The organism is Sphaerisporangium aureirubrum (genome assembly GCF_042658925.1).
GTDB lineage: Bacteria > Actinomycetota > Actinomycetes > Streptosporangiales > Streptosporangiaceae > Sphaerisporangium > Sphaerisporangium aureirubrum.
In genome coordinates, this window is sequence record NZ_JBHSRF010000042.1 from 1 (window position 1) to 57,190 (window position 57,190).

Below are 57,190 nucleotides of genomic sequence, written 5' to 3' on the forward strand. Positions count from 1 at the left end.
CGAACCCGGAAGTTAAGCTGTTCAGCGCCGATGGTACTGCACCGGGGACGGTGTGGGAGAGTAGGACACCGCCGGACAAACATTCACAACACACCTGGTGTGTTGTCACGAAACGGCCGCCCAGACTTGTCTGGGCGGCCGTTTCGCGTTCCCGACGCATCCGGTATCCCTCGCGTCATCACAGCAACGGCCGCCCAGGCTCACCCCCCGGGCGGCCTTTTCGCATTCCACGAAACATTCCCCCTCCCGCTGCTTCCGCTCCTGGTGCCGGTGCCGGTGCCGGTGCCGGTGCCGGTGCCGGTGCACCAGCCCCAGCCCTCGCCCCACCCGTCCGCCCTCCGAGTCCGGGTTTGTTTCCGGCGCCGCGACGGCGGGACGTGGTGCGGCGAATCCGGCGCCGTCTTACGGTGGACAACCCGCGTGCGGGCGACGCCGGTGAAACGGTCCTTGCCAGAGGGCGCGCTCCGCGCGGAAAGCCGCAAGTGCTGTGCTCATGCGGGGGACACCCCCGCACCCCCGGGCCTGCCGGGCTCACCCTGCGCCACCGCGACGCGTTCCGCCAGGCCGGTGTCCCGCCGTACAGCGGCGCCGGATCCGCCGCACCACGACCCGCCGCCTCGGCGCCGAATGACGAACCCCGACGAGACGGCAGGGCTTCGCGGCGGCGCCGACGTCGGCGCGGACGTGGGACGCCGACGTACGGCGTGGTCGTACGGCGTGGTCGTACGGCCGAAAATCCGTGGTGTGTGCGGCGGCGATGAATCTGTCCCTGTGGAGGACGCGCTTCGCGCGGAAGGCGTAAGGGCTGTTCTCCTGCGGGGGACACTCTCGTACCCCCCGAGCCTGCCGGGCTCACCGTGCGCCACCGCCATGCGTTTCAGTCCATGCTCGCTGGTCCAATTCGTGCCCGGAGCAATCGTCAATACCCTGTGGATCGGTTCGGGTGTTGCTGAGTCAGTGAAGTTGTCCGGCCTGGTGTAGGTCATCGAAGATGATCTGGTCGACGGGGGACACGCGGTTGCGGTCGGCGTAGGTCAGCCAGGTGATTTCTTCGATCTCGTTGCTGGGTGTCGGTGTCCCGTGATGGTCGGCGGTGTAGCAGGTCATCTGGACGGTGATGCCGTCGGCGTGGCCATGTGCTTGGGCTTGGTAGGTGCCCATATGGGTGGCGGTGGCGGGGAGGATCTTGACGGAGAGCTCCTCGTCGATCTCGCGGGTGAGTGTGTCGAGGTCGGTTTCGCCTGGTTCGCGTTTGCCGCCGGGGAGGTAGTAGATGTTCTTGCCTCGTGAGCGGGTGCTGAGGATCTTGCCGTTGTCCAGGTGGATCCAGGCGATCTTGTCGATGATGCTGCTCACGGTGTGCTCCTACTTGCGGGGTAGTGGGGTGTCAGGCGGCCAAGTCGTCGGGTCATTCGAGGAGTTTCCCGTAGATGAAGATTGCTCCAGTGCGGACGAGGACGACCGGGTGGGTGCGTTGCCTGCTCGCCAGTCCTGGGGAAACACTTCTCGCGGCGCGGACCGGAAGCCGAGCGCGCCGTCCCCGATCGCCGGCACCGGCGCCCGCACCCCGCGCCGTTTGGCGGCCAGGCCGGCAGGATAGATGAGGAGAATAGCCGCTGCTCGCCGGTGGCCTCGTCGATGCGCTTGTCGTTAACGTGCGAGGCTTGACCTCGTTCGCGCCTACCGCGGTGAGGATCTCTCGCGGCTGGTGTGAGCTGTTACGCACCACCAAGTGGCGACCGCGCTCGTTACGCTCGTCAGCGAAGGTGGCGACGCAGGCGTCCAGCTCGGCCCGCTTCCCGACCGGCGTTGGCTCGTCCGCCTTATCTCGAAACCTTTATCGGATGACCCGGGAAGGTACACCCTTCCCGGCAGATCCACAGGTTTCGATCATGGCTCCCGCCCCGGCTTCCGTGCCTTACCGTCCGGCTTCTAGATTCTGTAACCCTCTGCGGACTGAGGCGGCGTGACGTTGTACGACGAATCCGTCGCCGCCCTCGGCGGTAACCGGGCTCCCCAGCCGGCTCCCTCGTGGTGAGCTTCAGACACGACCAGGGGTCCGGGGATCAACAAGATCAATGCCAAGAACGCCGCTTGACGTGGATGACCCCCACCCTTGTCGTCTAGCCAGCACCCGCCCTGCCTCCGTCCCGGAGATGCGCTCGTGGATCCTCAACACCCCCATCCGCGCGACGCTCGTCCACACCATGCGGTCCATCAGAGGAGCCGGTTTCTCGCCGTAGAACGGCGCCGGATTCGCCGCACCACGTCCCGCCGCCTCGGCGCCGGAGAGAAGACGACTCACCCGTGGGGCGTTGGGGTGGCTGGGCTGGGGGCCGTGTCCGGCGCCCCCAAGGCGCGATGTCCCGGAAAGCTCCCCTGGGGCGTTGGGGTGGGCCAGGCGCTAGCGCCGTGTACGGCGGGCCCGAGGCCACGGACGGTGGCCCGGAGAGTTGCGGGCGGTGGGGCGGGTTGGGGGCCGTGTCGGGCGCCCCCCGAGGCCACGATGTCCCTGAACGCTCACCTGGGGCGGTGAGGCGAGCAGGGCGCTAGCGCGCCGTATTCGGCGTGTCCGAGGGCATGGATGGTGGCTGCGGAAGCCGGGATGACCTTGGAAAGGCTTACCTGTGGGCGGTGGGGTGGGCTGGGGGGGGCGGGTGACGTCCCCTGAAATGGTGTAACTCCTGGGGATCTTCGTGAAGGGTGTCGATGGCCCGCCACCTGGCGCCTAGGGCGGCGCGTTCATGATCACGGCCACGGAAATCACACCACCTGGCGGGACGTCACCGGGGGCCCGTGTTCGGTGGCCCCCGGGCCACGATGTCCCGGAGCCACGATGTCCCGGAATGCTCGCCTGGGGCGGTGGGGTGGGCGGGGCGCTGGCGCTGTGCCTGGCGTGTCCTAAGCCACGGACGGTGGCTGCGCGGAAGCCGGGCTGACCTTGGGAAGGCACAGCTTTGGGCGGTGGGGCGTGTCCGGTGTGCCCGGGGCGATGGGGCGTGCCCCGGGAGCCGTGATGGGCCCGGAAAGTCTTGCGGGGGGGCGGTGGGCTTGGGGGCCAGCCGTGTGGGGCGGGTTTGGGGCGTCAGATGGAGGGGGTGAGGGCGATGCGGGGGTGGGGGGTTAGAGGGCGGGGGCGGTGGGGGTCATTAGGGGGCGGACTTCTATGGCGGTGTATTTGGCGTCGGGGATCATGGTGGCTAGGGCTAGGGCGCGGGGTTTGGTGTCGCAGTCGATCAAGTAGTAGCCGCAGAAGTACTCCTTGGTTTCCAGGTAGGGGCCGTCGGTTATGGCGGGGGTGTTGTTGCGGATGCGGACGGTTGTGGTGTGGGAGGGGGCGCAGAGGGGTTCGGTGGAGAGGAGTTCGCCGGACTTGGTGATCAAGTCGATGAAGTCGGTGTGGCCTTGGAAGACTTCCTGGCGGTCGGCTTCGGAGAGGGTGTCCCAGATTTCGGTGTTCATGTGGATCAGCAGCATGTACTTCATGGGAGGCGTCCTCACGTCGGTGGCCTTACGTGAGGTGGTCGGAGCCGATGAGGGTTGCTCGACATCTTGCGGGGAGGAAATTTCAGGGGGTGATGAGCAGGGCGTCGCCTACGCCGCGTTCGGTGCCGTCGGAGGGGCGGTTGACGGGCTTGCCTTTGACGATCATGGCGCTGGAGCCGCCGCCGTCGAGGTTGATGGCCTGGCGGGCGCCGAGCCACACCATCAGGCGGGCGGCCTCGACCATGGAGGCGCCGACGGTGGAGCCGGGGCGGCGGCCGTCGACGGTGACGAGCAGGAGCATGCCGGACCTGGTGACGCCGGCCAGGGTGCGGGGGTGGCGGCGGAGGATCATGTTGACGCTGGCCTGGCCGTCGGCCTTGGCGGTGACGCGTTCGCGGCCGTTGCGGACCAGGCCCACGCCCCCGCCGATGACGCTGGTCTGCGGGGTGAGGGGGATGGCCTTGCCGGTGCGCAGGTCGATGACCTTGGTGGCGACCTTGACGGTCCACTTCTCCCAGGCGTGCGACCAGATCCAGTCGGCCATGATGCCGGTGCCGTGCAGGACGCGGGTGCCGGGCTCGACCTTGCCGCCGGACGCGCGCAGCTCCAGCACCCCGCCCTCGGCGTCGAGCACGGCCTCGGCGCCGTCGTCGGCGGGGGTCTTGGCGCCGTACTCCTCGGTGTACAGGACCAGCTCGTCGGGCTGGGCGACGCGGTTGACGCCGGTGATGGCGGTCTTCTCGCCGTCGGCGGAGGTGACGGTGACGTCGGTCCTGATCTCGGTGATCCGGGCGGTGCGGTCCTTGAGGATCAGGGCGCTGCGGCCGGCGACGGCCTCGCTGAGTAGCTTCCCGTCCACCACGGAGACGCCGACGGGCTCGCCGCGCAGGTGCTTCTCGGTGTGAATGTTGAAGAACCCGCCGTTGACCGCGGCGATGGCCCCGGCCTGTTTGGCCATGGAGGACGTCGTCTCGCGGGCGGCGACGGTCTTGCCGAGGCTGGCGTGGTACGAGCCACGGAAGACGCGGGGGTCGACGCTCAGGACGCGGATGTCCCAAGGGCCGGTGGTCTGCGTACCGTCATCTCCGAGAAAGTCCACCTTTGAGGAGATTCCAGCCTCTTTGAGTTGTTTAACCATTTCGGCGGCCTTGTCGCGCTGATCGAGCGGCCACAACCCGACCCGTGCCATGTATCCGGTGCCCTCCGGGAAATCGGCGACCCCCGGCCGGACGAATTCCGTCAGGGCCGCGGGGAATCCGGCCGCCCGCGCGCTCTCGGCCGCGGCCTCCGCGTTCGCGCGCGAGCCGGAGTCCTTGCCCTTCATCAGCAGCGACACGGTGTAGCCGTCGCCCTTCTTGCCGTGCCGCACGGTGTACAAGTCGATCCCGGCCGCCACGGCCTTGTGCTTCTGCCTGGCGGCGGTTGGTTCGCCCAGCGGGAACTCCTTCGAGGGGAGCGTCCACCGCGCAGGCTCCGCGGCCGCCGTGGCCGTCAGCGCGGGCACGGAGGCCGCGGTGACGATGAAGACGGCAAGTCCGGCGAGAAGGCGACGTGGCATCAGGGGCTCCCGTGGGTGTTTCAGTCCTCGGTGCACCATGGTGTGGGGAGTGACCGGTCTTGCGCCGGTGAACGCGCCAACATCTACGAGAATGTAACCCGGCATATAGGGTGCGGTTCGCCGCGAGCCGCCGACAAGTAATGCTTTTACCGGTAAATGCCCAGGTAAATGGGTGAATTCAGCCGAGCAGCGCGGCGAGGCGTTCGCCGTCCAGGCCGTGCACGGTCACGCCGTCCGCGCCGGTCATGGTCTCCCCGGCCACCAGGGCGTTGACGATGGCCTCCTCGGTCGCCTCGATCACCGCGTAGAACAGCGGGTCGATGTGCTCGTCGGCCAGCACGGTGACCTGGAAGGTGAGCGGCGGGGCGGCGTCCACGGTGTTGGCCGGGAGGTTGCGGTTGGCCGTGGAGAAGCACAGGAAGCCGTCGCCGCTGGAGTTCTCGCCCGCCCCGCCGGTGCGCGCCACGCCGAGCCCGGCCCGCTGGGCCAGGCGGCGGCACTGGTGCGGCAGCAGCGGCGCGTCGGTGGCGATGATGCCGATGATGGACCCCGCGCCCTCGGGCGCCGGCGAGGCGGGCAGCGGCACGTCGGGGAAGGACCGGCCGACCGGGACGCCGTTGACGGTCAGCCGGCGGCGGCTGCCGTGGTTGGCCTGCACGAGCACGCCGACGGTGTAGCCGCCGTGCCGCTCGTCGAGCACGCGGGACGCCGTGCCGATGCCGCCCTTGAAGCCATGACAGATCATGCCGGTGCCGCCGCCGACCGCGCCCTCGGCCACCGGGCCGCCGGACGCCGAGGCGTAGGCGGCCTTGACGTGCTCGGGGCGGACGTGCTGCCCGTCGATATCGTTCAGCGTGCCGTCCCAGGTCTCGCCGACCACCGTCAGGGACCACGCGTACTGGCCCTTGGCCAGCGACGCCACCTCGATCTCCACCAGCGCGTCGCGGACCGTCCCCACCGAGGCGGTGTTGGTCAGGCCGATCGGCGAGCCGAGGATGCCGAACTCCGCGAGGTAGGCGAGGCCCGTGATCTCGCCGTTGCCGTTCAGCCAATGGTAGGAGGCGTAGACCGGCTCGTCGAACGCCGACCCGGCGTGCGGCAGCACCACCGTGACGCCGGTGCGCACCGGGCCCGCGCCGACGACCCGGGGTCCGTCGCCGTGGATCAGGGTGGTGTGCCCGACCTGGACCCCGGGGACGTCGGTGATGGCGTTGTACGTGCCGGGCGTGCCGTCGCCGATCACGATGCCGAGGTCGCGCGCACGCCGGGCGATGGTCTGGCCGGTGGTCAAAGGATCTCCTAGAGAAGGACGGGCCGCTCAGCGGATCTCTCGCCGGAACGACTCCAGCGCCAGCAGGGCGACGTGCAGGGACAGGCAGGAGTCGACGTCGTCCAGGTCGGTGTCGAGGACGCGCTCCAGGCGCCGCAGCCGGTCGTAGAACGCGGGCCGGGACAGGTGGGCGCGCTGGGCGGCCACCGCCTTGTTGCGGCCGGACTCCAGGTAGGTCTTCAGGATGCCGGTCAGGTCGCCGCCCCGGTGCGCGTCGTGCGCCAGCAGCGGCCCGAGCTCGCGTTCGGCGAAGGTCTGCAGCCGGGCGTCGTCGCGCAGCAGGTGGAGCAGGCCGCGCAGCCGCAGGTCGGGCAGGCGGTAGAACGGGCGCCGGTCGGGCTGGCGGGCCGCGGCCTCGGCGACCTGCTCGGCCTCCAGGAAGCTGCGCCGCACGTCGCGCACCGACTCCACGACCGACCCGGCGGCCAGCACGAACGGCGTGGTGAACGTGGTGCGCAGCCGCTCGGCCAGCGCGGTGAGCGCCCCCTCGGCGAGCATGCGCGGCGGCAGGGGCAGCAGGACGCCGACGCGGTTCTGGTCCAGCGCGCCGACCAGCGCGGGCAGCCGGGCGTCGCGGCAGGCGGCGGCGGTGGCCTCGGCCAGCTCGCCGAGCCGGGCCTGGAGGTTCAGCGCGGTGTCGTTGTGCTCGGCCAGCCGCAGCACGACGCTGATCAGCTTGCGCCCGGTGAGCGGCACCCCGACGGCGCGGGCGCGGGCGGCGGCCTCGTCGGGGTCGGCGTAGGCGTGGGTGAGGATGCCGGTGAGGATGGTGCCGTGCGCCTGGCGCTCCAGGCTCTCCTGGTGGCGCTCCAGCAGCCGTCCGAGCGCGAGGGTGGTGGCGGCGCGTTCGGCGAGGACGACGTCGCGCGGGCCGGGCGGCGAGTCGCAGATGATGATGAGCCGGCCCCAGTCGTGGCCGCGCGCCCCGACCATGGTGACCAGCCAGCCGGACGAGGCGTCGTAGGCGGTGCGCTCGCGCGGCGCGACGGCGCGGGACCGCGCCTCCCAGCCGGCCAGCAGGGTGCCGGTGTCGCGGCCGGAGCTCTCGCAGGCCAGTACCTGGTGGGCGAGGTTCTCCAGCACCACGGGCCGCGACGACAACCGGGACACCTGGCCGAGCACCTCGGCGGGGGAGGCGCCCTCGACCGACAGCTCGGTGAACACCTCGTGCAGGTGGTCGGACGCGCGCAGCTCCTCCAGCTGGATGTCGATGATCCGGGCGTGCACCGACTCGGTGATCTGCACGAACGGCGTCTCGCGGGCCAGGGTGACCAGGGGGAGGCCGTGGGTCTCCGCGGCGTCGACCACCGCGCGCGGCAGCTCGCCGACGAACCGGCGGCCGAGCTCGACGATCAGGCCGGACGCGCCGACGCCGGCGAGGTCGGCGATGTAGTCGGCCAGCTTGCCGGGGTCCTCGGGGAGGGCGACGCCGGTGGTGAGGATGAGCTCGCCGCCGCGCAGCAGGTGCGCGATGTCGCTGACCTCGCCGACGTGAACCCACCGCACGCGGGTGTCCAGCCTGTCGGCGCCCGCGACCACGCGCGGGCTGCCCCGGTGAACGGTGTCCAGCGCGAGGACGTCGGCCAGGGTCGGTAGCACATACCGAGCCTATCCGATCAGACTGTAAGGCCGGATGGCCAGTCCTTGACATAGTGTTCGCTAGCGGGCCGATAGGGGCCGATGTGGGCCAACCGGATCGGAGAAATCCGACAGTCAGCCCACTATTCGGATTTTCCCACTATGTCAGGACATTGTGATGATAGGTGGAGCGGACATCAGAAGTGCAGAGCTAGCACGATGTAACGTAATTTCGCGGTTGCCCGACACTGTGCCGCTGGGACCGGACCCCGGAGAGTGGACATAATCGGACTATGTCCGACCTTCTCGCGCGCCATCGCGCGGTCCTGCCGAACTGGTCGCCCCTCTATTACGAGCAGCCCATCGAGATCGTGCGAGGAAAGGGCAATCGGGTCGTGGACGCCGAGGGCCGCAGCTACCTCGACTTCTTCGCCGGGATCCTCACCAACATGATCGGCTACGACGTGCCCGAGGTGCGCCAGGCGGTGGAGCGCCAGCTCGCCACCGGGGTCGTGCACACCAGCACGCTGTACCTGCTGCGCACCCAGATCGAGCTGGCCGAGAAGATCGCCGGCCTGTCCGGCATCCCGGACGCCAAGGTGTTCTTCACCAACTCCGGCACCGAGGCCAACGAGACCGCCCTGCTGCTCGCGACCCACGCCCGCAGGTCGGACCAGGTGCTCGCCATGCGGCAGAGCTACCACGGCCGCAGTTTCGGCGCGATCGCCGTCACCAGCAACCGCGGCTGGAAGAACAACGCGCTGTCGCCGCTCAACGCGCACTTCCTGCACGGCGCCGACCGCCATCTGCCCCAGTTCCGCGGCATGTCCGACGAGGCGTACATCGAGGCGTGCGTCGCGGACCTGCGCCACGTGCTCGCCACCGCCACGGCCCCGGACGTCGCCGCGCTGATCGCCGAGCCGATCCAGGGCGTGGGCGGCTTCACCATGGCGCCCGACGGGTTGTTCGCCGCGTACAAGCAGGTGCTGGACGAGGAGGGCATCCTCTTCATCTCCGACGAGGTGCAGACCGGGTGGGGCCGCACCGGGGAGTCGTTCTTCGGCATCCAGGCGCACGGCGTGACCCCGGACATGATGACCTTCGCCAAGGGCCTCGGCAACGGGTTCGCGGTGGGCGGCGTCGTCGCGCGCGGCGACCTGATGGACGGCCCGAAGGCCATCGGCCTGTCCACCTTCGGCGGCAACCCGATCGCCATGGCCGCGGCGAGCGCCACCCTGGACTACGTGCTCGACCACGACCTGCAGTCCCGGGCCGCCGTCACCGGCGCCGTCCTCATCGACGGGCTGCGCGAGGCCGCGCCCCGCCTGCCCATCGTGGGCGGCGTGCGCGGCAAGGGCCTGATGTTCGCGGTGGACCTGGTCGACCCCGCCACCGGCGAGCCGTCGCCCCCGCTGGCCGCCCGGATGCTGGAGGAGACCAAGAAGCTCGGCCTGCTCGTCGGCAAGGGCGGCCTGTACGGCCACGCGCTGCGCATGGCGCCGCCGCTCACCCTCACCGAGGACGAGGCCCGCGAAGGGCTAGGCCTCCTCGTCGCCGCGCTGGAGACCGTCAACGAGGAGGCGGCCGTATGAGACACGCCGGCCATTGGATCGGCGGCGCCGAGACCGCGGGCGGCGGGCGGCGGGGCGAGATCTTCGACCCGGCCACCGGCGAGGTCGCCGGGTACGTCGACCTGGCGGCCCCCGCGGACGTGGACGCGGCGGTGGCCGCCGCGCGCGCGGCGTTCCCCGGGTGGCGCGACTCCTCGCTGACCCGGCGGTCGAAGGTGCTGTTCGCGTTCCGCGAGCTGATGGACCGGCACCGTGACGAGCTGGCCGCGCTGATCAGCGCCGAGCACGGCAAGGTGCACTCGGACGCGCTCGGCGAGGTGGCCCGCGGCCTGGAGGTGGTGGAGTTCGCCTGCGGGATCCCGCACCTGCTCAAGGGCGGCTTCTCGGAGAACGTCTCCACCGGCGTCGACTCCTTCTCCATCCGCCAGCCGCTCGGCGTCGTGGCGGGCATCACGCCGTTCAACTTCCCGGCCATGGTGCCGATGTGGATGTTCCCGGTCGCCGTCGCCTGCGGCAACACCTTCGTCCTCAAGCCGTCCGAGCGCGACCCGTCGGCGTCGCTGCTGATGGCGCGGCTGTGGAAGGAGGCGGGGCTGCCGGACGGCGTGTTCAACGTCGTGCAGGGCGACAAGGCGGCGGTGGACCGGCTGCTGGAGCACCCCGACGTGCGGGCGGTGTCGTTCGTCGGCTCCACGCCGATCGCGCGGTACGTCTACCAGACGGGTACCGCCAACGGTAAGCGGGTGCAGGCGCTCGGCGGCGCGAAGAACCACATGCTCGTGCTGCCGGACGCCGACCTGGACCTGGTGGCCGACGCGGCCGTCAACGCCGGGTTCGGCTCGGCGGGGGAGCGGTGCATGGCGATCTCCGTCGTGCTCGCCGTCGACCCGGTCGGCGACGAGCTGGTGGCCAAGATCGTCGACCGGGTGGGCAGGCTGACCGTCGGCCCCGGCGACGACCCCGAGTCCGACATGGGGCCCCTGGTCACCGGGACGCACCGCGACAAGGTGGCCTCCTACCTCGACACCGCGCTCGCCGAGGGCGCCAAGCTCGTGGTGGACGGCCGCGAGACCCCGGTCAAGGGCGGCACCGTCGCGGCCCGCACCCCCGGCTTCTGGCTCGGCCCCACGGTGATCGACCACGTGCGCCCCGGCACGTCGGTGCACCGCGACGAGATCTTCGGCCCCGTGCTGTCGGTGGTCAGGGTCGGCTCCTACGACGAGGGCCTGCGCGTCATCAACGAGACCGAGTACGGCAACGGCACCGCCGTGTTCACCAACGACGGCGGCGCCGCCCGCCGATTCCAGAACGAGGTCGAGGTGGGCATGGTCGGCGTCAACGTGCCGATCCCCGTCCCGATGGCCTACTACAGCTTCGGCGGCTGGAAGTCCTCCCTGTTCGGCGACACCCACGTCCACGGCACCGAGGGCGTGCACTTCTACACCAGGGGCAAGGTGATCACCTCCCGCTGGCTCGACCCGAGCCACGGCGGGGTGAACCTCGGCTTCCCCACCAACGGGTAGCGGCCGTTCACCGCGCCCCACCCGCCGGTGTCCGTGGTGCCCGATAGGCTGCGGGCAGCGCGCGTACCGAGGGGGCGGGGGTGGAGCACAGGTGAGGCGGCGGCGTTACGGCCTGACGGCCCTGCTCGCCGCGGCGGCGGTGGTCCTGCCGGGCTGCGCCTCCTCCGGGGACGGGCCCGCGGGTACGACGGCGCCGGTCACGCCGGTCACGCCGCGCGCCGGGGCCGTGTCGGTGCCCGGCCCCGCGGCGTCGGCCCGGCGGACCACGGCCGCGCCGCCCACCCCGGCGACGACGCCCACGCCGTCCCCCTCGCCGACCAAGACGATCGGGCCGGGCGAGGGCTCGGTGACGGTGCTCGCGCCGCGCGGGTACGCCGAGTACGGCGGGTACGACCCCCAGGTCAACTGGGTGGGGCCGTTCGAGCGCGACACCGGCTGCAAGGTCAACCTGCGCTACCCGCCTTCGCCCGGCGAGATGGACGCCATGGCGCGGCGCGTCACCTACGACGTGATCTCGGCGCCGCCGGAGGTCGCCGGACGGCTGATCGCGGAGCGCAGGGCCGCCCCGATCACCACGTCCCTGCTGCCCCACTACGACGACATCCCCCGCTGGCTGCGCACGCAGCGCACCGCCGTGTCCGGGGACGAGGTGTACGGCGTGCCGTACCTGTGGGGGTCCTACGTCACCCTCACCGCGGGCACCGAACGCGGCCTGGACGCCGCGTCGATCTTCTCCAGGCCGGGCTCGATGTCGCTGCGGGACGCCCCGCTGTCCATCGCCGACGCCGCGCTGGCCCTGCGCACGACCCGCCCCGCCCTGGGCGTCCGCGACCCCTTCGAGCTCACCCCGGCCCAGCTCGACGCGGCGGTGGCGCTGCTCGCCGAGCGGCGCGCCGAGCGTACGTACTGGACCGAGACCGTCGAGCCGCTGCAGGGGCTGACCTCCGGCGCGGTGAGCATGACGCGCACCGTGCCCTACCAGCAGGACCTGCTGCGCCGCGCCGGCCGTCCGGTGCGGGCGGTGCCGCAGCGGGAGACCACCGGCTGGGTCGACTCCTGGATGCTCGCGGCCCGCCCGGCCAGCCCCAACTGCGCCTACCGCTGGCTCGACTGGATCGGCTCGCCGGACGCGCAGCGCCAGGCGGCCACGTGGACCGGCTTCGCCCCGGCCAACGCGGAGGCCTGCACCGGCCGTGCCGCCCGGGTCTGCGACGCGTACCGCATGGACGACCAGGCGTGGGTGAAAAAGATCCACTTCGCGGTCCGGCCTACCCGCGACTGCGGCGGCGAGGACACCGGCTGCACCGACTACGCCGACTGGACGGCCCGCTGGCGCGAGCTCGTGCCCGGCTAGGGGGTCGCCGCGCGGCGCGGGTGCGGGTTGCGGCGGGGCGCGGGGGTGGCCGGCTGGAGGGACTTGGCGCAGTCGTCGCAGGCCATCACCGGCGAGCCGTCGGGGAGGCGGCCGGCCTTGACGCGGGGACGTGGCCATTTCTTGTGGCAGACCACGCAGGCGTCGCCGTCGCGCTGCGGGGCGGTCAGGTGTTCAGGGTCGAACGTCGGGGTGCGCCGTGCCGCTCCGGCCGGATCCCAGCTCATCACGCTCCAGTGGTGTGGACGTCTCATACCCGAACCGTTATAACCGGGTAACCCACCGTGATCGACTACGGGGATGCCAAGGAGCGGTTAAATCGCCGGCATCGTGTCCGGCTCTTAACGACAAAAGGTGCACCCGGCGGCAAGCCGGGTGCCCTCCGCCGGGATGGCTAAACGGACGAGATGGCCTTTTCCAGGATCGACAGCCCTTCGTCTACCAATGCATCCGAGATCGACAGCGGCGGCAGAAAACGCAGCACATTGCCGTACGTCCCCGCCGTCAGCACCAGCAGGCCCTCGGCGTGGCAGCGCCGCGCCACCTCGCCGGTCACCGCGGCGTCCGGCTCCGCGGACCCGGGCACCACCAGCTCGATGGCGGTCATCGCGCCCCGCCCCCGCACGTCGCCCACCACGTCGAACCGCTCCGCCAGCGCCCGCAGCCGCGGCAGCATCAGGTCGCCGATGCGGCGGGCCCGCTCCACCAGGCCGTCCGCCTCGATGGTCTCCAGCACGGCCAGCGCCGCCTCGCACGCCAGCGGATTGCCGCCGTAGGTGCCGCCGAGGCCGCCGACGTGCACGGCGTCCAGCAGTTCGGCCCTGCCGGTCACCGCGGCCAGCGGCAGGCCGCCCGCGATGCCCTTGGCCGTGCAGATGATGTCGGGCACCAGGCCCTCGTCCTCGCACGCGAACAGGTGGCCGGTGCGGGCGAAGCCGGTCTGCACCTCGTCGGCGACGAACACGATGCCGTTGGCCCTGGCGTACTCCAGCAGGCCGGGCAGGAAGCCGCGGGCGGGCTCGATGAAACCGCCCTCGCCCTGGATCGGCTCGATCACGATGGCGGCGACGTTGTGCGCGCCGATCTGCTTGTCGATCGCGTCGGTCACCTGCGCCAGCGCCTCGGCCGCGCAGTTCTCCGCCCCGCCCGGCCAGCGGAACGGGTAGGCCATCGGCATGCGGTACACCTCGGGGGCATACGGCCCGAAGCCCTGCTTGTAGGGCATGTTCTTGGCCGTGAGCGTCATGGTGAGCAGCGTGCGGCCGTGGTAGCCGTGGTCGAACACCACAACGGCCTGGCGGCCCGTCGCGTGCCTGGCCACCTTCACGGCGTTCTCCACGGCCTCGGCGCCGGAGTTGACGAGGAACGACCGCTTCTCGTGGTCGCCGGGCGTGAGGGCGTTCAGCTTCTCGCAGACCTCGACGTACGACTCGTACGGCGTGACCATGAAGCAGGTGTGGGTGAAATCGCCGACCTGCCTGCGCACCCGCTCCACCACGCGCGGCGCGGCGTTGCCCACCGTGGTCACCGCGATGCCCGAGCCGAAGTCGATCAGGGAGTTGCCGTCGGCGTCCACCACCACGCCGCCCCCGGCGTGCGTGACGAACACCGGCAGCGTGGTGCCGATGCCCGGCGGCACGGCCGAGCGCTTGCGGGCGAACATCTCCTGCGACCTCGGCCCCGGGATCGCCGTCACCAGGCGGCGTTCCTGCGGCAGCGAGGGCCCGCCCTCGGTGATGGCCGGCCGGCCGGAGGCGTGTGCGTCGTGCTCGATGCTCATGCTCCCGACGGTACGGCGGCCACCCCCGGCTGCCGACCCGGCGACATGGCACAATGTGGACATCCTGCTTGTCCAGGGTGTACAAGTCCCGACGGGCTGGGGGGCTGTGATGGCGCCGATCCTACGGCGCGTGGTGGGGATCACCTCGCTGGGACTGCGGGTGCTCGCCGGCGTCGCGGCGCTGGACCGCCCCGTCCGCTGGGTCGCGGTCAGCGAGCTGGAGGACCCCACCCCGTTCCTCGAAGGCGACGAGCTTGTGCTCACCACCGGGATGCGGCTCACCCCGCAAGACGCCGGGCCGTACGTCTCCCGGCTGGTCGGGCGCGGGGTCGCCGGGATGGGCTTCGGGGTCGGCCTCGGGCACGACGACGTGCCGCCGGAGTTCGTGGCGGCGGCGGCCGAGGCGGGGATGCCGCTGGTCGAGGTGCCGCGGCAGACGCCGTTCATCGCCGTCGGCAAGGCCGTCAGCGAGCTGCTGGCCGCCGAGCGGTACGAGGAGCTGAGCAGCGCCTTCGCCGCCCAGGAGCGCCTGACCCGGGCGGCGCTGCGGCCCGGCGGGCTCGCGGCGGTGGTCGACAGGCTCGCCAGGGAGATCCACGGGTGGGCGGTGCTGCTCGGCCCGGACGGCGAGCCGCTGCACGCCGCGGGGGAGGGCGCCGCGGCGGGGACGGCGCTGGTGCGGGCCGAGCTCGGACGGCTGCGCTCCCCGGGCGCGCCCGCCAGCCTGGCGCTGTCCGCGCCGGGCGAGCACGTCGTCGTGCGTCCGCTCGGGGAACGGCACAGGCTCGGGGGGTTCTTCGCGGCCGGGGCGGCCGGGCCGTTCACGCCGGTCGGGCAGACCGTGGTCAACACCGCGGGTTCACTGCTCGCGTTGTCGCTGGCCCGGGGCCGGGACCAGCTCGCCGCGGCCCGCCGGGTCCGCGCGGCCGTGCTGGAGCTGCTGCTCGCCGGGGAGCACGAGGCGGCCGGACGGGCGATCGAGGCGCTCGGCGGCGGGCTGCCGGCCGGGCCGGTCACGGTGCTGGCCTGCGAGCCGCACGACGCCGAGGCCCTGTACGACGCGCTGCCCGGCTTCACCGCGCCGTGGGACGGCCTGGTGGTGGCGCTGGTCCCGGCGGGGGAGGCCGAGCGGGCCGCCGGGATCGCCGGGACGCGCGGCCGGGTGGGGGTCAGCGCGCCGGTGCGGCAGGACGAGCTGGCCACCGGCCTGGACCAGGCCCGGCTCGCCCTCGGCTCCGCGGGCCCGGTGACCCGTTTCGCCGACCTCGCCGGGCAGGGCCTGCTGTCGCTGGTCGACCCCGGCCTGCTGTCGGGGTTCGCCACGTCGCTGCTCGCGCCGCTGCGGGAGTACGGCTCGCGGGCCGACCTGGTGGAGTCGCTGCGGGCCTACCTGGCGTGCAACGGGCACTGGGACGCCGCGGCGCAACGGCTCGGGGTGCACCGGCACACCCTGCGGTACCGCATGCGCCGGGTCGGCGAGCTGCTCGGCCGGGACCTGGACGACCCGGCGGTGCGCGCCGAGCTGTGGGTGGCGCTGTCCGCCCGGCCCCGGGCGCCGCTCAAGCGCTGAGCCGCCGGGGGAGACCCGGCCGCGTCGCCGGTCAGAGGGAGACCGGCAGGGCGTCCTTGTAGATCAGGTAGCGGCTGATGGCCGCTATGGTGACCGAGAGGTAGACCTGGTCGTCGCGGAGGTGACCGGCGCGTTCCAGGCTGACGGCGCCCTGCGCGGCGGCCCACAGGCAGTCGGCGATCTTGCGGGGCTGGGTGGGCACCATGTACCCGGCCGCGATGCAGTCGGCGATGGCGCGGTCCAGGATGTTGACCGCGGCCCTGGCCAGGGTGCGGGCCCGCTCGCTCGGCTCGAAGCCGGGGATGGCCTTCTCGAACATCACGCTGTAGAACCCCGGCTCGGCCAGGCACGCCTCGCGGTAGGCGGGGCCGAGGGACGCGAGGTAGGTCAGCGGGTCGGGATGGCGCGGCACGGCCGCGAGCCGACGGCGGAACCGCTCGAAGCCCTCGAGGTAGATCGCCTCGGCCAGGCCTTCCTTGTTGCCGAACATCGTGTAGACGACGGTGGTCGAGCACCCCGCCTCGGCCGCGATCCGGCGGACCGTCAGGCTGTCGGCACCGTGCGTGAGGAGAAGCTGGCCCGCGACGGCGATGAGGCGGCTGCGGAGCTCTTCCTGAGAGGTCTGGCCTGCCGCTGAGTACGCACCCTGAAGACCGAGCGGCGGCGCCGGCGAACCCATGAGAGACCTGACCCCTTCTCCACAAGGGTCCCGCGCGGACCCGCATGGTGACTTAACCATGTGCTGAGAGCTTCAAACCGCTCAACAATGAATCATCCATAAATCGCGGCATGTCTGTTACAGAAAAGGGAAAGACGGTGCCTTATGCGGGATGTAGCGGTGCCACGTTTCGCTTGTCCGCACTGGAGTGGAGCCGGCCCGCCCGTCCTGACATACGGTCGGAAGCATGGACGTACACCCCTTCTGGCTCGCCGGATCGCCCGCGACCGGTGACGCCGAGCTGACGGTGACCAACTCCCACGACGGACGGGTCGTCGGCGTCGCGTCGGTGCCTGCCCCCGAGCAGGTGGAGGAGGCGGTGGCCGCCGCGCACGCGGTGCGCAAGGAGGCCGCGGGCCTGCCGATCCATGTGCGGGCCGAGGCGCTGGCCCACGTGTCGCGGCGCCTGGCCGAGCGGGCCGAGGAGATCGCCCGGCTGATCAGCGCGGAGAACGGCAAGCCCGTCTTCTGGGCGCGCGGCGAGGTGAGCCGCGCCGTGTCGACCTTCCGCTTCGCCGCCGAGGAGGCCAGGAGGTTCAGCGGCGCCGTGCAGCGGCTGGACACCGAGCCCGCCGCGGCCGGTCGCCTGGCCTATGTGTCCAGGCAGCCGTACGGGCCGGTGCTGGCCATCACGCCGTTCAACTTCCCGCTCAACCTGGTGGCGCACAAGGTGGCCCCGGCCATCGCGGTCGGCGCGCCGGTGCTGGTGAAGCCCGCCCCGGCCACCCCGCTGTCCGCGCTGCTTCTCGGCGAGCTGCTGGCCGAGACCGATCTGCCGGCCGGGATGTTCTCGGTCCTGCCGGTGCCCAACGAGCGGGCGGGCGCGCTGGTCGACGACCCGCGGCTGCCGGTGGTGTCGTTCACCGGCTCCGGGCCGGTCGGCTTCGCGCTCAAGGACCGGGTGCCGCGCAAGCACGTCACCCTGGAGCTCGGTGGCAACGCCGCGGCGGTGGTGCTCGCCGACGCCGACCTCGACTGGGCGGCGGCCAGGATCGCGTTGTTCTCCAACTACCAGGCCGGGCAGAGCTGCATCGCCGTTCAGCGGGTGATCGTGGAGGAGCCGGTACGCGAGGCGTTCACGGCCAAGCTGCTGGCCGCGGTGGAGAGCCTCGTGGTCGGCGACCCCGCCGACGACAAGACGCAGGTCGGGCCGATGGTGTCGGCGGACGCGGCCGAGCGGGTGGAGCGGTGGATCGCCGAGGCCGTCGAGGGCGGTGCCCGGGTGCTCACCGGGGGCGGCAGGGACGGCGCCACGATCGCGCCGACCGTGCTCGCCGACGTGCCGGACGAGGCCAAGGTGGTGCGCGAGGAGGTCTTCGGGCCGGTGCTGGTGCTCCAGCCGGTCGCCTCGGTGGACGAGGCGTTCCAGGCGGTCAACGACTCGAAGTTCGGCCTGCAGGCGGGGGTGTTCACCCGGGACATCGGGGTGGCGTTCCGCGCGGCCAAGGAACTGGAGGTCGGCGGGGTGATCGTCGGCGACGTGCCGTCGTACCGGGCCGACCAGATGCCGTACGGCGGCCTCAAGGAGTCGGGCATCGGACGCGAGGGGCTGCGCTCGGCCATGGAGGACTACACCTACGAGAAGGTGATGGTGCTCACCGGGCTCGCGCTGTAGCGGCTCAGGCATTCTGCGCCACCTCGAACAGCCGCCTGGCCTGGTCCCCGAAGTAGGGGCCGTACATCGTGGTGGCGTCGTCGCTGTACTTGAAGCTGCTGACCGACGTCACCACGCCCCGGCCGGTCGCCGGGTCGAACGAGCTGAGCCAGGGGCCGCCGCTGGACCCGGCGGTCAGGTCGCACCGGATGCCCTGGTCGTGGGTCTGCCGGTGGGGGTCCCCGTGCGGTGCGCCCGCGCAGTAGACCAGGTGCTCGCCGTCGTAGGGCGGGTCGGCGGGGAAGCCGAAGCCGAACGCGCGGGCGCCGCGCGGCCGGTTGAACGCGATGTCCTGGCCGCCGACCACCTGGGTCAGGTGGCGCCCGGCGGCGGGCGCGACGGCGACCATCGCGAGGTCGTAGCTGTCGTCGCCCCTGGCCGACCACGGCTCGGGGACGAACATGCGGCGGGCGGTGAAGGCGCCGAACGGCCTGTGCCCGGCCTCGTAGCCGGGGACGAACGTCCAGTTCTCCGCCCAGGGGCCCGCGCCGTCCTTGACGCAGTGGCCGGCGGTGACCACCACGTCCATGTTGCGGCTGCGCACCACGCCCGCCGAGCAGACGTAGTCGGTGCCGCGCATCGTGAGGAAGACCCGCCCCGTGGTGCGTGACACCGCGCCGCCCGCGGCCCACCGCGACCCCCTGGTGGCCGGCCTGGCGGCCCTTGAACGCATCGGGAGCAGCTTCGGGCGGGGGAAGGTGCCGAGCAGCGTCGCCGGCATGGCGCGCGCCATGCGCTCGGGGGTCCAGTGGCCGAGCGCTCGGCGGCGCTCGGCCGCCGTGCGGGTGGCGGTGTGCCCGGCCACCACCTGCCCGGGGGCCACCGGACCGGCCCCCGGGCCCGCGCCGCCGGGCCGGGCGGCCGGTCCCTGATCCGCGGGGACGGCCGCCAGCAGCCCGGCGACGAGCGGCACGGTGGTGATCAGCGGGAGGATCGGGGTCATGGCTCCCGAGTGTGGACTACCCAGAGTGCCCGCGCCGACGCTTTCGGTAAATCAGGTGGTGCCCTCGTTCTGCGCGGCGGTGTAGACGGCCTGGGCCTCGTTGCCGAAGTACGGGCCGAACATCCAGAACGACGCGAAGTTGTACTTGAAGCTGTTCACCGAGTTCAGCGTGCCCGCGCCGGTGGTCTCGTTGAAGTTGATGAACCACCCGCCGCCGCTGGAGCCGCCGGTCATGTCGCAGGTGAGCCCGTGGTCGCTGGACAGCAGGAAGTCGTCGAACGCCCGGCCGCTGCAATAGATCATCTTGGAGCCGTCGTAGGGGCTGGCCGCCGGGTAGCCGAAGGCGTACATCTGCTTCCTGCGGCCCTGGTTGAACGCCACGCCCTGCCCGCCGACCACGTCCACCAGGCGCTGGCCGTTGAGGGGGGCGACGACGGCCGCGGCCATGTCGTAGTTCATGTCCTCGCTGGCGTTCCACTGCGGCGTGGTGAGCAGGCTGGTGGCGATCCAGGTGCCGTGCGGGCGGTTGCCCGCGTTGTAGCCGGGGACGAACACCCAGTTGGTGTGGAAGGCGCCGCCGAGCTTCACGCAGTGCCCGGCGGTGACGACCACGCTCTTGTTGGCGCTGCTCACCGCGGTGCCCGAGCACGACGCGTTGCGGCCCTGGTAGGTGAAGAAGACCCGGCCCTCGGTCTTCACGATGGCGCCCGCGCCGGTCCACGGGGCGCCCGAGGAGCGGGCGGCGAGCAGGGAGGCGGACGGGGTGGGGCTCGGGCTCGCGCTCGGGCTCGGCGTGGGCGTCGCGGCGGCGGAGGGGGTGGTCTCCGGCGCCGGGGACGGCTCCTCGGCCGGGGCGGCGCCCTTTCGGACGACGCGGGCCGCGGCCGGGGCGACCGGCTTGATCATCACGGCCTTGCCGCCGGTGGAGGGGGCGGCCGTGGTGCGGCCGTTGCGGGACCTGGTGATGGTGAGCGGCTTGGCGGCGGCCATCTTGGCCACGGTCCAGAACTGCTTGACGTCGCGCTGCTCGGTCTTGGAGTCGGCCGCGTCGTGGACGATGGGTCGCGGGGCGGCCGGCTTGGCCGCGCTGTCGCCGGAGGCGGGGGCGGACAGCAGGACGCCCGCCGCCGCGACCGGTGCGATGACGGCGATAGGCAGCAGGCGTCGTGTCGTGGGATGCATTCGGTCCTCCGTGCTGTGGGGCGTGCTCGACCCGGGCGGCCCCGGCGGGACCAGTGCGCGCGAACGCGCGAACGGCGCGCACGGTGCGTTGTCCCGGCCGGCTCCCGGGTGGGTCGGGTGCCATGTCCTGTCGGGGGACCGTAGTGGCGTGGATCGCCGCATTTCTCGTGATTCACCTAGACGGATATGGCGGGATTCGGGCATTTATCAGCAGGTTTCTCACCCGTCGCTGTGGTGACGGGAAACGTCCCCGGGCGAGGTGTCCCGGCCGACTGCGGACGGTGGCCGGGCGGGCGGCGGCGCGGCCGCGATAATGGGGACATGCAGACGCCTCTCGCGGCACCGGCCGGAATCGCCGGCGCCGCTCCCGCCGGCCCCCGGGCCGTCGTCGTGCTCGGATCAACCGGCTCGGTCGGCACCCAGGCGCTGGACGTCATCCAGCGCGAGCCCGGCCGGTTCCGGGTCGCCGGACTGGTGGCGGGCGGCGGGCAGATCGGCCTGCTGGCCCGCCAGGTGGAGCGCTTCCGGCCCGAGGTGGTGGCGGTCGCCGACGAGCGGGCCGTCGCGGAGCTGCGCGAGGCGGTCGGGCCGTCCGTGCGCGTCCTGGCCGGCGCCGAGGGCGTGGCCGAGGTTGCCGCGTGGCCGTGCGACGTCGTGCTGAACGGCATCACCGGGGCCGTCGGCCTCACCTCCACGCTGGCCGCGCTGGAGGCCGGGCGGGTGCTGGCCCTGGCCAACAAGGAGTCGCTGATCATCGGCGGCCCGCTGGTGAAGCGGCTGGCCGGCCCCGGGAGCATCCTGCCGGTCGACTCCGAGCACTCGGCGCTCGCCCAGTGCCTGTGGGCGGCCGGGCCCTCCGGGTACGACCCGGCGGTGGTGCGGCGGCTCGTCGTCACCGCCAGCGGGGGGCCGTTCCGGGGGCGTAAGCGCGACGAGCTGACCGGCGTCACGCCCGAGCAGGCGCTGCGCCACCCCACGTGGGACATGGGGCAGATGATCACCCTCAACTCCGCGACCCTGGTCAACAAGGGGCTGGAGGTCATCGAGGCCAGCCTGCTGTTCGACATCCCCTTCGACCGCATCACCGTGGTCGTCCACCCGCAGTCGGTCATCCACTCCATGGTCGAGTTCGTGGACGGCTCCACCATCGCCCAGGCCAGCCCGCCCGACATGCGGCTGCCGATCTCGCTGACCCTCGGCTGGCCCGCCAGGGTCGCCGGGGCGGCCCGCCCGGTCGACTGGACCAAGGCGCACACCTGGACCTTCGAGCCGCTGGACGACCAGGCGTTCCCGGCCGTCGCGCTGGCGCGGCACGTCGGCGGGCAGGGCGGCACCGCGCCCGCCGTGTACAACGCGGCCAACGAGGTGTGCGTGGCGGCGTTCCTGGCCGGGCGGCTGCCGTTCCCCGGCATCGTGGACACCGTGGCCGCCGTGGTTGGCGAGCACACCGTCACGCCCGCGGAGTCGGTGGGCGAGGTGCTCGCGGCGGACTCCTGGGCGCGGGCGCGGGCGGGGGAGCTGGTGGTGGCCTGAATGGGCCGCCTTTGCCGCCCTGAGTCGCCGTCCGGTCCGGCGGGGTACCTAAACTGGGGAGGTCTGAGCGTGTCGCCGAACACCCAAGGTGCTGGAAAATATGACATCTGTTGATCTGGGGATTCCGTCGGTCCGGACCAAGCCGATCGCCGAGCGGCGGGTCACCCGGCAGATCATGGTGGGCTCGGTGCCGGTGGGCGGGGACGCGCCCGTGTCCGTGCAGTCGATGACCACCACGGTGACCGCCGACATCAACGCCACACTGCAGCAGATCGCCGAGCTGACCGCCTCCGGCTGCCAGATCGTCCGGGTCGCGGTCCCCTCCAACGACGACGCCGAGGCGCTGCCGATCATCGCCCGCAAGTCGCAGATCCCGGTGATCGCCGACATCCACTTCCAGCCGCGGTACGTCTTCGCCGCCATCGAGGCCGGGTGCGCGGCGGTCCGGGTCAACCCCGGCAACATCAAGCGGTTCGACGACAAGGTCGCCGAGATCGCGCGCGAGGCCGGTCAGGCGGGCGTGCCGATCCGCATCGGCGTCAACGCCGGCTCGCTGGACGAGCGCATCATGGCCAAGTACGGCAAAGCCACCCCCGAGGCGCTGGTCGAGTCCGCGCTGTGGGAGTGCTCGCTGTTCGAGGAGCACGGCTTCACCGACCTGAAGATCTCGGTCAAGCACCACGACCCCGTGGTGATGGTCCAGGCCTACCGCTTGCTCGCCGCGCGGTGCGACTACCCCCTGCACCTCGGGGTGACCGAGGCGGGACCCACGTTCCAGGGGACGGTCAAGTCGGCCGTGGCCTTCGGGGCGCTGCTGGCCGAGGGCATCGGGGACACCATCCGCGTGTCGCTGTCGGCGCCCCCGGTGGAGGAGGTCAAGGTCGGCCTCGCCATCCTCGAATCGCTCAACCTCCGCAAGCGGGGCCTGGAGATCGTGTCGTGCCCCTCGTGCGGGCGGGCGCAGGTCGACGTGTACACCCTGGCCGAGCGGGTGCAGGCCGGGCTGGACGGCTTGCCGGTGCCGCTGCGGGTCGCGGTGATGGGCTGCGTCGTCAACGGCCCGGGGGAGGCCCGCGAGGCCGACCTCGGCGTGGCGTCCGGCAACGGCAAGGGCCAGATCTTCGTCAAGGGCAAGGTCGTCAAGACCGTCCCCGAGTCCCAGATCGTGGAGACCCTCATCGAGGAGGCCCTCCGCCTCGCCGAGGAGATGGGCCCCGCCGACGACGCCGAGGCCGGTACGGGCCCGCAGGTGGTCGTCAGCTGACAGTCTCCTGATTTCCGCGGGCCCGTAGGGGTCGTCAGCTGACCGTCTCCCGGTCTCAACGGGCCCGTAAGTGGTTGCCGGCCCGGCCCGGGCCGGCGGGCCACGGACGGTCGTCCGCCGGCCTTCTCCGGGTCAACCGTTTCCCGGCCCTGGGGCAACCGTCTCTCGCGCCGGGTCATGCCGTCCCCAGGTCCGGCCCGGCGCATGGGCGTGGGAGGGCGTTTCGCGGGGGCGTGTGCCGCCCCGGGCCGCGTACCGTCCGACCTGGTAGGTCGGGCCCGCGTGGGCTGACGGGGGACTGGCGCGCCCTTCCTGCGCGGTGAGCGGCTGGTGTAAGCAAGAAGGGTGCGACCTTGGGCTCGCATGCCTGATCAGCACCTGTCGTGGCGGCCGGGTCACGTCCTGGTGGCGATACCGGTCGGTCTGATCCTGGTGATCACCGTGCTGGAGCTGGTGGTGCCGTGGGAGGTGCGGCTGACCCCCCTGCTGGTGACGGCGCCCGCGATCACCGCCTCGTTCGCGGGGCCGCGGCTGACCGCCGTGATCGGCGCCCTGGCCGTCGTCGACCACCTGCTGCTCGACGTCGTCGACGACCTGATCGGCACGCTGGTCATGCGGGCGGAGCTACTGGCGCTGATCGTGGTCACCGCGTTCCTCGTGCTCTTCTCCTTCATCCGCGACCGCCACCGGGAGGAGCTGACCCGGGTGCGGTCGGTGTCCGAGGCGGCCCAGCACGCGCTGCTGCGCCCTCTGCCGCCCCGGATCGGGCCGCTGGAGGTCGCCTGCGTCTACCTGGCCGCGGAGGAGGAGGCCCAGATCGGCGGCGACCTGTACGCGGGTGTGCGCGTCGCCACGGGGACCCGGCTGGTGATCGGCGACGTGCGGGGCAAGGGGATGCCGTCGGTGTCGGACGCGACGGTGTTCCTCGGCGCGTTCCGGGAGGCCGCGCGGCGGCGGGCGACCCTGCCGCAGGTGGTCGGGCACCTGGAGGAGAGCGTCGCGGCCGAGTACGCCGAGCGCGCGGCCGACTGCTCCGAGGTCATCGAGAACTTCATCACCGCGGCCGTGCTGGAGGTGCCGGACGACCTCCCGGTGCTGAAGATGATCAACTGCGGGCACCCGCCGCCCCTGCTGGTGCGCTCGCACGAGGTCACGTTCCTCGCCGTGGCCCGGCCCACCGTCCCGCTCGGCCTCGGCGAACTGGCGCACGCCGAGTGCCAGGTGGCGACGTTCGCCTTCGAGGCCGGGGACACGCTGCTGCTGTACACCGACGGGGTGGTGGAGGCGCGCGATCCCGACGGGGTGTTCTATCCCCTGGCCGAGAGGATGGCCAAGTGGCAGGGGGACGGGCCCAGGGCCCTGGTCGAGTACGTGCGCGCGGACCTGCTGGCCTATGTGGGGGGCCGTCTCGGGGACGACGCGGCCATGGTCGCCCTCCAGCGCGTCTCGTACTGACCCGCCGCTGGCGTGCCCGCGGCGTGTGGCCGATGGTGGCCGGTCCCCTTGTCCACAGCACGCCCGGAGCGTCCCTGGGCCGGTGGTAGCGTTGCCGTCGCTACACTGTGCGATCAAGTGACTACTTAACGATGGCAGGTCGAGGCCGGGTGCCGGGCGCCGCAGCGGGCGCCGCCGTGCCCGGCGGTGGGGGAGTGACGGGTGAAGCGGGTTCTTGGTGTCGTGGCCGGCATGGCGGTGCTGCTCGGCGGCCTGACCGGCGGGGCGAGCGCGCGGGCCGCGCGGCCCGGTGACGGGGTGTCGTGGGGTGCCTGCCCCGGGGCGAAGGCGCCGGCCGTCCAGTGCGCCGTCGTGCGTGTCCCGCTCGACTACACCAAACCGGACGGTCCGTCCATCGCCCTGGCGCTCAACCGCATCAAGGGGATCGCCTCCGGCACCAGCGGCCATCTCGGGTCGCTGCTCGTCAACCCGGGCGGTCCCGGCGCCTCCGGCGTCGCCCTCGCCCGTTACGTCGCGGCCGCCCTGCCGAAGGACGTCGCGGCGCGCTACGACGTGATCGGCTTCGACCCCCGGGGCGTCGGGAACAGCGAGCCCTCGCTGAGCTGCGCCGACCCGAGGAAACACTTCGCCGCGCCGCGCCTGGACCAGGTGCCGAAGAACGACGCGGCCCAGGCCGCCCTGCTCGCCCGCGCCAAGCAGTACGCCGTGGCGTGCGGCGTCCGCTGGGGCTGGCTGCTGCCCCACATGACCTCCGAGAACTCCGCGCGGGACATGGACGTCATCCGCCGGGCCCTCGGCGAAGAGAAGATCAGCTACCTCGGCTACTCCTACGGCACCTACCTCGGCGCGGTGTACGCCACGCTGTTCCCGAGCCGGGTGAAGCGCATGGTGCTCGACAGCGTGGTCGACCCCGAGGGCGTGTGGTACGACGCCAACATCGCGCAGGACCACGCCTTCGACCGGCGCCACCGCGCCTTCCTGGCCTGGGTGGCGCGCCACCACGACGTCTACCACGTCGGCCGCACCGAGGGCGCGGTGTCGGCCGCCTGGTACGGCATGCGAGGCAGGCTGGCCGCCAAGCCCGCGGGCGGCCTGGTCGGGCCCAGCGAGTTGGACGACATCTACACCGTCGGCGGGTACACCGACATCGTCTGGCCGACGTTCGCCGCCGCGTTCTCGTCGTACGTCCGCAAGGGCCAGGCGGAGGGCCTGGTGAACGCGTACCGCCGTCACGTGGACCACGATGCCGCCGCCGAGAACAACTACGCGGTGTACCTCGCGGTGCAGTGCCGCGACGCCGCGTGGCCGCGCGACTGGTCGCGCTGGCTGGCCGACACCACCGAGGTGAACGCCAAGTCGCCGTTCATGGCGTGGGCCAACGCCTGGTACAACGCCCCGTGCGCCTTCTGGCCCGAGCCCGGCGGCAAGCCCGTCCGGGTCGGCGGCGCCGCCGGCCTGCCGCCTCTGCTGCTGGTCCAGTCCCGCCACGACGCCGCCACCCCGTTCGGGGGCGCACTGCGCATCCGCGACCGCTTCCCGTCCTCGCGGCTCCTGGTGGAGGGCGGCGGCAACCACGGCGTGTCCCTCGGCGGCAACTTCTGCGTCGACCAGCACCTCGCCTCCTACCTCCGCGATGCCACCGTCCCCGGCCCCGCCACCCGCCGGCGCTCCCGCCACGCCGACGCCACCTGCCCCGCCACTCCCGCCCCCCGCCCGATCCCCCCCACTCCCACCCCCAAGGGCGCCACGGACAAGCCCCCGTCCCACACCAAGTCCCCGCTGCGCGTCATGGCTCCCCTGGACGCCGGGGTCCCGTCACGAGCCGGGGTCCCGCTGGGTGCCGGGGGCCCGTTGAGTGCCGGGGTGCCGCTGGGTGCCGGGGTGCCGCTGGGTGCCGGGGTGCCGTTGAGTGCCGGAGTCCCGCTGGGTGCCGGGGTCCCGCTGGGCGCTGAGGGCCCTCTGGGTGTCGAGTCCCCGCTGCGTGTCGAACGCCCGCTGCGTGTCGAACGCCCGCTGCGTGTCGAAGGCCCGCTGCGTGTCGAAGGCCCGCTGCGTGTCGAAGGCCCGCTGCGTGTCGAAGGCCCGCTGCGTGTCGAATCTTCGCTGGGTTTCGAGTCTTCGCGGGGGTTCGAGTCCTCGTCGGGTGCCGGGGTTCCTCTGCGGGGTGCGGCGCCTGGGCGGGGTACCCCCTGGGGGTGACGTGGGGGTTCGTGGTCTTGTGTTCCGGCGTCAGGTGTCGACGCGGATGTGATGGGCCGGGGAGGTGAAGAGAGGGAACGGCGGTGGGTAGGGTCGGTTCGTTCCAAAATCGGGATGGTCGCGTAGGCTGGGCGCGTGATGCTGCGTACATCGGCGTCGCGCGTGCTCGACGATCACGACCGCGAAGAGGTGCTGGCGCTCCTGGACGCGGACCCGGTCGCCAACGTCTTCGTCGCCTCCCGGGTCCGGTCCGTGGGATTGAATCCGGCGCGTCTCGGCGGTCAGATGTGGGGATTGGGCCCGCGTGGCGGGCTGACCTCCCTCTGCTACGCCGGCGCCAATCTCGTCCCGGTCAACGCCGGACCCGAGGCGATTCAGGCGTTCGCGGACCGCGCGCGCAGGCAGGGCCGCCGTTGCTCGTCAATCGTCGGCCCGGCCGACGCGGTGGAGAAGCTCTGGGAACGCCTGGAGCCCTATTGGGGCGCGGCCCGCGCCATCCGCTGGGCCCAGCCTGTCATGGCGACCTCCGCGCCGTCCCCCGTCCCGCCCGATCCCCTGGTACGCCAGGTTCGCCCGGACGAGTTCTCCACCCTGCTCCCGGCCTGCGTGGCCATGTTCACCGAAGAGGTCGGCATCTCTCCCGACCTCGGTGACGGCGGCGCGCTCTACCGCTCCCGGGTGGCCGAGCTGATCCGGATCGGCCGCTCCTTCGCCCGCATCGAGGACGGCAAGGTCGTCTTCAAGGCCGAAGTCGGCGCGGTGACCCCGCAGGCCTGCCAGATCCAGGGCGTCTGGGTCCACCCCGACCACCGCGGCCAGGGTCACTCGGTGTCCGGCATGGCCGCCATCGTCGACCACACCCTGCGCCGTTTCGCGCCCACCGTCACCCTCTACGTGAACGACTTCAACACGGCCGCCCGCGCCGCGTACCGCCGCGCGGGCTTCCGCGAGGTCGACACCTTCATGTCCGTCCTCTTCTGAGCCCTTCCCGCCCGGGGCGGGGCTCAGTCGGTGGCGGGGGGGACCCACCAGAGCTCACCGCCGGCGATGTCGTGGTAGACGTCCAGCAGGTCCTCCTGGGTGATGGCGCTGCGGGACTCGGCGGCGGCCCAGGTGTAGACGCCCCTGGCCATGATCGAGGTCTCCTCCTGGACGCGGAGCATGTAGACCCGGGCGCGGACCTCGTGGACCTTTCCGTCGGCGGGGGCCGCCTGCGTGGCGAACTCGGCCAGCTGGCAGGCCAGGCGGAGGTCCCCGTCGGCGGCGGCCCGCGCGGCGCGGGCGGCGATGGGACGGGCGCCGCCCGCGAGCTCGGCCAGCGCGCCGGCGAGGACGGCGTCCGCGGGAGGCTTCAGGTGAGCGGGGTCACCGTCGTGCCAGCCGCCGTAGAGGCGCCAGATGTTGCGGACCACGAACTCCGGCTCGTCGTAGTACGGCTGGAGGTAGGGCCGGTCGGCCAGTTCACCCGGGGCGCGCACGGACAGCAGGATCTCGTTGAGGCGGGCCCCGGCGTTCATCATGTCCAGGGTCTGGTCGACGAGGCTGTCCAGGTAGTCGGCCGTGTCGATCAGCGCCTGGCGCACCCGCCCGGCACCCACGATGGGCAGGCCGTGTCCGGGCAGCAGCACCTCGGCGTCCAGGGCGGCCATCGCGCGCAGGGCGACGGCCCACTCGTCGGGATAGCGCTGCACCTTCTGCGGGTTGCCGGCGTTCGGCGTGACCCAGACGAACAGGTCGCCGGTCAGCAGGACCCCGCGCTCGGGCAGGAACGCCCAGGTGGCGTCGTCGGTCTCGCCGCGGGCGTGCCGCATGTCGAAGGTCACGTCGCCGAGCGTGACGGCCATCCGGTCCCGGTAGGTCAGGTCGGGCGTGCGGTAGGCCGCGGGCCAGGTCAGCGTGGTGAAGCCGAACTGCCGCTGGTTGATGACCGTGTTGTAGCCGGCCGTCCTCGCGTACCGGGTGAACCGCGCCGCGACGTTCTCGTGCGCGACGACGTTCGGCCGCGGCCCCGTCTCGGCGTCGAACGGCGCCATGCCGGCCACGTGGTCGAAGTGCCCGTGCGAGTAGATCGCGTAGCGGACCGGCTCGTCCGACCACCCCCGGATCGCCGCGTGCGCGTTCTGCGCGTCCACGACGTTCCCTGTGTCGAACAGAGCCAGGCCGCCATCGCCTCGGACGCCGTAAACATTCCCGAAGGCCGGCCACATGACCACGCCCTCGGCGACCTCCTGCGCCCCCCTCGAGCGCAGGTCCCGCAGCGGCATCTCCCGCGGTGACACCGAGCCGCGCCAGACGTCTTCCGCGTGGTCGAGGATCGGCGATGTCATGCGCCAACCCTGTCGCGGAACGGTCCCGGCGCATCAGTAGGGAGATCCCTACAGCTGCGCGCCGGCGCCTTCAGACCTCGCCGCGTTCGAACGCCACCGCCAGCTCCACGCGGGAGCGCAGGCCGGTCTTGGCGTAGACCCGGGTGAGGTACACCTCGACGGTCTTGCGGCTGTAGTGGAGCTCCTCGGCGATCTGCGGGTTGGACAGGCCGCCGGCCACCAGCTCGATGACGCGGCGCTCCGCGGGCGTGAGGGGGGCCACGGTGGCGGGGGCCAGACCGGCGGCCTTCAGGGCGATGGCGGCGCGGCTCTGCCAGGGGACGGCGCCGAGGTCGGTGAAGATGGCGTGGGCGCGGACCAGCTGCTGGGAGTCGCCGAGACCGCCGAGGATCAGGCGGGCCCTGGCCTCCTCGAACTTCAGGCCGTCGGCGCGGGCGGCCTCCAGCGCGGCCTCGGTGTGGTCGCGGTCGCGGAAGGCGGCGCCGAGCGCGAGGTCGGCGACCAGCCGGGCGCGTGGCGTCCCGGTCTTGGCGACCTCGGCGAGCGCGGTGGCGGCCTCGCGGGCGGGGCCGATCTCGCCCGCGACGCCGTGCATGATGACCCGCATGCCGTACGCCCGGTGCAGCACGTCCGGCGGGCCGGTGGCGACCGCCTCGTCCAGCAGGCGGGCCGCGGCGGCGCGGTCGCCGCGGCCGACGGCGTACCGGGCGCGGAACACCGCGCGCAGGGACACCTGCATCACGCAGTTGGGCGGCGGGTCGGCGAGCAGCGGCTCGGCCTCGTCGTACCGGCCCTGGTCGAGCAGGATCTCCAGCTCGATGTTGCGCAGCAGCGAGAGGTTCTCCCAGAGCCCGGCCTCGGTGAGGGAGACGGCGTCGGAGCGGATGTCGCGCAGCGCGTGCTCCCACTCGCCGCCGAGCCGCCGCACCACCGCCATGGTGCGCACGTGCTGTCCCGCGATGTTGTGCCAGCCGAGGCCGCGGTAGATCTCCTCGGCCTGGGAGAGCAGGTCGATGGTGCGGCTGCGCACCCCGCCCCCGGCGAGCAGGTGCGCCGCGGACTCCAGCGCCGCCAGCCGCGCCGCGGGCGGCAGCGCGGCGGACGTGGACAGCATGGTGTCCAGCGCCCGCTCGGTCTCCTCCCACCGGCCTTTGATGATGGCGTTGCCCGCCAGCGCGCTCAGCGCGATCACCATGTCCTGCGGCGGGCACTCCGGCAGCGCGCGCCACGCCTGCGCCGTCAGCTCCGAGGAGTCCATCCCGAGCTGGGTGCTGATCACGGCCTGCTGGGCGAGCAGCGCCGTGCGGTCGTCGGCGGCGGGCAGCTGCTCGGTGGCGATCGACACCGCCAGCTCGTACTGCCCCATGGAGTGCGCCGCGTTCACCATCGTCTGCGCGGTCCTGGTGTGCCGCCGCCCGGGCGTGAGCACGGCCAGCGCCGCCTGCCCGGCGCGCAGCGCGTCCGAGGGCCGGGACCCCTTCCAGTACGACAGCGACTGCCGGGCCAGTAGCACGCCGCGCTCCTCGCCGGAGGCGAGCTCGGCGGCCCGGCCGTACCAGTGGCCGGCCGACAGCGGCGCCGTCCAGCGGGTCAGCTCGGCCGCGCGCAGCATCGCGGGCAGCGCCTCGGCGCTCTGGCCGCCCGCCGCGACGTGCGTGGCCCATTCCAGCACCCGCCGGGTGCCGCTGAGGCCCTGCCGCCGCAGCAGCTCGGCGATCCTGGCGTGCACGCCGCGCCGCTCGGCCGGGCCGAGGTCGGCGTACAACGCCTCGGCGACCAGCGGGTGGGCGAACTCGAAGGCGCCGTCGTCGGTGACGACGACCACGCCGTCCCGCACCAGCCCGTCGAACGCGCGCTCGGCCTCGCCGGGTCCGAGCCCCGCGACCTCGGCGAGCGCGCCGAGGTCGTCGGGACCGGCCGGACGGGTGTGGCGCAGCGCCGCGAGCACGCGGGCGAGGTTCCTGCCGCCCTGGTCACGCTGGAACAGCCGGGTGAGCATGGCGCCGCGCCGCGTGCCGGGGTGCGCGGACCGCACGGCGCCGCCCTGCACCAGGGTCAGCACCGCCTCGCGCGCGAACCACGGGTTGCCGCGGCTCTCCCTGTGCACCTGCCGCACGATCGTCTCGCTCGGGGTGCGGCCGATCAGGTCGGTGACCAGCGCGGTCACCTCGTCCAGCGAGAGGGGGTCGAGCCGGACGACGAGGTCGGCGTCCATCGCGGGCAGCCGCCGCGCCGTCCCGGCCACGGTCAGGTCGCGCACCCGGCGCGGCAGGTAGGACAACACGCCGAGCGTGTCGTCGTCGGCCAGGTGCAGGTCGTCGACGGCGAGCAGCGTGCGTCCCGGCAGGCGTTCCAGGAGGTTGGCGGTGCGGACGGCGGGCGCGGAACCGGCGGCGCCGAGTGCGGCCTCGTCGATGGCCGCCAGCAGTTCCCGCAGCGGCTCGCCGGCCGCGGGGTCGTCGTGCAGCGCGCCGAGCGCGTCGGTGAGCGAGGCGTAGGCCAGACCGGTGCCGAAGTCGCGGGCCTGCCCGTGCAGCACGCGGTATCCCATGTTCCTGGCCAGGGTTTCGGCCTCGGCCAGCATGTGCGTCTTGCCGATCCCCGCCTCGCCGTGGATCAGGATCGTCACCGGCGGCCTGAGCAGCGCCGACTCGATGGCGCGAAGTGTGGCGGGTCGCCCGGAGGTGTGCCGCTCCACCCTTCACCGCCCTCCGTGATCGGTACGGCGGCGGGCCGAGGTGTTCTCGGTCAGGCCCACCCGGGCGGCGATGTCGGCCGGCACGCGTCGTACCGTATCCGGTTAGGTTTTGCGCCGCCAATCCCCGGATTCCGGGATGGTGACCGGTGGGCCACGAAGTCCGGCTATATGGTGATACGTCCAGGATCGATCGCCATGGTCACGCGGCCCGCGCGCCTCGGCGTATCCCTAGAAGGGGACCTCGAACCACGTGCGGGTGCCGGTGCGGTTGCGGGTGGCGCCCCATTCCTTGGAGAGGGCCTCGACGAGGAACATGCCGCGGCCGCACTCGGACATGGGGTCGGGGACGCAGATCTCGGGGATGGAGCCGATGGCGCCCTGGTCCAGCACCTCGACGCGGAAGGTCTCCACGGTGGCGAGGAGGCGGACGCGGACCTCGCCGCCGTCCAGGCCGGAGACGGTGTGGCGCAGAGCGTTGGTGATGACCTCGCAGGTGAGCAGTTCCACGACTTCGAGTGCCGGATGCTCCGTCGTGTCGGGCACCTGGAGATGGCGGGCGGCGGCGCGGCGAACCGCGCGGCGGGCCGGGGGGACCTCCGCCACCACTCCGGGAAACGTGAAGTCGCCGAGCAGCTGAACCGTCGCCATTGACGTCCTCGCTCTCTACTCGTCGTCGCCGGTCGGTCGAACCGTTGACGAGGCCGTGCGTTGGTGGAAACTCTACGCAGTCATCCGATTACTTTGGGATGATGACCCTGGTGCCGCCGGCTGTAAAGCCGTGCTGCCGGAACGGTTCCACGGTCCTCTGTTCTTAGTGGACGAGTTGCCCCTCAGGAGGGACATCATGGCAAGCCGAACCAGCCCGACGGTGCGTCGCCGGAGACTGGCCGCGGAGTTGCGCCGTCTTCGGCAGGCGTCCGGCAGGACACGCGAGGAGGTGGCGGAGTGGGTCGGCTGCGCGCCCGCCACCGTCACGAAGATAGAGAACGGCTCGGCGACCGCCAGGCCCGCGGACGTCTCCCTGCTCCTGGAGCTGTACGACGTCACCGGCGCGCCGCGGGACGAGCTGATGACCCTCGCCCGCGAGGCGCGCAGGCGCGGCTGGTGGCACCAGTACGCCGACACCTTCCACCCGGGTTTCGAGGTCTACGTCGGCCTGGAGGAGGAGGCCGCCCGGATCCGCTCGTACCAGGCCGAGGTGGTCGGCGGCCTGCTGCAGACCGAGGCGTACGCCCGGGCGCTGTTCGCGGCCGAGCTGCCCGCCGTGCCCGAGGACGCCGTGGCGCGGCAGGTGGCGGTGCGGCTGAAGCGGCAGGAACGCCTGACCGCGGGCGACCCCCCGCGCACGTGCGCCGTGCTGAACGAGGCCGCGCTGTGGCGCGAGGTCGGCGGGCGGGCCACGATGCGGGAGCAGCTGCGGCATCTGGTGAAGGTGTCGGGGATCGCCGGGACGACGGTGCAGGTGCTGCCGTTCGCCGCCGGGTCGCACCCGGGCATGCACGGGGCGTTCACCGTGCTGGGGTTCCCCGAGGACGGGGACGCGGACGTGGTGTACGTCGAATACCGGCAGGGAAGCCTGTACCTCGAGAAGCAGGCCGACAAAGAGGCGTACGTCCGGCTGTTCGATCACCTGCGCGCACGGGCGCTCGGCCCGGAGGAGTCCCGCGCCCTGATCTCGCGCGTGGCCGACCAGATGACGTGACGGCGTCCGACGAAGGAGACCCCCGCATGGACCAGCCTTCAGTCCGGTGGCGCAGGAGCACACGCAGCGCGACGACCGGCGGTGAGTGCGTCGAGGTGGCGGTGGTGCGGGGGGTGGGCCCGGCGGGCGGGCCGGTCTACATGGTGCGCGACTCGAAGAGGTCCCGCGGCCCGGTCCTCACGGTCACCTGGGGCGGGTGGGCGGCCTTCGTCCGCGGGGTCAAGACGGGCCGGATCACCGGCTGAGGCGCCGGGTGCGCCGGGCGCGGACACAGGCGACGACGGCCAGCAGGGCGACCAGCAGCGGCACCAGCAGGGTGACGTAGCCGGGCATGGCCTCACCGGGGACCGTGGCGAGACCGGCGGCGGCGACACCGGACGCGCCGGGTCCGGAGACCGGAACACCGGCGATCACGTAGGCGCCGGGGCCGGAGAAGGGGTATCCGGCGGTGACGACGCCGGAATCGGAGACCGGGTGGGCGACCGGGGCGGGCTGGGCCGGCGCCGGGGCGGCGGTGTGGGCGGCGTGCACGGCCTTGGCGACGCCGGGGGCGGGCGCCGGGGCGGGGGCGGAGGCCATGGCCTCGGCCTCCTGCTGGGCCTTCACCTGGTCGGGGTAGCCGTAGCCGACGACGTAGTCCTGGTCGCGGGTCTTCTCGCGGACGAACTGGCCGTCGACGTTGCCCTCGATGGTGTGGATGGTGTCGCCGTCGACGTCGATCACCATGCCGACGTGGTCGATGCCGTCGACCTCGCCCGCTCCGCTCCAGTCGTAGAACACCACCGCCCCGGGCTCGGGAGTGTCACCCCAGGCGTCGTGGGAGATGAACCACTCGGCGTGGCCCACGGTGTAGGCGAACTGGCCGAACCACTCGTCGTAGCCGAGCTTGTGCGCGGCCCACGACAGGAACATGTCGCACCACGGCTGGGCGGAGTAGTCGGAGTCGAACTCGACGGTCTTGCCGTACCAATCACCGAACTTGGTGTAGCCGCCGCCGTGCTCGCTGTAGCCGAGCTGGCTCTTGAGCAGCTGGATCATTTCGTGCAGTTCTGGGGACATGGGAAGTCGAGAGTCCTTCCACTGCGTGCCGGCGCTGGGGCGGCGCCGGAGGGGAACAACAGGTGGAGGAGCACGTTAGCCAGGAAAAGCGCAGGTCAAAAGGGTGCCAAGTGGACGCTTGCGCCTACCGGCACGGGGTCCGGCGCGGGGGTCCCGCGCGGAAAGCCTTACGCCGCCGGGGTTTTCGCCCGGGGGGCGCCGGGCGCCGGATGTTACCGTCCGACCCAAATCTTTACTCAAACATGACTAAAACCGACATGTCATGACGAATCGGGCATGCCGGGGTAGATCCCGGCGGGCCGTCGCGCGCCGGGATCCGGAGAACTTCCAGGTCAGCTCGTCGTGCGCGGCCTGCGCGAGTCGGGGGCGGGCACCGGGACCGGCGCCGGGGCGTGCGGCCGGGCGTCGAGACGGCGGGCCAGCCAGGGGAGCGCCTGCGGCAGCTCACGATTCCAGGTGGTGAAGTTGTGGCCGCCGCTCGGCAGGATCAGCGAGGCCGCCCGCATCGGGGAGCGGACCGCGTCCAGGAACCGCAGCGTGGACAGATAGTTGGACTCGCCCTGCCTGCTGGTCGTCACCAGGACCGAGACCGGCGGATGCGGCAGGTGGGACAGCCGCCACATCAGGTCGTTCTCGTTACGCAGCCGCCTGCTGCCGCCGAACAGGTCGCCGGTGGTGGCGTCGACCGGCGACTGGAAGTAGCCCGACAGCGACACGGCGGCCGAGTACGCCTCCGGGTGGCGCATGCTCAGCTTGAGCGCGCAGTAGCCGCCGGTGGAGCCGCCGAGCACGCCCCAGCCCGCCGCGGTGGTGGCGACCCGCAGCGACCCGGCGACCGCCCGCTTGAGGTCCCTGGTGAAGTAGGACTCCACCTGCGGGCCGCCCGGCACGTCCATGCACTCGGTGTCGCGCGGCGGCGCGACGGTCGGACGGGTGAGCACGAGGACGGTGGGCGGCATCCGCCCCTCCTCGATGGCCCGGGCGGCGACGGCGGGCATGTTCATGCGGCTGATGAGGTTGCGCGGATCACCTGGGTAGCCGGTCAGCCCGACGATCACGGGGAACCGGGTGTTCTCGTATTCCTTGGCAAAATACTGCGGGGGCAGATAAATGTAGGCGAGGGTGCTCAGCCCGGTGGCGGCGCCGGGAATCATCACTTCACTCAGCCGCCCCGCGGATTTATGAGTCTTTCCCGGAATATAGACGTTCGCCGAGCGGATCACCTGTATTCCGTGCGCCCGCCCGCCCGGATTCACCTCCTCGGGAGCCGGCGCCACGCCGCGGGGCGCCGAGTCCGGCGCCTCCACCTCGCGGACCGCGGGCACCGGTGCGGAGCCGGTGCCGAGCAGGTCGCTCCAGGAACCGTAGAAGCCGAAATAGTTGTTGACGAGCAGGCCGAGCGCCATCAGGGTGAGCGCCTGTGTGCCCGCGAGCACGCCGACGCGGCCGGCCACGGCGGGCCAGGTGCGGGCGCTGAGCCTCGGCCAGATCCACAGGGCCGAGCCGGTCAGGCCCCCTGCCGCGAGCACGATCGCCAGAATCGCGAGCCATGTCGACGTGAGCCCCATTCTCGGCCTCCCCGTGTCTCATTCCGCCCGCCTGCCGTCGGCGGGCCGTGCCAGGGAAGTTATCCAATCGAGATAAGAGCGGAATAAGGGACGAAAACCGGGAGGGCCCCCCGGGTAATGAAATGGTCTAGGCGATGAGACGGGCGGCGTGCAGGCGCTCGTCCAGGGCCGCGACGCTGCCGGTGCGCTGCCACGGGCTCAGCTGCTCGCGGGTCTCCACGACCGAGCGCACCAGCCGGGGGGAGGTGTTGTGCCGCGCCAGCCGGGCGGCCTCGCCGAGTTCCTCGCACGCCTCGTCGATGTGGCGCAGCGCGAGATGCGCCTGCGCGGTCTTCAGCTTGATGTAGGCGACGTTGCGCACGAACGACGGGTCGATGCCCGCCGCGGCGGTGCGCGCCACCTCCAGCGCCTGTGCGGGGTCGCCGGTGTCGAGCAGGCACCCCGCCCGGGTGGACAGATGTTGTCCCTCGCCGTAGAAGGGGACGAGCCGGGCGGCCGGGTCGTTCTCGTCGGCGGCGGCCAGCTCCCGCTGCGCCTGGTCCACCAGGCGGAAGCACCGCGTGTGGTCCTTGCGCCGCTCGCTCTTCGGCGTGCGCCGCACCACGGCCGCGTACGCGCGGGCGCCCACGTCGCTGGCGTACGCCATCAGCATCTTGCTGCCCGCCCGCTGCCCCCAGGCGAACGCGCCGAGCGCGTGCTCCACCCCGAGGCGAGGGTCGCCCCGCCAGGAGGCGAGCTGGCTCCAGTTGGCCAGCACCATGCTGCACATGGCGTCGTCGTCGCCCTGGTGCGCGGCGTTCCTGGCCTGCGCGTAGTAGTAGTCCGCGCCGCGGAAGTCGTTGAGGTTGAACAACATCCACGCGGTGCACCGCCGGATGTCCGCCAGCAGCGACAACAGCTTGCCGCGCATGTGCTCGTCCACCCCCGCCGACAGCAGGGAGGTGACGAGGTGCTGCTGGGCCAGCACGGTGGCGACGATCGCCTGCGGCCCGAGTGCGTCCTCCTGGCGCATGCAGTGGCGCAGCGCCGACTCGATGTGGCCGACCGTCGCTTCGTCCACCCGGCTCGGGTCGGCCGCCGCCAGCGTGAGGCGCTGGGTCTCTTCGGCGTTCGGCCTGGCCGGGGACGGCGCGGCGTACGCGGAGGTGGCGGCCGCCCCGATCAGGGCGAGGACGTCACGTCGATTCATCTGGGTTGCCCAATCCGTGAATGCGTGGACGAGCTGTTCGAACTCCCGATCACGCTGTTCTCCTGGGGGCATCGGGCCGGTGAGCGGCTCACCCGGCAGGATGCCCTTGATGTCACTGAAGGAAATGCCGGTGAGGGCCGGCGGCCCGCTGCGCGCCCGGGGCACGACGAGGTTCTCGTCGCCGCCGGTGTGGTCCTCGCCGTCCACCAGGTCGCTCGCGCGGCAGCGGTAGACGCGTGCCAGGCGGTTCAGCCCGGCGAGCGGCGGCTCGTTGCCGGTGAGCCCCGGCCAGGCCTCCCACGAGCCCAGCTTGCGGACGCTGAACGGCTCGGAGGGCCATCGGGCCTTCCACTCATCGACGACACGTTCCTGGGTGAACCTGTGCGCCTCGCGGAACGCCTGCCGGGCGTTGAGCCGGTAGCGCCTGCGGTACTCGTGTGCGATCTCGGTCCATGTCGCGCCGCGTTCGCGGAGCTCCGCGGTGAGGCGATCCATTTCCTCTTTGAGACTGCGTGGCTTACGTGGCATCGCGTACCCTCCGACCCCCGTGGATGCGTACTGCCGACACCGAGAGTAGCCAAAGGATCGCACCGGCTACGGAGGGTTGCCGGTAATCGGCGGCCAGACCACCGGTTTCTGTCACGACCGGCCGCGTGGGCGCCGGATCCGGGGTTCCGGCCTACAGACGCACCCCGCGCGAGCGCCTGTTGGCGCCTGGGCCGCCCACCGGAAGGTAAAGGTCCGCCACGTCACCGGGCCGACGCCGCCCGGTGCCGGAAGGCCGTCATGCGGCCGAGCCGTCCCTGAGCGTGAAAGGCCCGGGAGATCATGATGACCAGCACTGCGCCCCGCCATCGTGAGGTCCGCTGGGAACTGCCCGCCGACCCGGGCGTCAGCGCGAAATGCCGCGCGCTGGTGCGCGAGACGCTGACCGGGTGGCAGATGCCCGGTCTCGTCGACGACGTGGTGTTAGTGGTCTCCGAGCTGCTGGGCAACGCCCTCATCCACGGCGGCCCGCCGATCCTGCTCACCCTGCGCGCCGCGCGCGGCGTGCTGTCCGGCGCGGTGACCGACCGCGGCCCCGGCTGGCCGAGGATCCGCGAGGCGGGCGCAGACCGCGAGCACGGCCGCGGTCTGCGCATCGTCGCCGCGCTCACCGACGGATGGGGGGTGGACCCCGTTCCCACCGGGATCGGCAAGACGATCTGGTTCACCCTCGCGCACCGCCCGGCGGGCGAGGACCAGCCGTCGCGGCCGGTGCGGCCCGTCGTGGACTCACTGCCGTTCCAGTGAGACCGCGGACCTACAGCGGGGAGTACAGCACGAGGACGTTGCCCGAGGGGTCGCGCAGCACGGCCCGGCTCTCGTGCGGGCCCGCCTCGGGCCCGGTCACCAGCTCGGCGCCCGCGGCCGTCAGGTCGCGCACCGCCTCCTGGATGTCGTTCACCTTGTACGACGGCGCGGTGACCGCCCCGGCGACCTGCTCGGGCCCGGCCACCAGCGCCACGGTGACGCCGCCGCCGTCCAGCGCGGCGAAGCGGTCGCCGTCGCGGAACTTCACGGCCAGGCCCAGCGACTCCGAGTAGAAGGCGATCGCCTTGTCCAGGTCGCCTACCGGGATCAGCACGTTGCCGAGCTTCTGGGCGTGCGCGGTCACACTGTCCTCCATGGTGGGATGGCCGCCGGGCGGCGCCGGCGGGGGTGGTTCACGGGTCAGAGCTTCAGCCTCAGTTCGAGGGTCAGGATCGGTCCGTCGCCCTCGGGGCGGGAGGTCGGGGTGCGCGTCGGCGTGGGCTGCTCGGTGGGTTCGTCGGTGGGCTCGTCGGTCGGTTCCTCGGTGGGCTCCGGATCCGGGTCGGGGCAGGCCGGGCCACGGCGGACGAAGCTGGCGGAGTCGGCGGCCGTGCCGAGGTCCGAGGAGACCCGTGCGGTGACCCGCCGGGTGTCCACGTAGCCGCACGACGGCGTGGGGAAGCGCACGCTGAACGACCGGGTGTAGGAGGTGGCGCCCGACAGGCTCGCCGAGCGGGACGCCTCGCGCGTCGTGGTGCGCTCCCCGGAGGTGACGGCCTGCGTGAACGCCGCGCTCAGCGCGACCGCGTCGCGGGTGGCGCTGGTGACCCGGACGGTGAGCGTGGTGCCGTTCCAGGAGGTGATCGCGACGGTCGGCGGCGCGCACTTGGGACCGGAGACCCGGGTCTCCTTGACCACCGTGCCGTTGGTGGCGGGCTTGTCGGTGGTGACGCGCACCCCGAACGTCGCCGCCTTCCCGCAGGCCACCTCGCCGAGGTCGCCGGAGACCGAGAACGCGTAGGTGGTCTCACCGGTCAGCGTGCGAGACGCGCGGTCCACCACGCGCGCCGCGCCCTCGCCGTCCTGGCGGGTGAACTCGACGGCCACCCGCACCGGGCCGGTTCCCGCGGCCCGCACGTTGATCGCGGCGCTGCGGCCGTTCCAGTTCACGGCGAGGTTCTCCACGGCGGGCGGCGGGCACGCCGGGCCCTTCACCTCGACGGTCTTCGCCGCCGAGCCGTCCGAGGACTGCGGGGCGGTCGACACCGAGACCCGGCGGAACACGGACGTGCCGCAGGCCGGGGCGGTGAAGCCGCCGTCCACCACGCGGGTGTAGGCGGTGGCGCCCGCCAGCACCACGGTCCGGGTGCTCGCGGGGTTCAGGTCGCCGCGGGACGGCCCCTGGGCGAAGCGGGCGGTGAGCGTGACGTTCTGGCCGGTGGTGGCCCGCAGCCGCACGGTGGCCGCGTTGCCGTCGAACCCGGCCACGGCGAGGCCGCTCACCCGCAGCGGCGTGGGGGTGGGGGTGGGGGTGGGGGTGGGGGAGGTGGTGGTCGGCGTCGGCGTCGGCGTCGGGTTGGTGGTCGAGCCGCTCGTCGGGGTCGGGGTCGAGGTGGCGGACGGCGGGGCGGTGGCCGGTCCGCCCGAGGCGGTCGGGGTGATCTCCGTGGACGGCTCGGTGCCACTGGGCTCGGAGCTCGGCGACGGGCCGGCCGTGGGGGTCGTGTCGACCGGCGGCTGCACCGCCGCCCGCACCGTCGGCTTGGGGGAGGTGGCCAGCGACACGCCCTGCACCGGCGTGTCGCGGTTGACGGCGAGCAGCGCGATGATCACACCGGCCGCGACGATCCCGGCGCCGGCCAGTATGCGCGACGCGTACTTCGCCGGGTGCTTCAGGACGGTGCGGGCCAGGCTGGTGCTGGTGGAGGGCGCCGGCTGCGCGAGGGGGAAGCCCAGCGCGAGCAGGGCGGCCAGCTCGGCCAGGTGGCGCCGCCCGCGCTGCTCCCACTCGGGGCCGTACGCGGCGAGCGCGGCCGTCTCCAGCTCGGCGACGAACGCGCGGGCCGTGGTGGGGCGGTCGACGGGGTTCTTGGCCAGGCCGCGGGTGAGCAGCGAGCGCACCGAGCCCGGCGCCGCGTCCACGGGGATCGGGCCGTTCAGGTGCTGGTGCCGCAGGGCGGCGGTGTTCTCGGCGCGGAACGGCTTGCGCCCGGTGAGGCACTCGAAGAAGACGCAGGTGGCGGCGTAGACGTCGGTCGCGGGGGTCGCGGGGCCGCCGTTCCACTGCTCGGGCGCCATGTAGGTGGGGGTGCCCGCGGACATGCCCGGCACGCCGGCGGGGGTCGCGATGCCGAAGTCGGCGAGCTTGCTGACGCCGTCCGCCTGGACCAGGACGTTCTCGGGCTTGTAGTCGCGGTGGACGACGCCCGACGCGTGCGCGGCGGCCAGGCCCATCAGGGAGCCCTTCAGCACGACCAGCGCGGCCTCGGGGCTGGTGGAGCCGTGCTCGTGCAGGACGCGGCGCAGCGCCACGCCGTCCACGAGCTCCATGACGATGGCCGCGCCGAGGGGGCTTTCCACGTACTCGTAGAAGCGCACGATGTTGGGGTTGTCGATCTCGACCATCGTGCGGGCTTCCTCGCGGAACGCGGCGAGGAACCGGGGGTCGGTGCGTAAGTCGTCGCTGAGGTATTTGATGGCGACGTGGGCGCCGGTCTCCTCGTAGGTGGCGAGCACGACCCTGCCGCTTCCACCTGAGCCGAGCAAGCGTTCTTCCCGGTAACCCGGAACGGACCAGGCGTTCATCGTCGTCCCCTCGGAGTGCTGCTCCCGTCTCCTGACATGAAGGTCTCACCGGATAGGCGGATTGTCACGGGAATAGTAGATCGCAGGGGTGACGATTCGATTACGGAAGGTATGTCCATTAGGAATACCTCCAGGCCAGGCGTGGGGTTTTTCAGGGTTTGTCTAGGCAGTCGTAAACGGCCTCGGCCAGGCGGTAGGCGCGCGCGTTGCCGGTGGTGGTCTGGACGAGCCTGTTCATCGTGTACGCCATGCCGAGCCGGTGCCGCACGTCGCCGAGACCGAGGGAGCCGCCGAGGCCGTTGTGGCCGAACGCCGTCTCGACGCCCGCGCGCGGGGTCGGGAAGGTCATGGAGGGGCGCATGTAGCCGAGGCCGAAGGAGCTGTCCAGGACCAGCACCCGGTCCGGGCCCTGGACCCGGCGGCGCGTCGCGTCGCGGAGCGTCTCCGGCTTGAGCAGCTCGCCCGCCACCAGGTCCCGGTAGAACCCGGCCAGGTCACGCGCCGTGGTGATCAGCCCCACCGCGGGCCAGCCGGCCGCCATGATCGTCGGGTGGTTGGCGCCGCCCTTGAGCAGGTCGAGGTTGGGGTTGGCCATCGCCCGGTTCATCAGGCTGTCCCGGTCCAGGGCCGCCGTCGCCACCGCCTGCCACGGATCCTGGCTCGGTCCCGCCGCCGCTCCCGGCGCGGCGGCCCGCTCCGCGCTTCGCGCTCCGGCCTTCTCCGCGCCTTTCCGCTCGGCGGCGGCGTTCCCGCCGGCGCCGGGGGCGACGCGGTCGCCCGCGGACAGGCGCGCGGCGCGGGTGATGACGTCGGCCGGGGCGCCGAGCCACATCGCGAGGCCCCGCGGGCCGGCGATCTCCTCGGCCAGGAGCTCGCCCACGCTGCTGCCGGTGACCCGGCGGACCACCTCGCCGGCCAGGAAGCCGTAGGTGATGGAGTGGTAGCCGTGGGCGGTGCCCGGCTCCCACAGCGGCGCCTGCCCGGCCAGGCGGTCCGCGATGGCGGGCATGTCGCCGAACTCCTCGACCGGCACCGGGCTCTCCACCACCGGCAGCCCCGCCTGGTGGGTGATCAGGTGCTCGACCGTCACCCTCTCCTTGCCCGCCGCGGCGAACTCCGGCCACACTTCGGCGACCGGCGCGGTGACGTCGACCAACCCCCGCTCGGCCAGCCGCAGCAGCACCGTCGCGGCGACGGCCTTGGTGCACGAGTACGAGAACACCGGGGTGTCCCGCTCCCACGGACGCCCGGTGTGCCGGTCCGCGACCCCGTCCCACAGGTCCACCACGGGCTCCCCGTCCAGATGGACGGCGAAGGCCGCGCCGAGTTCCTCACCCGCGGCGAAATGTCCCTCGAAGACCTCGCGAACCCGGTCGAACCGGGGATCGCAGTGCCCCTGCGCGGCCATCGGAACCTCCATGCGAAAGGAAGCGCTTACTTGGTCGTGAGCCTAACATCCACGTTCCGCGCGGTCCCGGGACAGGCGGCGGAGCCGTGAAATCGCGTCGTCCGTGACGCGCGGATGACGGTGGTGGAACGTCTTCGTCACTTGTGAGACGGGTGTGGGTGGGCGGGCCGGATTCGTGATGAGGTGGGGCCGTGGCGACGAACTTGATCCTGTCGGGGGGAGTCGCGCACGACTTCCCCGTCACGTCGGCGGCGCTCGCGGAGGTCATGGCCGAGGTGGGCGTCGAGTCCACCGTCACCGAGGACATCGCGGGCGCGCTGCGCGACCACCCCGCCGTCGATCTGATCACGGTCAACGCGTTGCGCTGCTGCATGGACGGCGGCTGGTCGGCCTCCCAGGAGGGCGGCGCGGCGTTCCGTCTGCCCCCCGTGGCCCGCGCGGCCCTGCTGGCCCACGTCGAACGCGGCGGCGGCCTGCTCGCCATGCATTCCGCCGCCATCTGCTTCGACGACTGGCCCCACTGGCGTCGCATGCTGGGCGCCGCCTGGCGCTGGGGCACCTCGCACCACCCGCCCTGCGGCCCGGCCGACATCCACCTCAGGGGCGACCACCCCATCGTCTCCGGCCTGGCGGACTTCACCCTGACCGACGAGGTCTACAGCGACCTGTCCGTCGTCCCCGGCGTCGTCCCCCTCGCCAGCTCCAAGGGCGAGCCGCTGGTCTGGGCGCAGCAGCTGTACCGCGGCAGGCTGGTCTACGACGCCCTGGGACACGACGCCCGCTCCTACGAGAGTCCCGGGCACCGCGCCCTGATCCACAGCGCGACGCTCTGGCTGCTGAACCGCCCGCCGCACGAGCGCCCCGCCGGCTGAGCCCGGCCCGGTCAGGCGCCGAGGAGGCGGGCCGAGGCGGACTCGTGGGCGAGCCTGCGCAGCACGTCGAAGATCCTGCCGTACAGGACGGTGCCGACGACCAGGGACTCGACGGCGGCCTCGCGGGTGCCGTCCCAGGGGATCTTGCCCATCTCGTGGCCGGAGACCAGGTCCATGACGACGGAGGCGTAGTGGCGCAGGTCCTCTTCCGGGGCGGGACGGCCGAGGCGCTCCAGCCGGGCCAGGATCCAGGCCAGCTCGGCCCGGGTGGGGGCGTCCGCCCGGACCTGCCAGCCGAGGTCGCCGATCAGCCGGTCGACGCGCCCGCGGGCCCGGGCTCGTTCCTCGTCCCCGGGGTCCTCCTCGACGGCCGGGGCGAGGGCGTAGTGAGCGGTCCCGAGCATGGTGTGGACGGGTGTGTCCTCGTCCTCGACCGCCGCGACGATCTTGGCGATCGCGGCCACGGGGAGCCCGCCGACCTCCAGCAGGGCCCGGATGAGCCGCAGCCGCCGCAGGTGGGCCTCGCCGTACTCGGCCCGGGTGGCGGCCGTGGAGACGCCCTGGGGGAGCAGCCCCTCACGCAGGTAGTACTTGATGGTGGGCACCGGCACCCCGGAGGTGGCGCTGAGCTCGGAGATGCGCATGGAGACGATGGTACCCCCTCATGGATAGTCATGCTATCCAATCCGCTGTGCCCGCCGGCGCCGTGTTCCCGGGGAAGGGCTAAGGAGTGCTCTGCTGCCGGCCGTAATGCCGCTGCTCCGGCTTCACCTGCTGCCAGATGAGGGGATGCCGATCGACCTGCCCTGCGATCACTTCATAGAGACTCGCGGAATCCGGCCGGATGTAGTAACCGCGCCACACGCTGCATTCTTTGATCCCGGGATCCCGATGCAGGAGGATAGGATCGCCCCGTAGCTCGACGGATCGGCCTTGGGGCGAAGCGTGTAGAAAACCCCGACGAGAATGTTCCCGTGGCAGTACACCTTCATGTTCCACCGTCACCCGCTCTCGGTGTCGGGGAAATAGCGTTTGACCGAGACGTCGAGGGTCGACCCGTGCTGGCGTACCCGCATGACCTCCCGGCGTTCGCCTTGCCCCCGCCCAGGTAGAGGATCGCGTACCACTGCCCGGCGAATTCTCCGTTGCGGGAGCGGTACGCGGATATGCCCCAGGCGATCAGACCCTGAATCGCCAGAGTGGCAAGAGCGCCCGCGAAGGTGGTTCCCGTCGCGTCCGGCGGGCAGGGAATAGCCGTCGATCATGCGATCTATTCGCGCGAGATTGTCGTGGGGAAACATTCCCTCACGGCTGAGATGTGCCGCCCAGTCCGACATGGTGAAACCTGGGCGAAGGGTGTTGTCCCAATCGAGGACGGCCAGCCTGTGCTCGACCTGGGGGCTGTTTTCCGTCCGGGGCAGACTCACTGGGAAGCTCTCCCGATCCTCGAATGACAGGGGCGGCCGGCCTTGCTTCCCGGGTACGCGGCGGCGGGACCGCTGGCGGCGGGTTCAGGGCTTCTGGCTGGTGCGTTCTCCGGTGCCGAGGCCGTCGAACAGGACGGTGATGTAGTGCTCGGCGAGGGTGGTGGTGTTGAGGCGGCCGCCGGAGCGGAACCAGCGGACGGCGACCCAGATGGTGTCGCGGATCATGCGGTAGGTGAGCTTGGGGTCGACGTCGGGGCGGAACGAGCCTTCCGACTGGCCGCGCTTGATCTGCTCGACCCACATGCGCTCGACCTCGTCCTCGGCCTTGATGAGGTAGTCGAAACGGTCGCCGGGCAGCGAGCGCAGGTAGTTCCAGTCGTTCTGCATGACGGTGATGGCGGCGCGGTGGGGCTCCAGGGTGCTGAAGCCGATGCGCACCATCTCGGACAGCACGGTGCGGGCGTCGTCCCCGTGGTCGAGGGCCGCGCGGTAGCGGCCGATCAGGTCCTTGAGGAAGGTGGACAGGACCTCGTCGACGATGGTCTCTTTGGAGTCGAAATGGTGATAGAGACTGCCGGAAAGGATGCCCGCCTCGTCGGCGATCTCGCGTACCGTGGTCGCCTGGAAGCCCTTGCGCGCGAAGAGCTCGGCGGCCAGCTTGACCAGGTGGTCGCGGCGCTCGGAGGCCGTGCCGTTCGACCCCGCCCGCCGGGCGCCCCCCTGGCGCCTCGGTGCCGAACCTCCCCGGGAGGGGGTGCCCGCGGCCGTGTCCGCGACCGTGCCGCCGGAGTTCTTTCGCATGTTCACGTCCTCCATTATGAGCCTCCACGCAATCGCTTGTTCGCCTAATGGGAGGGACGAGAAGCCTGCTCACCCCTGGTGTAAGAGGCTACCAAGCGCTTGTTACGCTGCCGATGACCGATATGCGGGGCCGCGTCGGACGCGGCGGAGGGACCGGAAGGACGGCGCGTGATGGCGGACGCGTACATCGTGGGCGCGGTGCGGACCCCTGTCGGCCGCCGGGGCGGCGGCCTCGCCGGGGCCCATCCCGCCGACCTCGCCGCCCACGTGCTGCGCGCGCTGATGGATCGTACCGGTGCCGATCCCGCGGCCGTCGAGGAGGTCGTGCTCGGCGGCGCCGCCGCCCCCGGCCCCCGGGCGGGCAACGTCGCCAGGATCGCCTGGCTGGCCGCCGGGTTACCCGAGGCGGTCCCCGGCGTGACCGTGGACCACGGGTCCGGATCCGGCCAGCAGGCCGTCCACTTCGCCGCCCAGGCGGTGCGCGCCGGGGACGCCCGGCTGGTCGTCGCCGGGGGCGTGCAGAACATGAGCGCCGTCCCGGCGGGGGAGCAGGTGTCCCCGGCCGCCGGGTCCCGGGGCTGGGCCGCCCGCTACCGCGGCAAGGAGCCGTCCGAGTGGCGCGCCGCCGAGCTGGTCGCCAGGCGCTGGGAGCTGTCCAGGGGCGAGCTGGAGGAGTACGCGCTGGAGTCCCACCGCCGGGCGGTGGCGGCGGGGGACGCGGGCCGCTTCGCCCGCGAGATCGCGCCGGCCCTCGGGATGCTCGCCGACGAGACGCCGCGCCGGGACCTCACCCCCGAGGCACTGGCGGCCCTGCCGCACCGGGCCGAGGGCGACCGGCTGACCGCCGCCCTGGCCGCCCCGCCCGCCGACGCCGCCGCCGTCCTGCTGATCGCCTCCCACGAGGCCGTGCGGACGCACGGCCTGGTCCCGAGGGCCCGGCTGCGCCACATGTCCGCCAGGGGCGGGGACCCGGCCGCGCCGCTCGCCGCCCTGATCCCCGCCACCGAGCACGCGCTGCGCGCGGCGCGCCTGAAGCTCGACGACATCGACGTGGTGGAGGCCGACGAGCGGTTCGCCCCCCTGGCCCTCGCCTGGCTGCGGGAGACCAGGGCCGATCCCGAGCGGGTCAACCCCTCGGGCGGCGCGCTCGCGCTCGGCGACCCTCTGGGCGCGCACGGTGCCCGGATGCTGACCTCGTTGCTGAACGAGCTGGAGCGCACGGACGGCCGGTTCGGCCTCCTGGTCGTGTCCACGGGTCTGGACCAGGCCGCTGCTACCATCATCGAGCGCCTTTGACCGGCCGAACCGGGAAATGCAATGGTCGGAGATATGGAAAATAGGAAACTTTCCTATTAGATTGGCGTGCGTCCCGCTCTGAGGGCGCGTGGCCACGGCCCCGGCCCGCAGACGCGGGCCCTCGGTTCGCCGTACCCAGGCACGAGCCGCCACGACCCGCCAGGCGAGGAGAGTGATGAAGCGCAGCCCCGAGCTCCTGCGTCTAGCCGATTCGGTCCTGTTGCCGGGGTTCGAGGGCGAGACGCCACCCGACTGGCTGCGCCGCCGTCTCGGGGAGGGCCTGGCCGGCGTCGTGCTGTTCTCCCGCAACATCGGAACCCTGCCCCGGCTCGCCGAGCTGACCGCCGCGCTGCGCGCCGAGCGGCCGGACGCCGTCATCGGCGTCGACGAGGAGACCGGCGACGTCAGCCGCCTGGAGGCCCGCACCGGCAGCTCCCGGCCCGGCAACTACGCCCTCGGCGTGGTGGACGACGTCGCGCTCACCGAGGAGATCGCCCGGGGCCTCGGCGCCGACCTGGCCGTCCTCGGGGTGAACGTCGACTTCGCGCCCGCGGCGGACGTCAACAGCAATCCCGACAATCCGGTCATCGGATTGCGGTCCTTCGGCGCGGATCCCGCGCTGGTGTCGCGGCACACCGCCGCCTGGGTGCGGGGGCTCCAGGCGGCGGGTGTCGCGGCCTGTGCCAAGCACTTCCCCGGCCACGGCGACACCGCCGTCGACTCCCACCACGGCCTGCCCGTGGTGGCGGCCACGCCCGAGCGGCTGCGCGAGGTGGAGCTGCGGCCGTTCCGCGCGGCCGTCGAGGCGGGGGTCCGCATGGTCATGACCGGGCACCTGCTGGTCGCCGCCTGCGACCCCGGCATGCCCGCCACGCTGAGCCGCCGGGTGCTGACCGGCCTGCTGCGCGAGGAGATGGGCTTCGGCGGCGTCATCGTCACCGACGCCATCGAGATGGCCGCGGTGACCGAGCGGTACGGCATCGGCGGCGCGAGCGCGCGGGCCGTGGCGGCGGGCGCCGACCTGATCTGCGTCGGCGGCGAGAACGCCGGCGAGGACGTGGTGCTCGCCATCCGCGCCGCCATCGCCGACGCCGTCACCGAGGGCCTGCTCCCGGAGGAACGTCTCGCCGACGCCGCCCGCCGCACCGCTGAGCTGACCGCATGGACCGAGTCCCTGCGAGCCGTCCCGGCCGCGTCCGCCGCCGCCGGGCCGGTCAGGATCACGGCCGGTTCCGGCGGGCAGGACGCGCCCGTCGCGGGGGAGCCCGGCGTGGACGCCCCGGCCGGGCTGGTCGCCGCGCGGCGGGCCGTGCGGGTCACCCGGGGGGACTGGGAGGTGCCGCCGGGGGGCGCGGCGCCGTACGTGGTGGAACTGGCGCCGCTGATGAACCTCGCCATCGACAAGCACACGCCGTGGGGGGTGGGGGAGCCGCTGGCCAAGATGCTCCCCGGCACCACGGTGGTGCGGTTCGACCAGGAGGGATGGTCGGCGGCGACGGGGCCGGACCGGGTGCTCGGCGAGGTCGTGCTGGGCCCCGCGGCCGGGCGCCCGCTGGTGATCGTCGTCCGGGACGCCCACCGGCATCCCTGGCAGACCTCCGCGCTCGACCTGCTGCTGGGCGCCCGGCCGGACGCCGTGGTCGTCGAGATGGGCCTGCCCGGCCGCACCGACCTCGGCGCCGTGCACATCGCCACCCACGGCGCGGCCCGCGTCTGCGGCCAGGCCGCCGCGGAGGTCCTCGCGGGCATGCTGGACGGCCGTTCCTGAGCCGGTTCGAGCGCCGGTCCGCAGGTCCCAGGTTGGTGTCAACCTCGTCATATATACATAAATCGCGATTTATCGGGAAACTTTCCATGATCAGTGAAAGAGGAACGGTGAATGAGCGGTATAAACGCGGGCCGGGTCGTCGTGGTGACCGGGGCGGGCCGGGGGATAGGGCGGGCGCACGCGCTCGCGTTCGCCCGCGAGGGCGCCAAGGTGGTGGTCAACGACCTCGGCACCGAGCCGCACGGTGGGGGACGCTCGCCGGAGCCCGCCAGGGCGGTTGCCGAGGAGATCAACGACCTCGGCGGCCAGGCGGTCGCCAACTGTGACGACGTGACCGACTGGGACGGCGCGGCGCGGCTGGTCAAGATGGCGGTGAGCGCCTTCGGCGGCCTGGACGTGCTGGTGAACAACGCGGGCTTCGTCCGGGACCGCATGATCGTCTCGATGACCGAGGACGAGTGGGATGACGTGGTGCAGGTCCACCTCAAGGGGCATTTCCTGCCGCTACGGCACGCCGCCGCGTACTGGCGGGAGCGCTCGAAGGCCGGTGACCGGGCGGACGCCCGCGTGATCAACACCTCGTCCGGGGCGGGGGTGCTCGGCAGCGTCGGCCAGGCCAACTACGCGGCGGCCAAGGCGGGGATCATCGCCCTCACCTACACCGCGGCCGCCGAGCTCGGTCAGTACGGCGTGACCGTCAACGCCATCACGCCCGCCGCCCGCACCCGCATCACCGAGGAGGTGTTCGCCGACATGGTGGCGCCCCCGGAGTCGGGCTTCGACGTAATGGATCCCGCCAACGTCGCCCCGCTGGTCGTCTGGCTGGGGTCGCCGGAGTCCGCGCACGTCACCGGGCGGGTGTTCGAGCTCGAAGGGGGCATGATCTCCATCGCCACGGGCTGGCGGCACGGGCCGGGGGTGGACAAGGGGGCCAGGTGGCGCCCGGTGGAGGCCGGCGAGGCCGTCGCCAAGCTCATCGCCGACGCCCCGCAGGCGGAACCGGTGTACGGCACCTCGGGCTGAACGGGAACGGCCCGCCGTGCGCGGCGGGCGCGGCGGGTGCGTGGGCGGCCGGGGTCAGTAGAAGGCGTAGCACTCGACCTCGGCGCGGCGGGCGGTGAGGCCCTGGGCCACGGCGAGGCGCACGCAGCCCTGCTCCCGCGCGCTGAGGGCCAGTTCGCCGCAGACGGTCACGCTGGAGTAGGTGCGGCAGTCGAGGGCCTCGGCGGGGCGGCGGCCGACGGCGTACCTCTGCGTGGTGCGCGCCCGGCAGTCCGCCCGCGCGGCGGGGGTGTCGGCGTAGCGGCACTGGCTCATGAGGACGTTGTACTGGTCCCGGCTGACGTAGGTCTTCTCGTTGGCGTCCGGCGGTCCCCCGGCGGAGGCCGGGCCGATCGTGCCGGACATGGCGATGGTGGCGAGCGCGACGACCATGGCGACGTTCTTCATGACATCCCCCCCGTCATGTCATTCATCTACCCACGCGACCGCCTGTCGAAGAACCCAGCGGCCTAAAACGCCTGATGGGGGCATATCGGCGACCGCGGTATCACGGCATAAGTGACATGTCCGTACGATGCCTACGATGCTGACAGGTTCACGGGTGGGAGAGCTGTGCTGAAGGTCGCATATGTCACCTACGACGGTCCGGACCCCGACCGGGAGCTCGTGCTGGCCGACTGGGCGCGGGCCGGGATCGACGGCCGGGCGGTCCGCTGGGACGATCCCGCCGTCCGCTGGGAGCGCCACGACGCCGCGGTGGTGCGCTCCACCTGGAACTACGTCCACCGGCGCGACGAGTTCGTGGCGTGGGCGTACAAGGTGGAGGGCGTCACGCGGCTGCTCAACCCGGCCGCGATGCTCGACTTCAACTCCGACAAGTCCTACCTGCGCGGCCTCGGCGTGCCCACGGTGCCCACCCACTGGATCAGGCCGGGCGATCCGCTGGAGCTGCCCGATCTCGCCGAGTACGTCGTCAAGCCGTCGGTCTCGGCGGGGGCGCGCGACACGATCCGCACGGCCGACCGCGCGGCGGCCGGGGAGCACGTCCGGCGGCTGGTCGCGGGTGGCCGGGTGGCGATGGTCCAGCCCTACCTCGGCATGGTGGAGGACGAGGGGGAGACCTCGCTGATCTATTTCGGCGGCGCGCTCAGCCACGCCCGCCGCCGCAACGCGATGCTGGCCCCGGACCTCCCCGCGGGCACCCACCTCGGCACGCTCGCCCGCGAGCCCGGCGACGACCAGCTGGACCTCGCGGCCAGGGTCCTCGCCACGCTACCGGAGACGCCGCTGTACGCCCGGGTCGACCTGGTCCGCCTCGCGGACGGTGCCCCCGCGGTGATCGAACTGGAGCTGGTGGAGCCCCATCTCTACCTGTCCGACACCCCGGGGGCGGCCGGCCGCCTCACCGCCGCCCTGCTCGGCCTCCTGTGAGCCGAGCAGGGCGGCGGAGGGTCATCCCTGCGGCAGCACGACGGCCATCGGCCGCACCCCGGCGGCGCGCAGCGCCGACGGCAGCAGGGACGCCCACGGGTGCTCGTGGACGCCGAGCCCCTCGGGGTTGTCCACGACCAGCCGGACGGCGCCGCCCGGCGCGGCCTCCTCGGTCCAGCGGGCGCCGAAGCCCGCCAGCACCTCGGCCACCTTCGCCTTGTCGGCCGCCGCGGCGGTCACCCGGATCGGCGACTCCAGCGGCGGCAGCGCGACGGGCGCGGCGGACGGGCTCGCCGCCCGCGCCCGCGCGGCCGGCCCGGCGGGCAGGGCCGCGCCGATCGCGTTGGTGAGGATGCGGGACGTGCCGTCGGTGAACGCCCGGAAGTTGGGCTCGGCGGCGAACAGCACCACATGACCCCCGCCGAGCGGCTCGTCCAGGGCCGCGGCCGTGCCGCCCAGCTCCTCCGCGCCGAGCTGGAAGCCCGACACGAACCAGTCGGCCGATCCGGCCGCCGGGTACGACGCCACCACCTGCGCCGGGTCGGAGGCCCGCATCAGCGCGTCGTAGGCGTAGAACTGCCAGGCCGTCGAGCCGACGCCCGCCGACAGCGGGCCCTTGGCGACGTTCACCCGGATCAGCGAGCCGGGCACGTCGGAGGTGGGCGAGGTGAAGGTGGCGGTGCTGATCCCGGCCAGCGAGGCGAGCTGGGCGCCGCCGCTCCAGCCGACGTACCGTCCGCCGTCGCTCACCCAGGCGCGCAGCGCGTCCCGGCCCGCCTGGCCGAGCGCGGTGTTCGCCGAGGCCGCGGGCCCGGCGGGCGCCAGCACCACGTCGAGGCCCGCCAGCTTGCCCGCCGCCACGTCGGCGGGGGACAGCAGCGTGTACGGCAGCTTCCAGTCACGGTCCAGGCGGTGCCGCAGCCACCCGGTGGACTCCACCGCCGACGACGAGGTGGCCGACAGGCGCAGCACGCCCACCTTGGGCCCCGCGGCGGGCGCGGGCGGCGACACGACGGGCGCCACGTCCTTGGCGGGGGCGCCGAGGACGGGGAGCAGCGCGCCGGAGGACCCGCCGGACACGTTGGCGAGCAGCGGCAGGCTCCAGGCGGTCACGTCGTAGAAGTAGGGGAACGGCGTGTAGCTGTCCTCGCCGAGCATGGCCTGGATCCAGTGCTTCTGGCCCTGCGCCATCGGGATCCAGTAGGTGCCCTTGGGCAGCGTGGCGCGCCCGGGGGCCCGGCCGTACTCCTTGAAGTCCGGCACGGTGAGCGACTTGGCCAGCGTGAAGACCTTCACGTCCATGCGCTGGAGCCGCCGCACGATCGACGTGACGGCCGCCTTCTTGGCCGGGTCGTCGGCGCGCAGGAAGTAGTGGCGGATCTTGCGGTCGGGCACCTGGGTGATGATCTCGTTGCCCGGGTTGTAGATCTGGTTCGGCTCCAACTGGCCCGCGAGCCCCTGCCGGAACGCGTCGGCGTACATGCCGTGCCACGTGGTCAGGATGTTCTTCTTGTTGGCCGCGGCGGCCGACAGGGTCACCCACTGGGTGAGGGCCTGCTCGGCGGTGCGGGTGGCGATGGGGGAGCTGCCGCCCTTCTCGAACGTCATGCCGGCCGCGTTGAAGCCGGTGGTCGGCACCGTGTCGCCGTACCCCATGTAGAGCAGGTCGTAGACGTCCCGGTTGGTGAAGGGGATGCCGCGCTTGGTGAACTCGTCGATCATCGCCTGGCCGTACAGGTCGCTGATCCACGAGTACGCGGGCTCGGCGATCTCGTGGTGGATCGGGTCGGCGTTCGGCGGGAAGAAGTACGCGGTGCCGCCCTGCTCGTGCGCGTCGATGTAGACCTGCGGCGGGTACTTGCGCAGCATCTCCAGCTTGCCGTCGGTCTCGGGCTGGGTGCGGGCGAACCAGTCGCGGTTCATGTCGAAGCCGTACGCGTTGCGCCGGTCGTCGGCCTCGCGGCCGTCGGGGTTCTGCACCGGCAGCACGACCACGATCGCGTTGTCCAGGATGCGGCGGGCGGCGCAGTCGTCCCGGTCGGACAGGTCGTAAAGGGTCTTGAGCGCGGCGTCGGCGCCGCTCTCCTCGTTGCCGTGCACGTTGCCGGTCACCCACAGTACGGCCGGGGTGTGGGCGGCGATCAGGCTCGCCAGCACGGACGGCGTGAGCGGCTCGCGCAGCGCCTTGATCGACTTCTCGACGGCGGCGAGGCCGGACTTGGTGACGTTGCCGGGCCTGCCGACGATGGCGTACTTCAGCGGGCGGCCCTGGGCGGTGGTCGCCAGGGTGCCGGAGACGACCCGGTCGGTGGCCCGGTCGATCGCGGTCAGCAGGGTGTCGGACTCGGCGGAGGTGACCTCGCGGGAGCCGAGGTCGAAGCCGAGGACGCTCGCCGGGGCGGGCACCTTGTTCAGGTACACCGGTGCGGTCCCGGCCGGGTCGCACGCGGGGGGAGTGGTCGGTCTGGGGGAGGGGTGCGCGTCGGCGACGCCCGTGGTGAGGGCGAACGCCAGCGCGGTCACGACCGGCAGGATCGCGGGAAGGCGCTTGAGCATGTGATCACCGTGGCATCACCCGGTAACCACGACAAGAGTGATCTTTTACTTTTTATGTTACAAATGCGGCGAAAGTTTCCGCGTCAGCAGGTGGAGACGCCACCGTCCACCGGGACCACCGCGCCGGTCAGGTACGCCCCCGCCCGGGACGCCAGGAAGATCGCGGCCCCGGCCATGTCGTCCGGACGGCCGATCCTGCCGAGCGGCACGTGCGATTCCACCACGGCCCTCGTGCCCGGGTCGTCCAGGGCGTAGGCCATCATCTTGGACTCGAACGGCCCGGGGGCGATCGCGTTCACCGTGATGAACTCCGGGGCGAGGGTCTTGGCCAGGTGCCGGGTCAGCATGTGCACGGCCGCCTTGGCCGCCGAGTAGGCGTAGTTCTCCACGATGGGCACCCGCAGGCCGTCCACCGAGCCGATGTTGATGACCCGGGCGGGGTCCTCGGGGGTGGCGGCGGCGCGCAGCAGCGGCAGGAACCGCTGGGTCAGGAAGAACACCCCTTTGACGTTGATGCCCCACAGCTTGTCGAAGGCGTGCCCGGGGTAGTCGGCGAGCGGCGCGCCCCAGGTCGCCCCGGCGTTGTTGACCAGCACGTCCAGCCGGTCCTCCCGCTCGGCGACCGCGGACGCCAGCGTCTCGACGCCCTCGGGGGTGGACAGGTCGGCCGGGACGGCGACGCAGCCGAGCTCGGCCCCGGTCTTCTCCACGTCGGCGGCCTTGCGCGAGGAGATGTACACCCTCGCCCCCGCCTCCGCGAAGCCCGCCGCGATCATCCTGCCGATGCCGCGCGAGCCTCCCGTGACGACGACCGTCTTGCCTTCCACCGAGAACAGGGTCATGCCCCCCGATGATGCCGCACGGCGTCGGCAGCGTCCATACCGACCGGTCGGTCCGTATCGTCGCGCCACGCCGGACGGGTTCATGCCATACGGGTTCATGCCATATGGAAATGGCGACGTGTTCCCGAGAGGTTTGCGGGGGAATGGGAAAACAGCCCGGAAATACGGAAACGTGTCCTGGCGGGCGTGGGGGACCCGCCAGGACACGTACCGCCCCGGCGCGACCGCCAGGACCCCGGCGAGGGTTGGGGTCCTGGCGGACGTTTACCGCACGGAGTCTTCGGGCGGCCGGTCCGCGGAGTCGTCCTCCCAGGTGTCCTGGGGGTCCTCCTCGGCCGGCCTGCGGAGATGGCGCTTGATGAGCTGGGCCGCACCGGTGGGGTCGCCGGACGGATGAGTGACGGTGAGACCGTCCTCGGTCCAGACGAACGAGCCCTTGCGGCACCAGACGGTCAGCTCGGTGGTCACCGAGAGGACGGACATCCCGTTGCCGCTGCTCTGGTAGGTGTGGGTGAACCCCTCACGGTGCAGCGCGTAGCGCAGCAGGCGCGTCGCCTCCCGCGGATCATGCCACGGCAGATATGCCGTTCCCGCTCGAACCGCCAGCACAGGCCCTCACCCCCTCGCCGACTCTTTGATGGATTTGTACCAACGTTTGGATAATGCGGGTCCGCGCGGCTCGGGTCAAGGGGTTGTTTGCTGTCAGATCGAGATCGTCTAGATTCGTAGGTACAAAAGGACGCAACCGTAGGTGAGATTTGGCACGGTCGACGCTGTATCAGCAGGTGGCCGGCGAGCTGCGCAGGGCGATCTACTCCGGCGAGCTCGGGCCGGGTGCCCAGCTGCCTACGGAGATGGACCTCATGGACAGCCACGAGGTCAGCCGTAACACGGTGCGCCTCGCGCTCGCCGAGCTGGAGAACGAAGGCCTGATCACCCGGATGCGCCGGCGCGGCAGCTTCGTCCGCGACCGCCGCGCTCTGCTGATGCGCCCGCAGGACGAGCTGAACTCCGCGCCCGGGGTCGTGCGCCGGGAGGCGTTCGCCGACGCGGTGACGAAGGAGGGCCGAAAGCCCGGGCAGGAGATCGAGGTCTCCATCGTCCAGCCGCCCGAGGAGATCGCCACCCGCCTCCAGCTGGAGGAGCGCGCGGTCGCGGTGGTGCGGCGCCGGCTGCGTTACGTCGACGACCAGCCCTACAACACCAACGACTCCTTCTTCCCCTACGCCCTGGTGCGCGACTCGGAGATCGCCCGCCCGGCGGACATCACGCGGGGGGCCAACCGCGTGCTGGAGGAGCTGGGCCACCGGCAGGTCCGGGTCGTGGACGACATTTCCGCGCGCATGCCGACTCCTGAGGAAGCCGCGCGGCTGCAACTTGAACCTGGTACGCCTGTTGTCGTATATGTCCGAGTCGGTTTCGACCTGGACGACCTTCCGGTCCGGGTCGCCGTCTCGGTTCTGCCCGCCGACAAGCATCTGATCAGGTACGAGCTCGCGCTGAGCTGACCTGAGCCCGACCCCGACCGGCCCCTGTGGGGGTGGCCGGTCCCCTCTCTCGCACGCCCTGGCGTTCCCGCCGCGGCCGGACACGCCCGTGACGCGTGCGGTGACCGGACTTCACCCGGGCTTTGACTGAGAAAGCCGTACGCCCAGTCCGAGCACGTTCCGTGTTCGAGGCGCTACCAACGGCCACGAAAGGATCCTCCATGTCTCCCCACACCCTTCAGCAGGCCAGGTCGCTCACTCTCCGTACCGCCACCCCGGCGGATCTTTCCGGAGTACTGCGCCTGCTGGCCGACACGGCGGGCTGGCTGCACGGACGCGGCATCCGGCAGTGGCCGGCCGCGGGCTTCCCCGCCGCGCGGATCGAGCCGCTGATCGCGTCGCAGACCCTGTACGTGCTGGACGGCGCCGACGGCGACGGCCTGGTCCCCGCGGCGACCCTCGCCCTGGACGACCACGCCGACCCGGAGTTCTGGACCCGGGGCGACCGGCCCGAGACCGCGTTCTACGTGCACAAGCTGGCGGTGGGACGTGCGTTCGCCGGGCTCGGGCTCGGCGAGACCCTGCTCGACTGGGCGGCGCTGCGTGTGGCGGCGGCCGGCCGGAGCTGGCTGCGGCTGGACTGCTCCAAGGACAACCCGGGTCTTCAGGGGTACTACCGGGGCCTCGGCTTCCGGCACGTGCGCACCGTGGACCTGCCGCACCGGGCCTCCGGCGCGCTGTTCCAGCGGCCGGCCGACCTACCCGGCCCCGCCGAGCCCGCATCGCGGTGGAGCAGGGTCACGCCCGGCGTCCAGGTGCTCCGTCCGTCGTACTCCGGGATGGCCTGACCGGCACCGTGTCAGATCCGGTCCAGAGTGGCAACGGCGGCAACTCCGGACAGCCGCCGGGTTCTATCTGGTAGCGGTCCAACTCTGGACAGGAC

General features: G+C 72.4%; 45 protein-coding genes and 1 rRNA gene. 21 read left to right on the plus strand and 25 right to left on the minus strand.

The genetic code is table 11. The features are described 5' to 3' along the window. Positions 1-77: ribosomal RNA gene (rrf, locus tag ACFP1K_RS41400) — 5S ribosomal RNA — on the plus strand; the annotation flags it as partial. Between the two features lie 877 nt (positions 78-954). Here rrf and ACFP1K_RS24705 read toward each other — a convergent pair. The 5 genes from ACFP1K_RS24705 to ACFP1K_RS24725 all read right to left on the minus strand — a co-directional run bounded on the left by ACFP1K_RS24705 (position 955) and on the right by ACFP1K_RS24725 (position 7,973). After that, positions 955-1,356, minus strand: a complete 402-nt coding sequence (locus tag ACFP1K_RS24705) for an NUDIX hydrolase (RefSeq protein ID WP_380757363.1) — start codon at positions 1,354-1,356, stop codon at positions 955-957. A gap of 1,767 nt (positions 1,357-3,123) precedes the next feature. Beyond that, positions 3,124-3,486, minus strand: coding sequence for a YciI family protein (locus ACFP1K_RS24710; RefSeq protein WP_380757366.1), 363 nt, complete (start codon positions 3,484-3,486; stop codon positions 3,124-3,126). A gap of 82 nt (positions 3,487-3,568) precedes the next feature. Continuing rightward, complete coding sequence (locus tag ACFP1K_RS24715; protein WP_380757368.1) at positions 3,569-5,044, minus strand: phosphodiester glycosidase family protein; 1,476 nt, start codon at positions 5,042-5,044, stop codon at positions 3,569-3,571. Between the two features lie 178 nt (positions 5,045-5,222). Beyond that, a complete protein-coding gene (locus ACFP1K_RS24720) occupies positions 5,223-6,335 on the minus strand; it encodes a DmpA family aminopeptidase (RefSeq protein ID WP_380757370.1) in 1,113 nt (370 codons plus the stop codon). Positions 6,336-6,362: 27 nt separating this feature from the next. Further along, the gene (locus ACFP1K_RS24725) at positions 6,363-7,973 is read right to left on the minus strand and encodes a PucR family transcriptional regulator (RefSeq protein WP_380757372.1); all 1,611 of its coding nucleotides are present in this window, start codon (positions 7,971-7,973) and stop codon (positions 6,363-6,365) included. Between the two features lie 272 nt (positions 7,974-8,245). Here ACFP1K_RS24725 and ACFP1K_RS24730 point away from each other — a divergent pair, with 272 nt between their 5' ends. The 3 genes from ACFP1K_RS24730 to ACFP1K_RS24740 all read left to right on the plus strand — a co-directional run bounded on the left by ACFP1K_RS24730 (position 8,246) and on the right by ACFP1K_RS24740 (position 12,400). Next, positions 8,246-9,544, plus strand: a complete 1,299-nt coding sequence (locus ACFP1K_RS24730) for an aspartate aminotransferase family protein (protein WP_380757374.1) — start codon at positions 8,246-8,248, stop codon at positions 9,542-9,544. Continuing rightward, on the plus strand, positions 9,541-11,046 hold the full coding sequence (locus ACFP1K_RS24735; RefSeq protein ID WP_380757376.1) for a CoA-acylating methylmalonate-semialdehyde dehydrogenase: 1,506 nt from the start codon (positions 9,541-9,543) through the stop codon (positions 11,044-11,046). Before ACFP1K_RS24730 ends, ACFP1K_RS24735 begins: the two co-directional genes overlap by 4 nt. A gap of 91 nt (positions 11,047-11,137) precedes the next feature. Next, complete coding sequence (locus ACFP1K_RS24740; RefSeq protein ID WP_380757380.1) at positions 11,138-12,400, plus strand: extracellular solute-binding protein; 1,263 nt, start codon at positions 11,138-11,140, stop codon at positions 12,398-12,400. Here the strand turns inward: ACFP1K_RS24740 and ACFP1K_RS24745 are convergent. Then, positions 12,397-12,645, minus strand: a complete 249-nt coding sequence (locus ACFP1K_RS24745) for a hypothetical protein (protein WP_380757489.1) — start codon at positions 12,643-12,645, stop codon at positions 12,397-12,399. The genes ACFP1K_RS24740 and ACFP1K_RS24745 overlap by 4 nt on opposite strands. A 167-nt stretch (positions 12,646-12,812) precedes the next feature. After that, positions 12,813-14,198 (minus strand): 4-aminobutyrate--2-oxoglutarate transaminase, encoded by a 1,386-nt coding sequence (gene gabT / locus ACFP1K_RS24750; protein ID WP_380757382.1) that lies wholly within the window; start codon positions 14,196-14,198, stop codon positions 12,813-12,815. A 130-nt stretch (positions 14,199-14,328) separates the two neighbouring features. Here gabT and ACFP1K_RS24755 point away from each other — a divergent pair, with 130 nt between their 5' ends. Next, complete coding sequence (locus ACFP1K_RS24755) at positions 14,329-15,768, plus strand: PucR family transcriptional regulator (RefSeq protein WP_380757386.1); 1,440 nt, start codon at positions 14,329-14,331, stop codon at positions 15,766-15,768. 31 nt (positions 15,769-15,799) lie between these two features. Here ACFP1K_RS24755 and ACFP1K_RS24760 read toward each other — a convergent pair whose 3' ends face one another. Continuing rightward, positions 15,800-16,447, minus strand: a complete 648-nt coding sequence (locus tag ACFP1K_RS24760; protein ID WP_380757390.1) for a TetR/AcrR family transcriptional regulator — start codon at positions 16,445-16,447, stop codon at positions 15,800-15,802. A 226-nt stretch (positions 16,448-16,673) separates the two neighbouring features. On the opposite strand from ACFP1K_RS24760, the gene ACFP1K_RS24765 reads away from it, so the two are divergent. Then, positions 16,674-18,101, plus strand: a complete 1,428-nt coding sequence (locus ACFP1K_RS24765; protein WP_380757392.1) for an aldehyde dehydrogenase family protein — start codon at positions 16,674-16,676, stop codon at positions 18,099-18,101. Positions 18,102-18,105: 4 nt separating this feature from the next. On the opposite strand, the gene ACFP1K_RS24770 is transcribed toward ACFP1K_RS24765, so the two are convergent. Both ACFP1K_RS24770 and ACFP1K_RS24775 read right to left on the minus strand, forming a co-directional pair. Then, complete coding sequence (locus ACFP1K_RS24770; RefSeq protein ID WP_380757394.1) at positions 18,106-19,083, minus strand: trypsin-like serine peptidase; 978 nt, start codon at positions 19,081-19,083, stop codon at positions 18,106-18,108. A gap of 51 nt (positions 19,084-19,134) precedes the next feature. After that, positions 19,135-20,265, minus strand: coding sequence for a trypsin-like serine peptidase (locus ACFP1K_RS24775; protein ID WP_380757396.1), 1,131 nt, complete (start codon positions 20,263-20,265; stop codon positions 19,135-19,137). 321 nt (positions 20,266-20,586) lie between these two features. Here ACFP1K_RS24775 and dxr point away from each other — a divergent pair, with 321 nt between their 5' ends. The 5 genes from dxr to ACFP1K_RS24800 all read left to right on the plus strand — a co-directional run bounded on the left by dxr (position 20,587) and on the right by ACFP1K_RS24800 (position 27,697). Then, on the plus strand, positions 20,587-21,798 hold the full coding sequence (dxr, locus tag ACFP1K_RS24780; RefSeq protein WP_380757399.1) for a 1-deoxy-D-xylulose-5-phosphate reductoisomerase: 1,212 nt from the start codon (positions 20,587-20,589) through the stop codon (positions 21,796-21,798). 100 nt (positions 21,799-21,898) lie between these two features. After that, complete coding sequence (gene ispG, locus ACFP1K_RS24785) at positions 21,899-23,062, plus strand: flavodoxin-dependent (E)-4-hydroxy-3-methylbut-2-enyl-diphosphate synthase (RefSeq protein WP_380757402.1); 1,164 nt, start codon at positions 21,899-21,901, stop codon at positions 23,060-23,062. Positions 23,063-23,425: 363 nt separating this feature from the next. Continuing rightward, a complete protein-coding gene (locus ACFP1K_RS24790; RefSeq protein WP_380757405.1) occupies positions 23,426-24,517 on the plus strand; it encodes a PP2C family protein-serine/threonine phosphatase in 1,092 nt (363 codons plus the stop codon). A gap of 201 nt (positions 24,518-24,718) precedes the next feature. Further along, positions 24,719-26,716: an alpha/beta hydrolase gene (locus ACFP1K_RS24795; RefSeq protein WP_380757408.1), complete on the plus strand. Its 1,998-nt coding sequence runs from the start codon at positions 24,719-24,721 to the stop codon at positions 26,714-26,716. Positions 26,717-26,854: 138 nt separating this feature from the next. Further along, positions 26,855-27,697 (plus strand): GNAT family N-acetyltransferase, encoded by an 843-nt coding sequence (locus ACFP1K_RS24800; RefSeq protein ID WP_380757491.1) that lies wholly within the window; start codon positions 26,855-26,857, stop codon positions 27,695-27,697. A gap of 23 nt (positions 27,698-27,720) precedes the next feature. Here the strand turns inward: ACFP1K_RS24800 and ACFP1K_RS24805 are convergent, their stop codons facing one another. From ACFP1K_RS24805 to ACFP1K_RS24815, 3 genes are all read right to left on the minus strand, one after another. After that, a complete protein-coding gene (locus ACFP1K_RS24805) occupies positions 27,721-29,043 on the minus strand; it encodes an alkyl sulfatase dimerization domain-containing protein (protein WP_380757411.1) in 1,323 nt (440 codons plus the stop codon). Positions 29,044-29,113: 70 nt separating this feature from the next. Continuing rightward, complete coding sequence (locus ACFP1K_RS24810) at positions 29,114-31,741, minus strand: LuxR C-terminal-related transcriptional regulator (protein ID WP_380757413.1); 2,628 nt, start codon at positions 31,739-31,741, stop codon at positions 29,114-29,116. A gap of 228 nt (positions 31,742-31,969) precedes the next feature. Then, a complete protein-coding gene (locus ACFP1K_RS24815; protein WP_380757415.1) occupies positions 31,970-32,389 on the minus strand; it encodes an ATP-binding protein in 420 nt (139 codons plus the stop codon). A 196-nt stretch (positions 32,390-32,585) separates the two neighbouring features. Here ACFP1K_RS24815 and ACFP1K_RS24820 point away from each other — a divergent pair, with 196 nt between their 5' ends. Further along, positions 32,586-33,443 carry a helix-turn-helix domain-containing protein gene (locus ACFP1K_RS24820; protein ID WP_380757417.1) on the plus strand — a complete coding sequence of 286 codons (858 nt, stop codon included), beginning with the start codon at positions 32,586-32,588 and terminating at the stop codon, positions 33,441-33,443. Positions 33,444-33,469: 26 nt separating this feature from the next. Further along, positions 33,470-33,688: a DUF397 domain-containing protein gene (locus ACFP1K_RS24825; protein WP_380757419.1), complete on the plus strand. Its 219-nt coding sequence runs from the start codon at positions 33,470-33,472 to the stop codon at positions 33,686-33,688. On the opposite strand, the gene ACFP1K_RS24830 is transcribed toward ACFP1K_RS24825, so the two are convergent. From ACFP1K_RS24830 to ACFP1K_RS24840, 3 genes are all read right to left on the minus strand, one after another. After that, entirely contained in the window at positions 33,678-34,502 is an 825-nt protein-coding gene (locus ACFP1K_RS24830) for a CHAP domain-containing protein (RefSeq protein WP_380757421.1), read from the minus strand. The two genes, ACFP1K_RS24825 and ACFP1K_RS24830, sit on opposite strands and share 11 nt — an antisense overlap. A gap of 332 nt (positions 34,503-34,834) precedes the next feature. Next, complete coding sequence (locus ACFP1K_RS24835) at positions 34,835-36,070, minus strand: alpha/beta hydrolase (RefSeq protein ID WP_380757423.1); 1,236 nt, start codon at positions 36,068-36,070, stop codon at positions 34,835-34,837. Positions 36,071-36,197: 127 nt separating this feature from the next. Beyond that, positions 36,198-37,754, minus strand: coding sequence for a hypothetical protein (locus ACFP1K_RS24840; RefSeq protein ID WP_380757425.1), 1,557 nt, complete (start codon positions 37,752-37,754; stop codon positions 36,198-36,200). Between the two features lie 333 nt (positions 37,755-38,087). On the opposite strand from ACFP1K_RS24840, the gene ACFP1K_RS24845 reads away from it, so the two are divergent. Continuing rightward, positions 38,088-38,552: an ATP-binding protein gene (locus ACFP1K_RS24845; RefSeq protein WP_380757427.1), complete on the plus strand. Its 465-nt coding sequence runs from the start codon at positions 38,088-38,090 to the stop codon at positions 38,550-38,552. 10 nt (positions 38,553-38,562) lie between these two features. Here ACFP1K_RS24845 and ACFP1K_RS24850 read toward each other — a convergent pair whose 3' ends face one another. The 3 genes from ACFP1K_RS24850 to ACFP1K_RS24860 all read right to left on the minus strand — a co-directional run bounded on the left by ACFP1K_RS24850 (position 38,563) and on the right by ACFP1K_RS24860 (position 42,765). Next, positions 38,563-38,916 (minus strand): VOC family protein, encoded by a 354-nt coding sequence (locus tag ACFP1K_RS24850; protein ID WP_380757429.1) that lies wholly within the window; start codon positions 38,914-38,916, stop codon positions 38,563-38,565. Positions 38,917-38,972: 56 nt separating this feature from the next. Next, entirely contained in the window at positions 38,973-41,357 is a 2,385-nt protein-coding gene (locus ACFP1K_RS24855) for a serine/threonine-protein kinase (protein ID WP_380757431.1), read from the minus strand. A gap of 151 nt (positions 41,358-41,508) precedes the next feature. Continuing rightward, positions 41,509-42,765 (minus strand): serine hydrolase domain-containing protein, encoded by a 1,257-nt coding sequence (locus ACFP1K_RS24860; RefSeq protein WP_380757433.1) that lies wholly within the window; start codon positions 42,763-42,765, stop codon positions 41,509-41,511. A gap of 191 nt (positions 42,766-42,956) precedes the next feature. On the opposite strand from ACFP1K_RS24860, the gene ACFP1K_RS24865 reads away from it, so the two are divergent. Beyond that, positions 42,957-43,637 (plus strand): ThuA domain-containing protein, encoded by a 681-nt coding sequence (locus ACFP1K_RS24865; protein ID WP_380757436.1) that lies wholly within the window; start codon positions 42,957-42,959, stop codon positions 43,635-43,637. 11 nt (positions 43,638-43,648) lie between these two features. Here the strand turns inward: ACFP1K_RS24865 and ACFP1K_RS24870 are convergent, their stop codons facing one another. Together ACFP1K_RS24870 and ACFP1K_RS24875 are read right to left on the minus strand one after the other, a co-directional pair. Further along, a complete protein-coding gene (locus ACFP1K_RS24870) occupies positions 43,649-44,281 on the minus strand; it encodes a MerR family transcriptional regulator (protein WP_380757438.1) in 633 nt (210 codons plus the stop codon). An 867-nt stretch (positions 44,282-45,148) separates the two neighbouring features. Continuing rightward, entirely contained in the window at positions 45,149-45,865 is a 717-nt protein-coding gene (locus ACFP1K_RS24875) for a TetR/AcrR family transcriptional regulator (RefSeq protein WP_380757493.1), read from the minus strand. 171 nt (positions 45,866-46,036) lie between these two features. Here ACFP1K_RS24875 and ACFP1K_RS24880 point away from each other — a divergent pair, with 171 nt between their 5' ends. From ACFP1K_RS24880 to ACFP1K_RS24890, 3 genes are all read left to right on the plus strand, one after another. After that, positions 46,037-47,161, plus strand: a complete 1,125-nt coding sequence (locus ACFP1K_RS24880) for an acetyl-CoA C-acyltransferase (protein WP_380757440.1) — start codon at positions 46,037-46,039, stop codon at positions 47,159-47,161. Positions 47,162-47,336: 175 nt separating this feature from the next. Continuing rightward, on the plus strand, positions 47,337-48,929 hold the full coding sequence (locus ACFP1K_RS24885; RefSeq protein WP_380757442.1) for a glycoside hydrolase family 3 protein: 1,593 nt from the start codon (positions 47,337-47,339) through the stop codon (positions 48,927-48,929). Between the two features lie 111 nt (positions 48,930-49,040). After that, positions 49,041-49,952 (plus strand): SDR family oxidoreductase, encoded by a 912-nt coding sequence (locus ACFP1K_RS24890; RefSeq protein ID WP_380757444.1) that lies wholly within the window; start codon positions 49,041-49,043, stop codon positions 49,950-49,952. A 54-nt stretch (positions 49,953-50,006) separates the two neighbouring features. Here the strand turns inward: ACFP1K_RS24890 and ACFP1K_RS24895 are convergent, their stop codons facing one another. Further along, the gene (locus ACFP1K_RS24895) at positions 50,007-50,378 is read right to left on the minus strand and encodes a hypothetical protein (RefSeq protein ID WP_380757446.1); all 372 of its coding nucleotides are present in this window, start codon (positions 50,376-50,378) and stop codon (positions 50,007-50,009) included. Between the two features lie 165 nt (positions 50,379-50,543). On the opposite strand from ACFP1K_RS24895, the gene ACFP1K_RS24900 reads away from it, so the two are divergent. Continuing rightward, positions 50,544-51,362, plus strand: a complete 819-nt coding sequence (locus tag ACFP1K_RS24900; RefSeq protein ID WP_380757448.1) for an ATP-grasp domain-containing protein — start codon at positions 50,544-50,546, stop codon at positions 51,360-51,362. A 21-nt stretch (positions 51,363-51,383) separates the two neighbouring features. On the opposite strand, the gene ACFP1K_RS24905 is transcribed toward ACFP1K_RS24900, so the two are convergent. From ACFP1K_RS24905 to ACFP1K_RS24915, 3 genes are all read right to left on the minus strand, one after another. After that, positions 51,384-53,918 carry a M14 family zinc carboxypeptidase gene (locus ACFP1K_RS24905; protein ID WP_380757450.1) on the minus strand — a complete coding sequence of 845 codons (2,535 nt, stop codon included), beginning with the start codon at positions 53,916-53,918 and terminating at the stop codon, positions 51,384-51,386. Between the two features lie 83 nt (positions 53,919-54,001). Continuing rightward, on the minus strand, positions 54,002-54,760 hold the full coding sequence (locus tag ACFP1K_RS24910) for an SDR family oxidoreductase (protein ID WP_380757451.1): 759 nt from the start codon (positions 54,758-54,760) through the stop codon (positions 54,002-54,004). Between the two features lie 264 nt (positions 54,761-55,024). After that, the gene (locus ACFP1K_RS24915) at positions 55,025-55,369 is read right to left on the minus strand and encodes a hypothetical protein (protein WP_380757453.1); all 345 of its coding nucleotides are present in this window, start codon (positions 55,367-55,369) and stop codon (positions 55,025-55,027) included. Positions 55,370-55,518: 149 nt separating this feature from the next. Here ACFP1K_RS24915 and ACFP1K_RS24920 point away from each other — a divergent pair, with 149 nt between their 5' ends. Then, positions 55,519-56,268 (plus strand): GntR family transcriptional regulator, encoded by a 750-nt coding sequence (locus ACFP1K_RS24920; RefSeq protein ID WP_380757455.1) that lies wholly within the window; start codon positions 55,519-55,521, stop codon positions 56,266-56,268. A 200-nt stretch (positions 56,269-56,468) separates the two neighbouring features. Then, positions 56,469-57,095 carry a GNAT family N-acetyltransferase gene (locus ACFP1K_RS24925; RefSeq protein WP_380757457.1) on the plus strand — a complete coding sequence of 209 codons (627 nt, stop codon included), beginning with the start codon at positions 56,469-56,471 and terminating at the stop codon, positions 57,093-57,095. Positions 57,096-57,190: the final 95 nt, after the last annotated feature.

Bases quoted from the DNA above. Each gene is read 5' to 3' on its own strand.
- ACFP1K_RS24710 (WP_380757366.1), bottom strand. From the start codon at position 3,486: ATGAAGTACATGCTGCTGATCCACATGAACACCGAAATCTGGGACACC.
- ACFP1K_RS24715 (WP_380757368.1), bottom strand. From the start codon at position 5,044: ATGCCACGTCGCCTTCTCGCCGGACTTGCCGTCTTCATCGTCACCGCG.
- ACFP1K_RS24730 (WP_380757374.1), top strand. From the start codon at position 8,246: ATGTCCGACCTTCTCGCGCGCCATCGCGCGGTCCTGCCGAACTGGTCG.
- ACFP1K_RS24735 (WP_380757376.1), top strand. From the start codon at position 9,541: ATGAGACACGCCGGCCATTGGATCGGCGGCGCCGAGACCGCGGGCGGC.
- ACFP1K_RS24745 (WP_380757489.1), bottom strand. From the start codon at position 12,645: ATGAGCTGGGATCCGGCCGGAGCGGCACGGCGCACCCCGACGTTCGAC.
- gabT (WP_380757382.1), bottom strand. From the start codon at position 14,198: ATGAGCATCGAGCACGACGCACACGCCTCCGGCCGGCCGGCCATCACC.
- ACFP1K_RS24760 (WP_380757390.1), bottom strand. From the start codon at position 16,447: ATGGGTTCGCCGGCGCCGCCGCTCGGTCTTCAGGGTGCGTACTCAGCG.
- ACFP1K_RS24765 (WP_380757392.1), top strand. From the start codon at position 16,674: ATGGACGTACACCCCTTCTGGCTCGCCGGATCGCCCGCGACCGGTGAC.
- ACFP1K_RS24770 (WP_380757394.1), bottom strand. From the start codon at position 19,083: ATGACCCCGATCCTCCCGCTGATCACCACCGTGCCGCTCGTCGCCGGG.
- ACFP1K_RS24775 (WP_380757396.1), bottom strand. From the start codon at position 20,265: ATGCATCCCACGACACGACGCCTGCTGCCTATCGCCGTCATCGCACCG.
- dxr (WP_380757399.1), top strand. From the start codon at position 20,587: ATGCAGACGCCTCTCGCGGCACCGGCCGGAATCGCCGGCGCCGCTCCC.
- ispG (WP_380757402.1), top strand. From the start codon at position 21,899: ATGACATCTGTTGATCTGGGGATTCCGTCGGTCCGGACCAAGCCGATC.
- ACFP1K_RS24790 (WP_380757405.1), top strand. From the start codon at position 23,426: ATGCCTGATCAGCACCTGTCGTGGCGGCCGGGTCACGTCCTGGTGGCG.
- ACFP1K_RS24800 (WP_380757491.1), top strand. From the start codon at position 26,855: ATGCTGCGTACATCGGCGTCGCGCGTGCTCGACGATCACGACCGCGAA.
- ACFP1K_RS24805 (WP_380757411.1), bottom strand. From the start codon at position 29,043: ATGACATCGCCGATCCTCGACCACGCGGAAGACGTCTGGCGCGGCTCG.
- ACFP1K_RS24815 (WP_380757415.1), bottom strand. From the start codon at position 32,389: ATGGCGACGGTTCAGCTGCTCGGCGACTTCACGTTTCCCGGAGTGGTG.
- ACFP1K_RS24820 (WP_380757417.1), top strand. From the start codon at position 32,586: ATGGCAAGCCGAACCAGCCCGACGGTGCGTCGCCGGAGACTGGCCGCG.
- ACFP1K_RS24825 (WP_380757419.1), top strand. From the start codon at position 33,470: ATGGACCAGCCTTCAGTCCGGTGGCGCAGGAGCACACGCAGCGCGACG.
- ACFP1K_RS24830 (WP_380757421.1), bottom strand. From the start codon at position 34,502: ATGTCCCCAGAACTGCACGAAATGATCCAGCTGCTCAAGAGCCAGCTC.
- ACFP1K_RS24835 (WP_380757423.1), bottom strand. From the start codon at position 36,070: ATGGGGCTCACGTCGACATGGCTCGCGATTCTGGCGATCGTGCTCGCG.
- ACFP1K_RS24840 (WP_380757425.1), bottom strand. From the start codon at position 37,754: ATGGATCGCCTCACCGCGGAGCTCCGCGAACGCGGCGCGACATGGACC.
- ACFP1K_RS24845 (WP_380757427.1), top strand. From the start codon at position 38,088: ATGATGACCAGCACTGCGCCCCGCCATCGTGAGGTCCGCTGGGAACTG.
- ACFP1K_RS24855 (WP_380757431.1), bottom strand. From the start codon at position 41,357: ATGAACGCCTGGTCCGTTCCGGGTTACCGGGAAGAACGCTTGCTCGGC.
- ACFP1K_RS24860 (WP_380757433.1), bottom strand. From the start codon at position 42,765: ATGGCCGCGCAGGGGCACTGCGATCCCCGGTTCGACCGGGTTCGCGAG.
- ACFP1K_RS24870 (WP_380757438.1), bottom strand. From the start codon at position 44,281: ATGCGCATCTCCGAGCTCAGCGCCACCTCCGGGGTGCCGGTGCCCACC.
- ACFP1K_RS24875 (WP_380757493.1), bottom strand. From the start codon at position 45,865: ATGCGAAAGAACTCCGGCGGCACGGTCGCGGACACGGCCGCGGGCACC.
- ACFP1K_RS24880 (WP_380757440.1), top strand. From the start codon at position 46,037: ATGGCGGACGCGTACATCGTGGGCGCGGTGCGGACCCCTGTCGGCCGC.
- ACFP1K_RS24885 (WP_380757442.1), top strand. From the start codon at position 47,337: ATGAAGCGCAGCCCCGAGCTCCTGCGTCTAGCCGATTCGGTCCTGTTG.
- ACFP1K_RS24890 (WP_380757444.1), top strand. From the start codon at position 49,041: ATGAGCGGTATAAACGCGGGCCGGGTCGTCGTGGTGACCGGGGCGGGC.
- ACFP1K_RS24895 (WP_380757446.1), bottom strand. From the start codon at position 50,378: ATGAAGAACGTCGCCATGGTCGTCGCGCTCGCCACCATCGCCATGTCC.
- ACFP1K_RS24905 (WP_380757450.1), bottom strand. From the start codon at position 53,918: ATGCTCAAGCGCCTTCCCGCGATCCTGCCGGTCGTGACCGCGCTGGCG.
- ACFP1K_RS24910 (WP_380757451.1), bottom strand. From the start codon at position 54,760: ATGACCCTGTTCTCGGTGGAAGGCAAGACGGTCGTCGTCACGGGAGGC.
- ACFP1K_RS24925 (WP_380757457.1), top strand. From the start codon at position 56,469: ATGTCTCCCCACACCCTTCAGCAGGCCAGGTCGCTCACTCTCCGTACC.